The sequence below is a fragment of the Fusobacterium sp. genome (genome assembly GCF_019012925.1).
In the GTDB taxonomy this organism is placed as follows: Bacteria; Fusobacteriota; Fusobacteriia; order Fusobacteriales; family Fusobacteriaceae; genus Fusobacterium_A.
Map to the genome: position 1 here is coordinate 57142 of NZ_JAGIRL010000024.1, position 57671 is coordinate 114812.

The window sequence follows — 57671 nt, forward strand, 5'->3', positions numbered from 1 at the left end:
AGACAAATATTTAAGTGAGTTGAGCTATCCAGAGGTCATAGCTGAAGGGATGAAATATGCTGTTTTAAATGGTGGAAAAAGATTGAGACCAATCTTACATTTTATGACATTAGAGATATTAGGTTGTAAAAAAGAGATGGGATTAGCAACAGCATCAGCTATTGAGATGATACACTCATACTCTTTAGTTCATGATGATCTACCAGCTTTAGATAATGATGATTATAGAAGAGGAAAATTAACAACTCATAAGAAATTTGGAGAGGCTCAAGGAATTTTAATAGGAGATGCTCTATTAACTCATGCTTTCTATGTACTTACTGAGAAGAACTCAGAGCTTTCACCTGAAAAAATAGTTGAGATAGTGAAATTAACATCTAGTTATGCTGGAATAAATGGTATGATAGGTGGACAGATGGTAGATATAGAGAGTGAAGGTAAAAAGATTTCATTGGAAACTTTGAAGTATATGCACGCTAATAAAACAGGAAAATTATTGAGACTTCCTGTTGAGACAGCTTGTGTTATAGCTGGAGCTACCAAAGAGGATAGAGATATACTTTTAAAATATTCTGAGTTAGTAGGATTGGCTTTTCAAATAAAAGATGATATTCTAGATATAGAGGGAGATTTTGAAAGTATAGGAAAACCAGTAGGAAGTGACCTTGAACATGATAAATCAACATATCCTTCTATCTTAGGAATGGAAAAAAGTAAAGAGTTACTTAAAGAGACAATAGAGAGTGCAAAAACTATTATAGTAGATAGATTTGGAGCAGAAAAGGGAAGAGTTCTCTTGGAATTAGCTGAATATATTGGGGATAGAAATAAATAGAAGAGTATATTATTATAACTATGGAGGATATTTATGGATATTCAACAATATACAGTTAAAAATTTTTTTAGTGAAGTATTGGAAAAACTTACCAATAAAACTTATTTAGTGGATCTTACTGTAGGGTGGATATTTTTTATAATTAAAGTTATTGCTTGTGTAGTTATCTACTACATTGCACTTAGATTTATAAGAAAATTATTACCCCTATTAGATAGGGCAACCTCTAAAGAGAATGTAAATAAATCTCTTGGAAGTTTTTTAAGATCGATTTTTAATGTGGGAATGCACGCACTCCTTATAACTATCTGTTTACTTGTTCTAGGTGTAAAAGAGAGTAGTCTGTTTGCATTTTTTGGTACACTGGGAATTGGAGTTGGTTTAGCTTTAAAAGATAATCTATCAAATCTTGCAGGTGGAATTATCATACTTATTTTTAAGTCTTATTGTGTTGGTGATGAGGTAAAAATTGCAGGAGAAGTAGGTTATATACATGAGATTGATGTATTTTTTACATCTATTCGTACTCATAATGGAGATATTGTGATGGTTCCTAATGGAATGGTAGTCTCAAATAAACTTATTAACTATAATAAGACACCTACTAGAAGACTTAAATTAATAATTGGAGTGGACTATAATTGTAATCTAGATGTTGCTAGAAAGGCTCTTGAGGATATTTTAAATAAAAATCAATATGTTTTAAAAGAACCAAAACCTTATACCCATGTGGATAGCTACGGAGATAGTTCAATTAATATTGCACTTAAGGGCTGGATTCCTAATGAGCATTATTGGAAAGTGTATAAAGAAACTTTGAATGAAATTAAACCTGCACTTGATGCAGTAAATATAAGTATTCCGTTTCCTCAAATGGATGTTCATCTCAATGGAGTTTTACTCGAACAGAGAGAGGATAAACAGAGTCAATAATTTGTTCTCTATTGAGAGTTGTATATGTATTGTAAAAAAGGAGTCATCAACTATTTTGTTGGGACTCCTTTTAATATAAGATTTATATTTTACTAAATGTTTTAAGTTCTTGAAGCTCTTCTAGTATAGCTTCAAGAGATGTTTTTCCATCATTTATAGCCATTGCTACTAGAGTTCCTTCCACAAGTGATGTATCTGCAATTTTAATCTTATCTTTATTGTATGAATCATCTAAAAACTCAATAGCCATTTCACTATTTAGAATAGAGCTACCAAGATCTCCAATGATAAGTACTCCATCAGGTGAGTAAACACTTTCAATAGCTTTTTTGATAATCATAGGATCAGATCCCAAATGATCACCTTCAGTTCCACTTCCATTTACAACTGGAAAATCATATCTTTTCATCTCGTTACAGAGATTAATAACTTCATCAGCTAACTTTTTACTATGTGAAACAATAACAAAACCTACCATTTAAACCTCCTAAAGTGACTCTGCAATAGTTTTTATAATAAGATATGAAGATGTAGCTCCAGCATCAATATGTCCAATACTTCTCTCTCCTAAATAAGTAGCTCTTCCTTTAGTGGCTAACATATCTTTTGTAGATTCCATACCAGCTTTGGCAGATTTTTCTGCAACTTCAAAAGCAACTTTTAGATCTTTACCAGATTCAATCTCACTCTTAAAAGCTTCATAAGCAGGTATTAAAGTATCTAGCATAGTTTTTTCACCCTTTGTAGATTTACCACGACTCTCTATCCCTAAGATCATATCGTTCCAAGCGTTGACAACATCTTCAGGAAGTACCTCGTCTTTTCCTTTCAAAGCAGCAGCTCCCTTCATAAGAGCAGTAGCATATAGGGCACCAGATGCTCCACCTACATTGGACATCAATAGCATTGCACACTTGTTAAGGACTTCAAAAGGTTTTAGTCCTTCCATTTTTGGAATCTCCTCTTTAACTTTTTCAGCTCCTCTAGATAGATTTACTCCATGGTCACCATCACCTATAACTCTATCTAATTCAGTTAAGTTATCTCTATTTTCAATAATAATTTCACAAACTTTATTTAAAATATCTAGTCTCATATAATCAGCTCCTAAACTCTTTTGAATGCTGGTGTATCAGCTTTTGCCATAAGAAGTTCTTTTATCTCATCATCTAATTTTAGAATTGTGATAGAGAATCCACCCATATCTAGAGAAGTCATATAGTTACCAACAATTGTATCAGCTACTCTTATATTTTTTTCTTTTAAAACATCAGCAACTCTATTATTGATAATGAATAACTCCATTAGAGTAGTTTCTCCAAGTCCATTTACCAAAACAGCAACCTCTTCACCATTTAATTTAGATTCAGTTAATATTTTTTCCAATAGATAATCAACATGAGTATTAGCATCTTGGAATTTTTCTCTGTGTGTTCCGGGTTCACCATGTATTCCTAATCCAATTTCAACTTCATCTTCAGCAAGTTCAAAACTTAATTTACCAGTAGTTGGAACAAAGCAAGGTTTCAAAGACATACCCATAGTTTTTATATTGTTTATAACTTTATTTCCCAATACTTCTAGCTCATCAAGAGAGTATCCTTTTTCAGCTGCAGCACCTACTATTTTATGAACTAAAACAGTTCCAGCTATTCCTCTTCTACCAACTGTATAAGTACTATTTTCAACTGCAATATCATCATTAACTATGATTCTCTTAACAGGAATATCCTCCATACCTGCCATTTCAGCAGCCATTTCAAAGTTCATAACGTCACCACTGTAGTTTTTAATTATTAATAGTACTCCAGCACCACAATTTACAGCTTTGATAGCTTCATAGACTTTATCAGCACTAGGAGATGTAAATACTTCACCAGCTACAGCACCATCTAGCATACCATATCCAACAAAACCAGCATGAGAAGGCTCGTGACCACTTCCACCACCACTGATCAAAGCAACCTTATTATTTTTTTTCTCTTTTCTGACAATGATAGGCATATCATTAACTGTTTCAAGAGAGTTAGGATAAGCTTTTACCATTCCAGCTACCATTTCGTTTACTATGTTTTCAGGTTTGTTAATCATTTTTTTCATAAAATAACCTCCAAAAAATTTTTATAAAAAAAGACTCAAAAAAATCTCCTTAAGAGATTTAATCTAAGCCTTTCTCCAAAATCACCCCAGCATATTCCTTTATCTCATTGTAAGATATTTAAGTATATTTGTCAAATAAAAATAATAAATGAGTTATATGTATACATATAAAAATAAAGAAATAAATTCCAAAATAAAAAGGGAGTAAAAAAAGTAGAAATAATTTAAAATCTATGGTACAATATAAAGTCGAATAAATTTTAAAAAAAGGAGAAGCGAGAATGAAAATAGGATTTGATCACAATAAATACCTTGAAGAACAATCAAAGTATATTTTAGAGAGAGTTAATAATTATGATAAGCTTTACCTTGAATTTGGTGGAAAACTTATGTTTGATTTACATGCTAAAAGAGTTTTACCTGGATTTGATGAAAATGCTAAAATAAAAGTATTACATAAGTTAAAAGATAAACTTGAAGTAGTAATCTGTGTATATGCTGGAGACATAGAGAGAAATAAGATAAGAGGAGATTTTGGAATCACTTATGATATGGAAGTTTTTAGACTTATAGATGATCTAAGAGAGCATGAACTTCAAGTAAATAGTGTTGTTATAACAAGATATAATGATCAGCCTGCAACTACTTTATTTATTAACAAATTAGAGCGTAGAGGAATAAAAGTATATAAACATAGAGCAACTAAGGGGTATCCAACAGATGTTGATACAATTGTTAGTGATGAAGGATATGGACAAAATCCATATATTGAAACAACTAAGCCAATAGTAGTTGTTACAGCTCCAGGACCTGGAAGTGGAAAATTAGCAACTTGTTTAAGTCAATTATACCATGACTACAGAAGAGGAAATGCAGCAGGATATTCAAAATTTGAGACATTCCCTGTATGGAATGTACCGTTGAAACACCCGTTAAATATAGCTTATGAAGCAGCAACTGTAGATTTACAAGATGTAAATATGATAGATCCTTTCCATTTAGAAGCTTATGGAGAGACAGCTGTAAACTATAACCGTGATGTAGAAGCTTTTCCACTATTAAAAAGAATTATAGAAAAGATAACAGGAAAGGAATCAATCTATAAATCTCCAACAGATATGGGAGTTAATAGAGTTGGATTTGGAATAATTGATGATGAGGTTGTTAAAGAGGCATCTAAACAAGAGATAATCAGAAGATATTTCAAAACTGGTTGTGAATATAAAAAAGGTTATGTAGATTATGATACATTCAAAAGAACACGTACAATAATGGATGCTCTAAATTTAAAAGAAGAGGATAGAAAAGTTGTAGAAGTAGCTAGAAAGAAATTAGAAGATATTAGATCTAAGCAAACAGAGCCTGCTTCAGCAATAGCTTTTGAATTACCAGATGGTCAGATGATAACAGGAAAGGCATCTCCACTAATGGATGCGCCATCAGCAGCTATCTTAAATGCTGTAAAATATTTTGCTGGAATAAATGATGAGATATTATTAATATCACCAGTAGTATTAGAACCAATTTTAAATTTAAAAGATAAAACTCTTCAAAGCAAGAATATAACTTTAAACTGTGAAGAGATTCTAATGGCATTGAGTATCTGTGCAGCAACAAATCCAATGGCACAAGTAGCTGTGGACAAATTGAGTATGCTAAAAGGAACACAGGCACACTGCACAAATATCGTGGGAAAAAATAATGAGCAAACTTTAAGAAAGCTAGGTATTGATCTGACTTGTGATCAAGTATTCCCTACAGAAAATCTATACTATAATGACTAAAAATGTTGGAAATATGAGGAAATTTATCCTCTATTTCCTTTTTTTATGGTTAAAAGTAGAAAAAAATGCTATAATTTGAATAGAAATCAATTGGAGGTAGAATTTTGAAAATACTAGTAATCAGATTTAAACAGATTGGGGATTCTGTCTTAGCAGCACCTATTTGTAATACTTTAAAGAATACATTTCCAGATGCTCAAATTGATTATGTTATCTATGAGCATATAGGACCACTTTTTAAAAATCATAAATATATAGATAATGTAATAACAATTACAAAGGATGAACAGAAAAATATATTTAAATATATAAAAAAAGTATGGCAAGTAACAAGAAATAATTATGATATAATTATTGATATTATGTCTACACCTAAAAGTGAGCTATTTACACTTCTATCACCTAAGTGTAAGTATAAGATAGGAAGATATAAAAAAAATAGAGGTTATACATATACTCATAAGATATTAGAACCAGTAGGAGCAAAGAACAAGATTGATAAGTTTTTAAAAATGTTAAAGCCTCTGGAAAAAGAGTATGATATAAAATATACTGAAGATTTTTCTATTGAAGTTACAGATCAAGAGAAGGAGTATATGCAAAAGAAAATGATAGATGCAGGGATTGATTTTCAAAAACCTGTGTTAGCATTTGCTATAAATGCAAGAGTTCCTTCAAAAGTCTTCAATATAGAGAAGATGTTAGAGGTTACAAAGGAGATAATCAAAGAGTTTGAACCTCAGATAATATTCTACTACTCTCCAGCTGAGAAGGAGTTTGCACTAGAAGCTCATAAAAAATTGGGAAATGATAAGCATATTTTTACAAATATAGAAACAAAAAGTATTAGAGAGTTAGCAATGTTACTAAAAAATTGTGATATGTTCTTTGGAAATGAAGGTGGACCAAGACATATAGCACATGCAGTAGGAATACCTACATTAGTAGTTTGTAGACCAAATCTAGATGTAAAAGAATGGTTGATAGCTGGAGATAAAAACGAGCATATAGGACCGTTAGATATAGACCCTAATGCTTATTCATTAGAGGCAAGTGAACAGGAAAAGATAATGACTGTTGATTTAATTGTAGATAAATTTAGAAAGTTCTACAATAAGAATGTAAAAAATAGTAGAATCTGAGAAAAAATTAAGATTTATATAAAATAAAAAGAGTGTTACAAATTTTTGTTGTAGCACTCTTTTCAATTGGTAAATCTATTTTTCAACAGAGTAGATGTTTTTAATGGAGAAACCTAAAAATTTTTCAGCTATATTTCTAAAAGAATCTATATTTCCAGAGATAAAGAAATCTAGAGAACCTTTTTTTCCAGAGGAGTTAAGTAGCTCTTTTTTCTTTAAAAGCTCTTTTAAATCCATAGCTGTTTCCTTTGCTGGATCAATGATTGTTCCAGAGAAAAATTTTCTAATATCATTTTCAATGATAGGATAGTGTGTACAGCCCAAAATTAAAGTATCTGCAGATTTAGATAGTTTAGAGAGATGTTTTTTTAAAACCTCTTCACGATTAGGGTATAGCTCCCAACCATTTTCAATCATTGGACATAATTCAGGACAGCCCTCTTGGAATATAGAGAGACTACTTGAAAATTTATCTAACTCTTTGATATAACAATGAGATGATACAGTGAAAGGAGTGGCTAGAACATTAATTTTTTTGTTCTTTGTAACCTTTACAGCCCCCTTAGCACCTGGAGTTATAACTCCAATAATAGGGATAGAATACTCCTCGGTAAGTTTATCCAAAGCAGCAGCAGTGGCTGTATTACAAGCTATTACTACAGCTTTACATCTATTCTTAACAAAGAAATCCAATATTTTAGAACAGAGGTTTTGTATCTCTTCAATCGATTTTTCTCCATAGGGAGCATTACCACTATCACCATAATATATAATGTTCTCTTGGGGAAGGAGTAGAAGTATCTCTTTTAAAATCGTAGTTCCACCAACTCCAGAATCGAAAACACCAATACTTAAATTTTGAAACATTTTGATGCCCCCCTTAAATGTAGTTTATTTAAAAATATTCATAAAAAATGTAATTATTGTTGCATTTGTAAAATCTATAAATAGAGCTCCTACTAATGGAAGTACGAAGAAAGCTTTAGCAGAAAATCCATTTATAGCAGTAAAAGTTTCCATATTAGCCATAGCATTAGGAGTAGCTCCAAGACCAAAACCACAGTGTCCAGTTGCAATAACAGCAGCATCGTAATCTTTTCCCATCATTCTAAAAGTGATGAAATATGCATAAAAAGCCATAATTATTGTCTGTATAGTTAAAATAACTAGTAGTGGAATTCCTAAAGATACTAATTCCCATAACTTCATTGACATCAATGCCATTGCTAAAAACAGAGATAGAGAGACATTCCCTATTATAGCCATCTCACTCATAGGGAGTTTTTTCTTTTTAAAATCAGCTATATTTCTGATAATTGCAGCAATGATCATAGGACCAATATATGGTGGAAGAATAAGTCCATATTTTGCAACTAAAACAGGAATAAAGGAACCTATACCCATAGAGACAGAGATAATAACAATAGAATCAAATAGAACACTTTCAGAGATACATCTAATACTATCATCAATGAAAGAGTTATGTTTTTCTACAACATCTTTAGGTTTAAGATTGTATTTTTGTAGAAGTCTTTTAGCAACAGGACCTCCAATTAAACAACCAGCTACTAGACCAAAGGTAGCAGAAGCAATAGCAACTGAAAAAGCACCCTCTGCACCAGCTTTTTCAAGTATAGGACCAAAAGCTCCAGAAGTTCCATGTCCACCTGTTAAGGGAACTGAACCAGCAGCAAGTCCAATATATGGATGTAATCCAAAAAATTTAGCTAAAAATACTCCAACTAGATCTTGAATAACAACAAGTATTGTTGCTGAGATTAAAAAAAGGACAACCCCTATACCACCCTTTTTCAAGAGTTCAAAGCTAGCTGAAAATCCAATAGTTGTAAAAAATACTATCATTAAAAAATCTTTTAATGTTCCATCAAAAGAGAAACTAAAAAGATTAAAATTATGCCCAATTAACATAAAGATTGAAAAGATAGTTCCTCCAATAACAGGAGCTGGAATAAAGAATTTTTCAAGAAGAGCAACTCTCTTTTTAATCTCCTTACCTATAAGTAGCAATATTACAGCTATTGCCAATGTTTCAGTCATATTAAATGTATATTCAAACATAAAAAACCTCCTAAGAATAAAAAATCTCTTAAGAAGAATATAACTCATTATGAGTTAAAAAGTCAATAATTTACTATATATATTATTTTTATGAAATAAATAAAAATAATATATAATTAGAAAGGAAAATTACAATTTTGAATAAAATATAGAAAAAATTAATCATTTGAACTGTTTGAAAAGAGAAAAAAATATAAAGAGTGTTTTAAAATAGTTTTTTTCCTCATAGTATAACTAATTCAATCAATGGTTCATATATAAAAAATATAATTTTCTAAAAAAATATTAAACTGTTAAATGATATTAGAATATAAGTTTTAATCCTCTCTCTACACAAGTGATATGAATAGGAGATATAGGTCCAGTTTCTCCATCAATATCAGACTTTATAGTGGGATCAGAGTATTCAACTGTAAAGTTATTACTTTTAAAGTGAATAATATCCTTAGGTTTTTCAAGATGCTCTGATCTAAAAAATTCAAAGAATGAAAGAAGAGCTAGACGAAGATTCTCTCCTTTTAAGATTATGACATCTAAAAGTCCATCATTTATCTCACTTTTATATGATATATTTATATTTCCAGCAGTTTTTCCATTAAAAGTAAAGAAAATTAAGGCATTACCCTCATAGAAAAAGTCATCAGCTACCACTTTAATATTAAGCTTTCTTAGTGAAGGTAACTCCTTAATACCATTTAAGTAGTAAGCTAATTTTCCTAAAATATTTTTTAAATGAGTGGGAGTTTTTTGAGAAACATCTGTAAATACTCCAAAACTAAAGACATTTATAAAATACTTGTCATTTGCTTTTCCTAAATCAATCTCGTGTATATTTCCAGCTAGTATTTTATCACAAGCCTCCCCAATATTAGAAGGCATTTCTATAAATTTAGCAAAATCATTGGCAGTTCCAACAGGTAGAATAGCTAACGGAATATCCAGTTGCTTTGCTTTCATAAGATTGATAATTTGGTTAATTGTACCATCTCCACCAGCTCCTAGAATATGGTGATAACTATTATCTAGATCTAAAAATGCATCTGCTAAATTTTGTTCCTCAGAGATTCTGAAGGGAATAATAGTATACCCTTTTGCTTGATATTTTTCAATAATTGTATCTAAGTTTTTTGTAACAATTCCCTCACCTGAGAATGGATTGTATATAAATTTTACTTTTTTCATAAAGCACCTCAATTAATGTTTAGATTTTTTTTAATCTCTTCGATTACCCAATCATCAACTTTTCCTTTCATTCTTCTAATTGCTTCATTAGTATTTCTTTTAAAAAATCTTACTTTACGATAATCTTCTAAGTCAAGAGCATAAATACTATTATTTATCACAAAAAAATTATCATAAGAGAGATCTCCACAATATATATTATTTTTAAAAAGAGTAGAAACTATTATAATAAAATTATATAGAATATCTTTATCTTTATGCTGTTGCAAATATTTATCTAAAGGAATGCCATTTAATTTCTTAGTGGTGACAGAGTAATGTGAGTAATTTAAGATCTGAACTGTAGAAATATTTAATTTTTGTAATTCTAAACTAATGAAATAAAAATTATTTCCTGGATATTTTCTAAGTCTAAAAAAATACTTGAGTCTGTTAATAAATTTAGGCTTAAAATTTTTAATAAATGTTTCATTATTTTCATCAAAATAAACAATAGATCTTTTCTGTTCACTAATAATCTTCATATAAACTCCCCACTATAAAATATATCTAAATTATAGCATAAAAATGCAAAATTAATATCAAATTTAGTAAATCTAAGTGAAAAATAATTAAAAATTTGGTATAATTTAAAGATAAAGGAAATATTAGTATTAGGGAGTTATTGATGAAAAAAAAATTGATTGTTCACAATGGAAATATTTCAATCGGTGGTCAGGAAAAAATGTTGATAGAATTCTTGAAATTATTGGATCCTCAAAAGTATGAGGTATTATTATTGATAGAGGAAAATAATGGAAAGAGAAATGATTATATTAATGAGATTCCTAAGTGGGTGGAGTATAAATTTTTAACAACTGAAAAATTCATGAGTTGGATTGAAAAAAATAAAAAGAGTAAGAATCCATTAAGAAAGGTATTATACTCATTTTTATTAAAAATAAAGAAAAAAATATCAGCAAAGGAATTTGAAAAATATTTGAATTTTTCAGATATAATTATAGATTATGATATGGGATTAATGAGAAATTTACATAAAATAAATTTAAGGAATAAAAAATTAATTGGGTGGAGTCATGCTGGAGATGGAAGTTTACCTAAAAATAAGAATAAAAGAAAAAATGTAGAGAGATATGACTACATAGTAACTATAAATGAAGTGATGAAAAATGGATATGAAAAAAATACTATTCATCCTCAAATATTAAAGATATATAATTTTATGGATTTTGATTTGATTTTGGAAAAAAGTAAAGAACCTGTTGAAGAAAATTTAGGTGAATATATAATTTCTGTTGGTTCACTAACTGAAAATAAAAATCAAGCATTGTTGATAAAAAGTTTCTCAAGATTGAAAAAAGAAAAGAATATACTTGAAAAATTGGTAATTATTGGTGAAGGAAAAGAGAGAGAAAAATTACAAATGTTGATAAAAAATTTGAATATAGAGAATGAAGTTTTTTTATTGGGACAAAAATTAAACCCATATAAATATATAGCTAATTCAAAATTATTCGTTTTAACTTCAAAAAATGAAGGAATGCCATTAACTTTATTAGAGTCTTTAAGCTTGGATAAAATGATAATTGCAATTAAAAATAATGGAACTTTTGAAATTTTGCAAAATAAATTTGGAAAGATTTTAGAAGAAAATGAAGAAAAATTAGCAGATTTAATCTATTTTTATTTAAAAAATGATGAAGAAAGAATTAGAATTGAAAGTTTAAATAAAGAAAGAATAGGAGATTTTGGTAGGGAAAAGATAAAGAAAGAAGTAGAGGAGTTTATTGATAGAATATGAAAATTTATGTAGTAGGAGAGAGAAATATAGAGCTTGAAAAATTAAATAAGCAAAGAAATGAAATAATCTATATTACTTTATTAGAAGGAATATTAAGATCTTTTTGTGGTAAAGGAAGGATAATATATTCGAAAGAAAAAAATGGAATTTTAGAATTTTGTCAAAAATTATTAAAAATACCTTATCTTTTTGGAGAAATTTCAAATATTTTAGAGTTTGAAAACCATTACTCTAGAATAAAAAAATATGAGATTCCAGTATTGATGTATCATCAATTTGTAGAAAATAAGAAAGATGGTGGAAAAATAAAGCTTTTTGTTACTAAAAAACAATTTGAATTACATTTAAAAATATTAAAGTTTTTTAGATATGAAACAATAACTTTTGAAGATTTAGATAGAATAGGATTACAAAATAGATTTTATAAAAAATATATAATTTTAACAGTAGATGATGGATATAAAGATAACTATGAAATACTGTATCCATTGTTAAAAAAATATAAAATGAAAGCTGTTATATTTTTAGTTTCTGGATTAAATTATAACAAATGGACTATTGAAAGTAGTAATGAAAAGAGATTTGATTTGATGAATGACAAGGAAGTTCTTGAATTACAAGAGAGTGGAACAGTAGAGTTTGGTGGACATACATTAACACACTTAAGTTTTTTAGATGCTGAAGAAGAAAAAGCTAAATATGAAATTGAAGAGGATAAAAAAATAACTGAAAATAGATTAAATAAAATATTAAAAGTATTTGCATATCCTTATGGACATAGAAAAGAAGAGACAAAAGATATGGTAAAAGAAAGTGGATATCTATTTGCTGTTTCTACTGATACAGGAAGCGGAATTATTACTGAGGATTTATTTGATATAAGAAGAACGGCTATTGATAAAACATCACTATTTGATTTTATAAGAAAAATTTCACCAGGATATTTACAATACAAAGCTAAAAAGTATAAAAATAAAAAGAGGAATAATATATGATAAGAAAAATAAATAGAATATTTCAAAACTATATGAGAGAAAAAAGATTAAAAATTGGAAAATGGTTGTGGGATAAAAAAAAGAATAAAGAACAGATAAAAGAAGGAAGCTTCATTGAAAATAATAGTATAAAGTCTATACTTTTTTTAAGGTATGATGGAAAAATTGGTGATATGGTTATAAATACTCTGATGTTTAGAGAGATAAAAAAGAGATATCCTGATATCAAAATAGGAGTAGTGGCAAGGGAGGGAAATGCTCAGATAATAAAGAATAATCCAAATGTAGATAAAATTTATATCTATAAGAAAAATAGAAAAGAGATTTTAGAACTTTCAAAAGAGATAGCAGTTGAGAAATATGATTTGTTGATAGATTTTTCAGAGATGTTAAGAGTAAATCAGATGATGTTGATTAATAGATGTTGTGCTAGATTTAATATGGGATTGAATAGAGAAAATTGGGAATTATTCGATATAAGTTATAATTTTCCAATAGGTAGTTTTCATATAACAAAATTATATGAAAAAGTATTAAATACATTAGGAATAAAAAATGCAAATTTGGAGTATGATCTGTATTTTAATAAAAATGATAAAATAAAAGTAGATAAGTTGCTAGAGGACTTGAAAAATAAAGAAATATTTGTATTGAATCCATTTGCTGCAAGTAAGCATAGAGAGATTAATAGAGAAAATATAAAAAAAATAATAGAATCAATTTTGGAAAAAGAGAATAGGATTATATTTATAATTGGAGAAAAAAGTAAAAAAAATGAAGTTTTAGAGATAGTTAAACTTTATCCAAAAAAAGTTTGTTATCCTGAGTTAGATAATATTATAGAGACAGCTTATTTAATAAGCAAATCTGATTGTGTAATAACTCCAGATACTTCAATAGTACACATTGCAGCAGCCTTTAAAAAGAAATTGATTGCCATATATAGAGTAGATAACTCTGATGAAAATAATGTGAATAAAGAGTTGTGGGCACCTAATTACAAGGATGCTACACAAGTTTTCTCTTTAGATTTAGAGGTAAAAAAAGGTGAAGAACCTGATATAAATAAATTTGATATAGAAGAAATAAAAAAAGTATTATAGGGGTTTGGTATGGGAAAGATAAGAATTTTAAAAACTTCATATTTAAAAAGAAAAATTAAAGAATATCTAATAAAACTAAGTTTAGTAGATTATAAATTTCTAAGAGAAAAGAAGGAAAGTAAAAATTTATTGATTATAACATTGGATGCATTAGGGGATAATATAGTTAAAAGTAAAACTATAGAAATATTAACTAATGAATTTGGGAAAGAAAATACTTATATATTATGTAAAAGCAAGTGGAAATCCATTTATGAGTTACAAGATTATAAAAATATTTTTGTAGATGAAACTAAATGGAGTGTTTTTTATAAAATAAAACAATATAGAAAACTAAATAGAATAGGTTTTAATACAGTAGCTATTATGAATCATTCATATATTCCAGAAGAAGCTGATTATATTTTATCAGGGGAAAAATATGATATGTCAGAAAATGTTGATTATATTTTAGATAAACATATAATCATTTTAAAAAAAATACTGGGAAAAGAATTTAATTTAGATGATGTAAAACCAGATATGGGAAAATATTTTCTTGAAAGAAAATATAAAAATATAATCAGCATAGCCATAGGAACTGCAGATTATATAAAAACTCCAACATACTTAAACCTAAAAAAGTATATTCAAGAATTATTAAAGTATAAAAAAGAAATTTATGTATTAGGAAGTGGAGAGAAACAAAAGAAAATAGCAGAAAAATTAAAAGAAGAGATAAAATCTGATTTAATAATAGATTGTATAGATACATTGACTTTAAAAGAAGTGATCCAAGTAATTAAAGATTCAGAACTATTTATAGGTGGAGATTCTGGATTATATAATATTGCTTTTTCTTTAGGGGTAAATACAATATGTTTACATTGGAGTAAAGAAAAAACACCATGGGAACATAAAGAAGAAAATATAAAAATATTGAAAGGAAAAGGTGGTAGAGAGTTTATTGATAAAAAATATGGTACAGATATTTTAAATAGTATAACTTTTGAACAAATTCAAGATTCAATAGAGAAATTAAATATATTAATGGAGAAATAAGATGATATTAAAAAAAGCTTATATTAGAGATTTAGTAAATAGTTCAGTAATAAATTTTATTTTTAAATTTTGTAATTTTAAAAATGATGGAAAAATAATAGTTAAATCTATGGATGGAATAGGAGATATTTTAGTAAGAAGTAAATTAGCAGATAAGATAATTGAAAAATATGGACATGAGAATGTGTATTTTTTGATGAAAGATCATTATAAAAATTTAGGTATAATGTTGGGATATAATGTAATAGGAATTCCAAGAAAATCAGAAAAAAATTTTTTTAAAAGATTGAAGTTAATGTATAAAATTAATAAAGACTATAAACCGAAAAAATATATAAATATTGAATTTGGTAATGATAGTATTATTGCTAATATTTTTGCTAAAGAAAAAATTGGAGTAGAAGACACTAATAAAATGGCAAAAGTATATAATAAATATTATACAAAAACATTTAATTTTTCAAAAAATAATAAGATTTTACAAAATATTAAAGAAATATCAGAAAATATCTTTGAAGAAAGAATCGAAATAGAGGAGATAATCCCAAATTTAAGTAGTAAATTTACTAAGAAAGAAAATGGAATTGTAGTTGCAGTTGGATCAACAGCTAGAGATAGAGTATGTAGCCCTAAAAGAATGAAAAATTATTTGTTAGAAGCAATAAAATATTTTCCTGAAGAAGAGATTATCTTGATTGGTAATGGAGAGTTACAAAAAAAATATGCGGAAGAATTAGTAAATGACTTACCACAGTTAAAAATAAAAAATATGGTAGATAAAACAACATTGGAGGAAGCGTTTAATATTGTTGCTAATTCTAAATTGTTCATAGGGTTTGAGTCTGGATTATATAATTTTTGTTTTGTTACAAGAAAAAAAGGGATTGCTTTATTTAAAAATTTAGATGTTCCGTTCGCTCATAATGTTTCATGGTTGAAAATAGTAGGACCAAGTGAAGAAAAAATAGATGATTTTTATGATGAAAATTATCCAAATGAAAAAATAAATAATATATCTGTAGAAGATTTTAAAAAAGCGGTAGAGGAATTAGTATGAAAAAAAATATAATAATTAGAAGTGGTAGTTTAAGAATGGGTGGATTAGAAAGAGTTTTAATAGAAGTTCTACAAACTATTGATAAAGAAAAATTTAATATAACTTTGATAATAGATGATGATTGTGGAGAAGATAATATTTTTGAAAAGGATATTCCCCAAAATATAAAGTATTATTTTTTAAAATCACAAAAATTAATAAATAAAACGGAATATTATAAAGAAAAAAGAAAAAATATAGTGTATAAATTAATGTATAACATATATATGAACTTTGAAACTTTTATTATGTGCAAAAATATGAAAAAAATATTAAAAGAAATAGGAAAAGTTGATGTATTGGTAGACTTTGATGCTGGAGCATCAAAGTATATAGATAAATTAGATGTAGGTAAAAAAATAGTCTGGATCCATAATTCAATTCCGAAGTTAAAAAAGAAAAAATCAAAGATAGAGAGATTTGGAAAAAGATTGGAAAAATACGATCAAGTTGTAGCAATCTGTGATGAGATGAAAGAGGAATTACAAAAAATATATCCAAAACTAAAAGGAAGAATAACTAGAATATACAACCCTTTTAATTTTGATAGGATTTTAAAATTGAAAGATAATATTGATGAATTAGATGAAAAAAATAGAGAATTATTAAAAAATGATTACATAATAGCTATTTCTAGATTAGATACAGTTCAAAAAGATTATTTAACTTTGATAAAAGCATTTAAGATTTATAGTGAATATAATAATAGTAAAAAGTTATATATCATAGGGGATGGACCAAGTAAGGTTGAAATAGAAAATTTGATAAAAGAACATCATATGGAAGATAAAATTCTTTTATTAGGAAGATTTAAAAATCCTTATATTTGGCTTAATAATTCAGATTTTTTTATTCATAGTTCAAAATATGAAGGTTTTGGATTGGTATTAGTAGAAGCTGCTTTTTTAAATAAATTAGTTATTTCTTCAAGTTGTCCAGTTGGACCTACAGAAATATTAGAAGATGGTAAAAGTGGAATATTATTTGAAACAGGTAATTATGAAGAATTAGCTAATATTTTGATAAAGTTAGAGAAAAAAGAGTTAATAAAAGAATTATATGTAAATAATATGGAAAAAAGCATATATAGATTTGACAAAAATTATATTATAAAAGATATTGAAACTTTAGTAAATAACATATAAAGGAAATATATTATGAAAATAAAAGAGGTAGAATATAAAGAGTGGAAACTCTACTATTCAGAAAAAGATAGAGTTTCAATGGAAAGAATCGGAAAAAATATAGTGGATAAAAATTTTGAAGTTATTCAAACTTTAAAGGATACTAAAAGAAATTATGTAGCTATAATAAAGATAAATAATATGAAATATATTTTAAAAGAATTACGTTCAGAAATAATTATTCCTCAAAGAAAAATTCAAACGTTAGTAAAAAAAGGTGAAGCACTAACTACATTAATAAATGGATTAGAAGCTATAGATGAAGGTTTAGTAGAATTGGTTAAACCATTGATAGCATTGGTAAAAAGAGGGAAAATGATTGAAAATAGCTTTATTCTTATGGAATACATTGAAGGTAAAATTTTAAAAAATACTAAAGATATTATTGAAGTAATTGAAGTAACTAAAAAATTTCATAATTTAGGAAGATATCATGGGGATCTTAATACTTCTAATTTTTTAAGAACAGAAACTGGTTTGAGAATAGTAGATACTCAAATGAAAAAAGAAAAAAAATTATGGTTCAAAAGATCAAATGATATTTTAATATTAAAAGAAGATTTATTAGTATTAGAATTAAAAGCAGAAATAGATAAGTATTATCCAGAAATAAAGGAGAAACGAGGATATTTATTAGCCAAATTTTTTAGAAAAATAAAAAAGTTAAAATTAGTAGAATGTATTAGAGAGAAAAAAAAGCAATTAAGAAAAAAAGGGTGGAAAGTATGATTAATATAAATAGAGAAAAATATTTAAAATTAGAAGAGATAGTATTATATTTATTTGGAATAAGTTTTTTTACAAATTTTGACATAGCTAAAGGATTATTGTATCTTATGCTACTATTTCTTATGATAGATGTTTTTTATTTTAAAGAAAAATTAGATTGTGGCAATGAAAAATTAAAAAAATTTATATTATTTTTAGTATTGGGTGGAACAATTTGGAATTTTTGTGCAGATTTTAATTATAAAGCTGCAAGAGCTTATTTTAAGATAAATAGATATTTTATTTTAGTATTTTATCTATATTCTTTAGTAAAGTATAAAAAAGAAATTTTAAGAAATTTTTTAATTTCTTTATTAGTAAGTTATGGAATATTATTTATTCAAGGAATTAATTTTTATATAACTCATAGATCATTGAGTTATTATAGATTAGATGTTTTTGAAGGAGTTATGGATGTAGCTCTTTTAGTCCCAGCTGTAGGAGCTTTTTCTATAGGTCAAATTATCGAAAATAAAAATTATAAATATAAAGCTATAAGCACATTAGTATTGTGTGGTACAATATTTTTATTGATGCTAACTCAAACAAGAGCAGCATTGTTAGCGATTATAATTGCTATTATTGGAATGATTGTGATTTCTAAAAACTTAAAGATAATTTTAATAACTATGCTAGGAGGAGTATTAATTTTATTTTGTTTTTTACAAATGCCACAAGCTAGAAGATTTAAAGAAAATACATTTAATGTAAAAGTAACTACTGACAATATGTCAAATGGATTGAGAGTTGAAATGTGGAAAAATGCAATATGGAGATTTAAACAGCGTCCAATTATGGGAAGTGGAACAAAACAAGGATATGATTTATTTGCAGAGTATGTAAAAAATATGCCTGAGGAGACAGAAACACAAAAAATATATAAAGAAACATTTGAAAATGGTTTTGATGATGCACATAGTATGTATTTAAATTTAATGACTGATAGTGGAATATTTAGTTTTGTTCAATTTAGTTTTATTTTATTAATCTTACCATATATATTATTAAAAAATAAAAACTATCAGTATAGATTATCTTTGCTAGGTAGCTTAATAGTATTTGCTACATATGGTTTAGTTTGGCCACTATGGAGACATAGTTGGAATCCTATGTTATTATGGGTGATAGTAGCACTGAGTTGTTTAAATTATAAATTTAGGGGAGAGTAAGTATTGAAAAAAAATATTGTATATGTTGATACAATTTATCCATTGTTAATATATTTAGTGTTAGGAATTAGTAATGGTGATGATTTTTATATCTTTGGAGAAGATATTCCAAAAGAAATATGTAATAAATTTAAAAATAATTATAGAATAATTTATAAAATTAAATATAAAATAAAATTAGAACAATATTATAAATATTATAAGACAAAAAAAATACTAAAAAAAATATTGAATAGCTATACAAAATTTGATGATTTATATTTACAAGATCATTTGCGTTATTCTAATTTTTTTATAAATGAAATAGGTGGGAGTAATTTTATTCTTGAAGATGGGATTATGAATTATTTTGTAGATAAAAAAAAGATCTTGCAAGAAATTACAGAGAGAAAATTGATTAAAAAAATTAGAGAAAAATTATTGTTTGGAAAAGAGTTTATTTTTTTATCTCTTGGATTAAGTAAGAAGATAACAAAAATTTATTTGACGGGAATTTTACCTGTTCCAGAAATAATAAAAGATAAAGTAGAAATAATAAATATAGAAACAAAATGGAATTTACTTTCAATAGAAAAAAAGAAAGAAATTTTAGATATCTTTGATATAAAGTTAGAAAAGCTAGAAAATTTAAAAAATGAAAAAGAAAAAATACTGTTAATAACTCAGCCTTTGTCAGAAGATAATATTATATCAGAAGAGGAAAAAATAGATATATATAGTAATCTTTTAAAAGAAAGAGATATAAAGAAAATATATATTAAATCACATCCAAGAGAGAAAACAGATTATACTAAGGTATTTCAGAATATTGAGGTAGTAATAATAGAAAAAGAATTTCCAATAGAGATATTTATGTTGTTAAATATGGAATTTAAAAAAGTAATAACTCTTTTTTCAACAGCAGCATTAAATTTTAAAAATAAATATGATGTAGAATTTATAGGAACTAAAGACTATAAAGCATTGTATGATAAATTTGGAGATATAAAAATATAGTAAGAAAGGAAAATAAAATATGAAAGGGATAATATTATCAGGGGGAAGAGGAACAAGACTATATCCACTAACTAAAACAATATCAAAACAGTTATTACCTGTGTATAATAAACCAATGCTATATTATTCACTTTCTGTTTTAATGTTAGCAGGGATACAAGATATTTTATTTATTTCTGATAAAGAGAATCAAAAACTATATAGAGAGTTATTAGGAGATGGTCACAGTCTAGGGTTAAATTTAACTTATAAAATGCAAGAAGAGCCACGAGGAATAGGAGAAGCTTTTATATTAGGAGAAGAGTTTTTAGAAAAAGATAGTTGTATGCTCATATTAGGAGATAATATTTTTTATGGGAATGGATTTACTGGGAAGCTAAAAAATAGTTTGTCATTAGAGAGTGGTGCAATGATTTTTCCTATTTACAGTAAAAAGCCAGAAAATTTTGGTGTAATAGAGTTTGAAGGAGATAGAATCATATCTTTAGAAGAGAAACCAGAGATACCAAAATCCAATTATATTGTACCTGGATTATATGTATTTGATAATAGTGTTGTAGAAAAAGCAAAATCTATAGAGAAGTCAGCTAGAGGAGAATTAGAAATAGTATCCATTTTAAATCAATATCTAAAAGAGAATAAACTTTTTTCTAATGATTTGGGAAGAGGAATGGTATGGTTGGATGCAGGAACTTTTGATGGACTTTTAGAAGCTAGTAATTTTATACAAACTATTGAGAAGCAACAAGGGATATTGATAGGGAGCATAGAAGAGATTGCATATAGGAATGGTTGGATAGATAAAGAGAAGTTATTGAAGCTATCAGAGCCATTATTAAAAACTGATTATGGAAAATATTTAGTTGAATTAGCAAATGAAAAATAAATAAGATTCTCTTAAACTATATGTTTGGGAGAATTTTTTCTTATTCTATGCTATAATTATAAGAAATGAAAGAGATGTTAATATGGATAAGTTTATAGTAGAAAATATAAATATTGAGGGAATAAAGATAGTAAGACCTAGAGTATTTGAAGATAATAGGGGATTCTTTTTAGAGGTATACAATAAAAAGGAGTTAAAAAAAAGGGGGATAATAGCCGAATTTGTTCAAGATAATCATTCAAAATCTAAAAAAGGTGTCTTGAGAGGATTACATTTTCAAACTAAGCATTCACAAGGAAAATTAATAAGAGTAGTAAAAGGGAAGATTTATGATGTTATTGTGGATATTAGAAAGAATAGTAAAACTTATGGAAAGTATTTTGCTATAGAGTTGAGTGAGGAGAATAGAGTAATGTTGTACATTCCTAAAGGTTTTGCTCATGGATTCTTAACATTAGAAGATAATACAGAGATTGAGTATAAATGTGATGAGTTTTATTATCCAGAATACGATAGTGGGATAATGTATAATGATAGAGATTTAAGTATAGATTGGAAATTAGAAGAGTATGGAATAGAAGAGCTAACACTATCAGAAAAAGATAAAAAACATCAATCATTCAAAGAGTATACAGATGATTATCAAGGGGATTATATTTTGTTAACAGGAGCAAATGGGCAACTTGGACAGGATTTTCAAAAGCTATTTGATAGTTTGGGAATTAGATATGTAGCTACTGATTACAGTGAGTTGGATATAACTGATAGAGAAAAGGTAAAGGCATTTATAGAGGAGAATAATTTTACTATTGTTATAAATTGTGCTGCTTACAACAATGTAGACAGAGCAGAAGAGGAAGTAGGAATGTGTTATGAACTAAATGCCTATGCTCCTAAGAATTTAGCTGTAATTTGTAAAGAGAGAGGTATAATCTTTGTTACCTATTCTACAGATTTTGTATTTGATGGAGAAAAGGAGATACCATACACAGAGGAAGACACTCCCAATCCGTTGTCAGTTTATTCTAAAGCAAAATTAGAGGGAGAAAGGTATACTTTGGAATATGAAAAGAGTTTTTTAATTAGAACTTCTTGGGTTTTTGGAATGGGAAATAATAATTTCTGTAAGCAAGTTATAAACTGGTCAAAGGATAGAGATATTTTAAAAATTGTAGATGATCAGATTTCAAGTCCGACATATTCAAAAGATTTAGCAGAGTTTTCTTGGGAGTTAATACAAACTGATAAGTATGGGTTATATCATTTTTCTAACAGTGGTGAAGCTTCTAAGTATGATCAGGCAAAATATATTCTAAAAAAAATAGGTTGGCAAGGAAGGATAGAAAGGGTAAAAACAAGTGATTTTCCTTTACCAGCCAAAAGAGCAAAATATTCAAAGTTAGATAGTAGCAAGATAGAAAAAATAGTAAATAAAAAAATCCCTCATTGGAAAGAAGGGATTGATAGATTTTTACAAAAATATTAAAAAAGGAAAAAGAGATAAATGAACGCAATTATAGTAGCAGCAGGATTTGGAAGTAGATTGAGACCATTAACTTATTCTACACCTAAGCCTTTAATAGAGGTATTTAATAAACCAATAATAGAAAGAAACATAGAATTTTTATTAGAAAAGGGAATAAAAGATATCTGTGTCATAGTAGGATATTCTAAAGAAAAATTTGAATATTTAAAAGAGAAATATAAGGGAGTAAGATTAGTATACAATAATAAATATGCTATTTATAATAATATATATTCGTTGTATTTAGTGAGAGAATATTTAGAAAATACCTATATAATTGAAGGGGATATCTATTTAAATAGAAATATTTTTGAAAAAGAATTGAAAACAAGTTGTTACTTTTCTAAAAAAATAAGTAAAGAAAATAATGAATGGCAGCTTATAACAGAAGATGAGAAAGTAAAGAGAGTTGAAATAGGTGGAAAAAATAACTATATAATGTCAGGTATTTCTTTTTGGACTAAAGAAGATAGTTTAAAGATAAGAAGAATATTGGAAGAATATGCAAATAATGAGGAGATAAAGAAAAGCTATTATTGGGATCATATTATAAAAGAAAATATAGAAGAATTTAAAAATATAAAAATAAAACAGTTATCAGAAGAAGATATATATGAGATTGATACATTAGATGAGTTAAGCGAACTAGATAATAGCTATAAAGAGATATTAAATAACGAAGTTAAAACAGCTGTAATTTTAGCAGCAGGAAAGTCGCACGGGTTTAATTACTCTAATGGATTAGTAAAAGTGGAGAATCAAATTTTAATCGAAAGAAATATAGAACTTTTATTAAAAAATAATATAGATAAAATATATATTGTTGTAGGATATTGCAAGGAACAGTTTTTTTATTTAGAAAAGAAATATAATAAACATATTATCATTATAGAAAATAATGAATATAGAGACAAGGGAAGTTTTTACTCACTATTAAAATTAAAAAATATTATAAAAGAGAATATATTACTTTTAGATAGTGATATTTTATATGAAGAGAGAGCTTTAAAAAATGTTTTAGAAAATAAAAATGAAAATGTAATATTAGTGAGTGAAGAAAAAGGTCAGAAAAATGAGACTTTTGTTGAAGAATTAGAGGGATATCTATATAAAATTTCAAAAGATAGAAGAGAGTTAAAAAATATAGATGGAGAGATGTTAGGAGTAAGTAAATTATCATATTTTTTATTAAAATATTTATTTAATTTAAATGCAGATAATAGTGAATTTGCATATGAGTATGCTATTTCTGAAACAATCTCTTTATTTAAAATTGCTATTCAAAGAGTTGATGGTTTAATATGGGGAGAGATTAATAATAAGAATCAGTTAGAGTATATTGAAGATAAAATTTATCCAAGATTATTAAAAGTTGAAAATGAACAAAAGATAGAAGAGATAAAATATATCTTTTTAGAAGAGATGAAAGAGATAGATACAAACATAGAAAGAATAGAAGCCTTAGGTGGAATGACCAATAGAAACTATTTAATAACAACTAATGATAGAAAATATGTTTTAAGAAAATCAGGAGAAGGAACCTCAGAAATAATAAATAGATCCAATGAGATTGAGAATTGTAGTAAAGTTAAATCTCTAGATATTGATGCTAATTTATTAGTTTTTAATAAAGAAACAGGAGTAAAAATAACTGAATATATAGAAAAAGCTCAAACTTTAAATCCGGATACTATAGTATTGTATTTGGATAAAGTAGCAAAAATATTAAGAAAACTTCATAGTGCAAATATTGAATTTAATAATAAATTTGATGTTTTTAAAGAGATAGAGAAATATGAAAAATTATCAATTGAACTAAATGGAAAATTCTATGAAGGATATACAGATATAAAGAAAAAAGTTTTAGAATTAAAGAAAAAGATGGAAAAATTAAATATACAGTTAGTTTCTTGTCACAACGATACAGTTCCAGAAAATTTTATAAGATCTAATGATAGAGTATATTTAATAGATTGGGAATATTCAGGAATAAATGATCCTATGTGGGATTTAGCAGCAGCTTCTATTGAAAGTAGAATGAAAAAAGTAGATGAAGAAAAACTACTATATTTTTATTTTAATAGAGAAGCAACAAAAGAAGAAAAATTAAGATTACATATAAATAAAATATATCAAGATTTCTTATGGAGTATTTGGACAATATTGAAAGAAGCTAAAGGAGTATCTTTTGGAAGTTATGGTATAGATAGGTTTAATAATGCTAAAAAAAGATTAGGAGAACTAGATTTATATGAATAAATTTAAAGTAGGGGTATTTGTAGGAAGTTTATCAGGAATTAGTTGGGGGTTAAATACTGTAATAATAAGTATTATTTTAATGTCCAGTATATTTTTACCTTATAATAATATATTTATATCTGCATTAGTTAGGGCTTTTTTACATGATTTTTTTTCAGCTATTTGGCTAATTTTAAATTTAATTAGAGAAAAAAAATTAGATAGGTTATTAAAGCCATTTAAAAGTAAAATAGGAGTATTTTTAATAATTGGAGCAATTTTAGGTGGTCCTGTAGGAATGGCAGGTTATCTTTTAGGAACAAAATATATAGGAGCTGCTTATGCTTCAAGCTTTTCAGCATTATATCCTGCATTAGGAACAGTTTTAAGTGCTATAATATTAAAAGAAAAAATAAATTTTAGAATGAAAATAGGAGTAATTATAAGTGGATTAGGGATAATTTTATTAAGTTACTCACCTATAAACTTAGAAATATATCCTAAATATATGTTAGGAATATTCTTTTCATTATTCTGTGTTTTTGGTTGGGCATTAGAGTGTGTAATAGCCTCATATTCTATGAGATATGGTGAAGTAGATTCAAGTGTAGCTATTTGCATAAGACAGATAATTTCAGCTTTATTTTATGCAGGACTAATAATTCCGATTATTTCAGGATATAAGCTAGTATTTGAAGTATTTAATTCAAATGTGTTGTATCTTTTTATAGGAACAGCATTGATAGGATCTTTATCATACTTATTTTGGTATAGATCTATTGATCTTATAGGCGCACCAAGAGGAATGTCGTTAAATATCTCTTATATTGTGTGGACAATGATATTTTCAAAGATGTTACTGGGAACAAACTTAAGTATGCAGTTTATTTTATCGAGTATTATAATATTTATAGGGATAATATATATAAACGGAGGAAAAATAGGTGAATGATAAGAATTTAAAAGAAGCACAAAAAATTATGAAAGATATTTTGAAAGAAATTGTAAAAATTTGTGATAGAAATAATATTGATTATTGGTTGGATAGTGGAACTTTATTAGGAGCAGTGAGGCATAAAGGTTTTATTCCATGGGATGATGATATTGATATTTGTATTTTGAAACAAGATTATTTAAAGTTAGTAACAGCCCTTGAGAAAGAATTACCACAAACTTTATATTTACAAAAACCAAATAAAAAATGGCCATATATAAAAGTGAAAGATAAAAATAGTATTGCTTTAAGTAAGGGTGAAAAGGTAAATGAGGGGGAATATCAGGGGTTATATATAGATGTATTTACTATGGAAATTTTTTCAAAAAAAATAATATATTTTTATAACTTTTTTTTAAAAATTGAAAGAACAAAATTTAAGCAAAATGATAGTAAAATTAATAAATTAAAAAAAGTTTTAATTATAAAAACAGGATTTCAAAAATATATGTCTAAATTATTTCAAAAATTAAAATTAAGATTAAAAAATAATACTATGAATAGTAATAGTATAGTCATATATGAATATTTATGGAATAAATATCATAAAGCAGATTCGATATTTCCTTTAAAAACAATAGAATTTGAAAAGGAAGAGTACAAATGTCCTAAAAAACCTGAAGATATTTTAATAAAATTATATGGAAAAAATTATTTAGAGTTACCACCATTAGATAAAAGAGGACGACATTTTGAAATGATTAAAATACTTAAAAATAGTAAATAAAAAAATCCCTCATTGGAAAGAGGGAGTTGATAGATTCTTAGAAGACTATTTTAAATAGTCTTCACTAGAAGAATCGTTGTTAGAAGGAAGTTGGGTTGTAACAATATCGAAGATAAGAGATTCTTCACGATATTCCTTCAGTTTATGTAGATCTGTTTTAAGCCCTAGATACAAGCTATACATCATAATTAAAAGAATTATAGTAAAAGGTAGACCAGATAGTATAACACCTGTTTGTAGAGCATTTAAAGCTTCATTACCACCACTTACAAGAAGTGATACAGCAATAGCTCCCTCTGTTAGAGCCCAGAATATTCTTTGAGGAATAGGTGACTCCAATTTTCCACCAGATGTAAGATTATCAACAACTAATGAACCTGAGTCAGATGATGTTACAAAGAATGATATAACAAGGAATGTTCCAATAACAGAGACGATAGTTTTAACTACGTTTGGAATATACATACTTTGTATCATAGCAAATAGTGCTGTAGATGTATCACTTTTTACCATTTCTAGTAGTTCACCACCTGTAATCATATTTTGATAGAAGGCAGTAGCTCCAAAAGTTGAGAACCAGATAAAACTCAATAGAACAGGAATGATTAAGATTGCAAAGATAAACTCTCTAATTGTTCTTCCTTTTGAAACTCTGGCAATAAACATACCAACAAATGGAGACCAAGATATCCACCAAGTCCAATAGAATATTGTCCACGATCCTTGCCAACTATTTCCATTCTCACTAAAAAAACTAAGCTCAAAGAAATGATTTAGATAGTAACCAATACTATTTCCAAAGCTTCTAAAGATAAATAGAGTAGGTCCAAGAAATAGCATAACAATTAAAAATATACCAGCTATTTTTATATTTAATTCTGAAAGTATTTTTACACCTTTTCCAACTCCAGATACAACAGATAGTGTAGCTACTAAAGTTATCAAAGTTATAATAATAACTTGAACAGTAGTGTTTTGTGGAATGTTGAAAAGATAGTTAAGTCCAGAGTTAATTTGTTGTGCTCCATAACCTAATGATGTAGCTAGTCCAAAAAGACAAGATACAACAGCAGTAATATCAATAATATCTCCTATTTTACCAAAAACTCTATCTTTTAATATAGGGTAGAAGACAGATCTTAGAGATAGTGGTAATCCCCTGTTGTATGTAAAGAAAGCAAGTGCTAAAGATATTAGACTATATATTCCCCAAGGGTGTAATCCCCAATGTAGGAATGAAGTAGCAAGAGCTTGTGTCTGAGACGTAGAGTTTGTATGTGGTAATATTGTATTGGCATGGAATAGTGGTTCAGCCACTCCAAAGAAGACAAGACCTATTCCCATACCAGCACTGATTAACATTGAATACCAAGCAAAATTTGAAAACTCTGGTTTTGCTTTAGGTCCACCTAGTCTAATCTCACCAAATTTACTTACCATTAAGAAAATTGGAAAAAGCAGAAAAATATTGGCAGAGAGAACAAAAAACCAGTTTAAATTTCCAGTTATTTTTTCTTGTAACCCCATTAAAAACATATTTGTAGCTTTTGGATTTAGAAGAGTTATTCCAATGAATATGAGCATTAATAATGCTGATACAACTGAAACACTCGGATGTAAATCAAAACCGAATTTATTAAAATTTCGTTCATGTAATTTTTTTGTCTTATGTTTGAGTTTATTAATCTCAAAAATAGGTTTTTTAATTTTTTTCATATATACCTCCTAAAAATATTAAATAAAAAACACCCTAGCTCCACTATCTAAAATTAGATAATAGAGTTAGAGTGCTTAAGTTTCACCATTAAATGATTCACTTTATACCATTCTTTGAATAGTATAATTCATTGCCATTTAGACCCTGAATAAACCCCAGTTCTATAGATATTTTTCAACTAAAATTTCCTCATCAAAGAAAAGTTTGAATCCTTGCTACTAAAGCATCAAGAATCTCACAATTCAAGTACTATTAAAGTTTACTTCACAATATTATTTCTTATATTATACCATAAAAAATAGATAAATGCAAATTTTTATAGTTAACCTCCTATGATTAAACGACTATTTTTCTTAAAAATTAACTTTATGACTTTTGTAAAAATCATAGATGTAGTACAGATAAAAGCTGTAAATAAAATTAAACCTAAATAACTAAAATTAAGAGTGATACTATATTTTTCTAAGAAGTATCTAGTTATTAAAATAGCATAGTTGTGTACAAAAAATATAGGGAAACTATAGTCTGCAAGAAGAGAAAGAGTTTTCTCTAAAAAACCTATATGCCAATCTTGTAACTTATAGAAAAATCCTATAAAAAATAGGCAGACAATAATTTTTTGTACTCCCATAAAATCAATACCATTATATGAGAACATATTTATTTTATGCATGTTCATAAATCTATTTGTATACACTTGAAATAGTCCAATAATAATCCATACAAGAAAAAGAAGAGTATTATATTTTTTTAAATACGGAAGTAAAATCTCCTTTTTTTGTGAAGTGTATATTCCTAGACAATAGGCAGGAGTAAAGTATAGTAAAGCCTGAAAAACATTGATGTGTAAATTATGTGCAGGTCTGTGTATGAGCATTCCAATGAATAATCCTAATATAATAATAAAAATTTGCCCCTTTTTTAATTCAATATATCTTATAAAGAGTGGTGAAGATATAAAGAGAACAAAGGCAAAAGGAATATACCAAGTGGAATCTAAAAGAGCTCCAGAAAGATACATAAGTATAAGTCTTATGATATCTTGAAACTGTATATGCCCATTGGTTAACGTTTCGGGAAATCTAATAAAAATAATTGGAGTAATTATAATTAAATATGGAAGAAAAACATTTTTAAACTTATTTTTCATAAATTTTTTAAAGTTAAATCCTCTTGAATAAAAAATATGATGAAATAAAAAACCAGAAATAAAGACAAAAAGTGATGTTCCACCAGTTGTCATAGTAAAAAATAGTTTCCTAAAGAATGGATTTTCTACAGGATTACTTAGATTAAAAAAATTAGTGATATAGAACGAATGTCCTAAAACAATTAAAAATATAGCAAAACCTCTAAAATAATTTAAAAAATTTAGATACATAAATTCTCCTTTTAAAATAGTATATTATTAAGTATAATAACATTTTTTTGTTGAAAATTCATAATAAATTTAATTTATATATGACTTTACATAAAAAATTTAACATGATATAATTTAATGTAAAAGCCTATTGATAGAAAGAGGGAAATTGATGAGAATTTTAGTAGTGGGAGATATAGTTGGTAGCCCAGGAAGAGAGACATTAAAAACTTTTTTAGAGAAAAAAGGAAAAGAGTATGATTTTGTAATTGTTAATGGAGAGAATGCAGCTGCAGGATTTGGTCTTACAGCCAAAATAGCTGATCAACTACAAGAATGGGGTTGTCATGTAATTACAAGTGGAAATCATATCTGGGACAAGAGGGAACTATATGAGTATTTAGACAGAAGTGATAGAGTGCTAAGACCAGCGAACTATCCTGATGAGAATACACCAGGTAAAGGATATACAATAGTTAAGGACAGAAAAGGGAATAAGATAGGTGTGGTATCTATTCAGGGAAGAGTTTTTATGACTCCAATAGATTGTCCATTTAAAAAGGTAAGAGAGATAATAAACGAGATTAGAAAAGAGACAAAGTTTATAATAGTTGATTTTCATGCTGAGGCAACTTCAGAAAAAATAGCTATGGGTTGGCATTTAGATGGGTATGCTTCAGTTGTATATGGAACACATACACACATACAGACTGCTGATGAGAAGATATTACCAGAAGGGACAGGTTATATAACTGATATAGGAATGACAGGTTCAGAAAATGGGGTAATAGGAATGAAAGTACAATCTGTTTTACCAAAATTTTTAAATGCATTACCTCAAAGATTTGAGATAGCTGAGGGAAATGAGAGACTTTGTGGAATAGATATAGAGCTGGATGAAGAGACAGGAGAATGTAAAAAAATAGAGAGAATAAGTAAAACTCTTATGGAAATATCATATTTATAAGGAGAGATGAATGAAAGTAGTAGAGATAAAAGTTATATACGAAAGTGATGATATAGATAGAGCCACTAAAGAGATTTCAGATGTATTTTACGGATTTGGAGTTACAGGGCTAAAGATAGAAGAGCCTATGAAAAGTAAGAATCCATTAGATTTTTATAAGAATGAGAAAGAGTTTTTAATGGTAGATCATGCTATTTCTGCTTACTTTCCATTAAATCCATATGCAGAAAAGAGAAAAAATGCGATATTAGCAACATTTGAAGAGAAGTTTGCTGAAAGAGATGATATAGTTTATACTGTGGATTTTTATGAATATGATGAAGAGGATTACCAAAATAGTTGGAAAAAATATTTATTTCCAGAGAAGGTAAGTGAAAAATTTGTAGTGAAGCCAACTTGGAGAGAGTATACTCCAGAAGCTGACGAGTTAATAATAGAGTTAGATCCAGGGAGAGCATTTGGAACAGGTTCTCATCCAACTACATCTCTTTGTTTAAAGTTAATGGAAGAAAATATTAAAACAGGAGATAGTGTTATAGATGTTGGAACAGGATCAGGAATACTTATGATTGCTGCTGATAGATTGGGAGCAAGTGAGGTATATGGTACTGATATAGATGAGTTGGCAGTGGAGTCAGCTAAAGAAAACCTTGAATTGAATAGAATAGGAGAGGATAAAGCTAAGGTCTACAAAGGGGATTTAATCTCAGTAGTAGAAGATAAGAAATTTGATGTTGTAGTGGCAAATATTTTAGCTGATGTTCTATTAATACTATTACATGATATATCAAAAGTTGTAAAAGAGAGTGGAAAAATTATATTCTCTGGTATTATAGAGGATAAATGTGACCTTGTTAAAAGAGAGGTAGAAGCTTTAGGATTTACAGTGGAAGAGATAAAAGCAGATAAAGAGTGGAGAGCTATGTTAATCAGAGCATAATAAGGGGGAGTTATGAAAGCATTTATAGTAACAGTAGATGGTCCTGCTGGAAGTGGAAAGAGTACAATAGCTAAGATAATAGCTAAAAAGTATGGATTTACATATTTAGATACTGGAGCTATGTATAGAATGATAGCCCTTTATGCATTGGAAAACAGTATTGATTTAGAAGATAGATCTCAAGTTGAAGCTATGCTAGCAAATACAAAATTGGATATTGTAGGAAATCAATTTTTTCTAAATGGGAAAGATGTTTCAGAGGAGATAAGAACACCTAGAGTGAGTGGTGTTGTTTCTCCAGTAGCTGCAATAAGAGAGGTTAGAGTAAAGCTTGTAGAGCTACAAAGAGAGATAAGCAAGGGAAAAAGGATAATCTTAGATGGAAGAGATATTGGTACAGTAGTATTCCCAAATGGAGATGTAAAAATCTTCTTAGTAGCTTCACCAGAAGAGAGAGCTAAGAGAAGATTAAGGGAGTATGAGGAGAAAGGGGTAGAGGCTGATTATGAATCAGTACTATCTTCAATCAAAGAGAGAGATCATATAGATTCTACAAGAAAAGAGAGTCCACTATTAAAAGCAGAAGATGCTCACGAAATAGATAGTAGTACAATGAATATAGATGAAGTAGTTGAAGCTATTTCTAAGTATATAGATGAAAAAATAGGAGAGTAAGATGTTCTATCAGATTTTAAGAATATTGTTACAACCATTTATCTATCTATTAATCCTATTGAATGGGAAAAAGGGGCAGTTTTTAAAAAAAAGATTAAAACAGGACTTTTCAAATTTAAAATCTGGTGAGTATATTTGGGTACACTGTTCCTCTGTAGGTGAGATAAACTTATCAGAAACCTTGATAAAAAAGCTATTGGAAACAAGAAATGAGAGGGTGTTGTTGACTCTATTTACAGATACTGGAATAGGAGTAGCAAGGGATAAGTTTGGAAAAAATGAGAGAGTTGATATATACTATTTTCCATTAGATGATAAGAGGGTCTTAAAGAGTATTCTAAAAAAAATAAAACTAAATCTATTAATTTTGGTAGAGACAGAGATTTGGCCGAATTTGATCAATCAATGTGGGAAACTATCTAAAGTTATAGTTGTAAATGGAAGAATATCAGATAGAAGCTTTAAAAGATATAAAAAGTTATCTGGGTATTTAAAAACTATATTTTTAAATATAGACAGGTTTTTTATGCAAACAGAACAGGATAGTTTGAGAATAGTTGAGATAGGAGCAGAGGCTGAAAGAGTAGAAACTTTAGGAAATTTAAAGTTTGATATCTCTTTTCAAAAATATGATGAGATAGAAAAGGAACAGTTGAGAGAACTTTTGAATATAGATAAGAGAAGGGTATTCACAGCTGGAAGTAGTAGAACAGGTGAGTATGAAGTACTATTAGATACATTTAAGTCTATGAAAGATACACTCCTAATTCTAGTCCCAAGACATATAGAGAGAACTCCTCAAATAGAAAAGATTCTGGGAGAGTATGGATTTTCATATAGTAAATATAGTGAGATTGAAAAGGGAAATACTCTAAAAAGTGATGTAATAATTGTAGATAAGATAGGAGTATTGAGAAAAATATACTCAATAAGTGATATAGCATTTGTGGGAGGAACATTGGTAAATATTGGAGGGCATAGTTTGTTAGAGCCACTATTTTATGGAAAGACACCAATATTTGGACCATATCTTCAAAATGTAAAAGAGATATCTAAGGAGATTTTAGAATTAAATTTAGGTTATAAAGTAAGTAACAGTAATGAATTTTTAGAAGCTATAGAAAAAATTGAACTACATCAGAAAGATTCTCAAGAAAAGATAGAGGAGTTATTTCATAAGAACAGTAAAATAGCAGATAAAATTATAGAAAAAATAGAAAAATTGTAATGGAGGCCAGATGGAAGAGTTAAGAGAGAACTTGTGGAGTCATTTTTTTAAGAGTCCAAGAAAGAACTATAATCAATATATGTTCAAATTGTTGGATTATCCAGAACACATTATTTATGATAAGAAAATAATGGACTCGTATAAGGGAAAATGGAATGAATTTTTTAAAAATGATAATCCAATATATTTAGAGATAGGTTCTGGAAGTGGAAACTTTGCACAGGGAATGGCAAAAAAATTTCCTGAGAGAAATCATATAGGACTTGAATTAAGATTCAAAAGACTTGTACTTTCAGCGAATAAAGTAAAGAGAGATGGATCATCAAATGCTCTTTTCTTAAGAAGAAGAGGGGAAGAGATACTTGAATTTGTAGCAGAAAATGAGATAGATGGAATCTATGTAAACTTTCCAGATCCTTGGGAAGAGAATGAGAAAAATAGAGTGGTACAGGAGAGTTTCTTTAAAACTTTAGATGTGATATTGAAAAAAGGTGGTATGTTTTACTTTAAAACTGACCACGATAAATACTATCAAGATGTAATTGATTTAGCTAATAGTTTAGATGGTTATAAGGTAGTGTATCACACTTCTGATCTACATAATAGTGAAAAAGTAGCAGATAATATAAAGACAGAGTTTGAACAACTGTTTTTATGTAAACACAACAAAAATATAAATTATATTGAAATAGAAAAAATAAAATAAGCTTAGGAGGTAACAATGGCTGGATACGTAGTAGTAGGAACTCAGTGGGGAGATGAAGGAAAGGGAAAGATTATAGATGTATTGGCAGATAGAGCTGATTATGTTGTAAGATTTCAAGGTGGAAATAATGCTGGACATACTGTAGTTGTAAATGGAGAGAAATTTATACTACATCTATTACCGTCTGGGATGTTACATGGAAATGGAAAGTGTATAATAGGGCCAGGGGTTGTTGTTGATCCTAAAGTTTTATTAAAAGAGTTAGATACTTTAGCAGAGAAAGGTGCTAAGATAGATCACCTATTCATAAGTGATAGAGCACACATAATTATGCCATATCATGTAAGAATAGATGAGTTAAATGAGGAAGCTAGTGGTTCAAATAAAATAGGAACTACAAAAAGAGGAATAGGACCTTGCTACTCAGATAAGATAAACAGAGTTGGAATTAGAGCAGTAGATTTCTTAAATATGGATATTTTTGCTGAAAAATTAAAAAGATTTTTAGAGGCTAAAAATGAGATTATAACTAAGATATATGGAGCAGAGCCACTATCTTATGAGCAAATTTTGGCTGATTACACAGGTTATGCAGATAGATTAAGACATAGAATAATTGATTCAATACCTGAAATAAATAGAGCTTTAGATGAGGATAAATTAGTATTGTTTGAGGGAGCTCAAGCTATGATGCTAGATATAAACTATGGAACTTATCCATATGTTACATCTTCATCACCTACAACAGGAGGAGTAACAACAGGAGCTGGAGTTTCTCCTAGAAAAATAACTAAGGGAATTGGAGTTATGAAAGCTTATACAACAAGAGTTGGAGAGGGACCTTTTGTAACTGAATTAAATGATGATTTAGGAGAGAAATTAAGACAGATCGGTGGAGAGTATGGAGCTACAACAGGAAGACCAAGAAGATGTGGTTGGTTAGACTTAGTAGTAGGAAAATATGCTGTGGATATCAATGGACTTACAGATATAGTAATTACTAAGATAGATGTATTGAGTGGATTGGATACATTAAAAATATGTGTAGCTTATGAGATAGATGGAAAGAGATATGACTATGTTCCTGCTTCAACTGAGATACTATATAGAGCAAAACCTATATATGAAGAGTTACCAGGATGGAAAGAGGATATATCTCAAATGAAAACTTATGAAGAGTTACCAGAAAACTGTAAAAAATATATAAAGAGAATGGAAGAGATCTTAAGATGTCCAATATCTGTTGTTTCAGTAGGACCAGATAGAAGTCAAAATATCCATATAAGAGAGATTTAATAATATTTTTGGAGAGGGGAATACACATATCCTCTCTTTTTTTATCTAAAAAAAAATGATATAATAAGAAAAATGAATGCACAGAGGGAATAATTATGAGAATAGCAATAGTAGGAGCAGGTGATTCTGTTGAAAAGATCTACAATATACTATCTAAAAAATATAAAAAAATAGAGTTTATTTTAAAAAAAGAGGATAAGATAGAGAATACATTGAAAATAATAAAAGAGATAGAGAGTGAAGTTGAAGGAATCTATCTCACAGGTATTGGTGTATACTATTCTTTATTAAATAATAAAGAGTTAGAAATAAATAAACCTGTTGTATATACTAAACGTGGAAGTATCGGTTTGATAAAAAGTTTTTGGGAATTACAAAAAGATAGTTTAATAGAGGATAATATAAGACTGGGATGGGATATTGTAGAGGGGCATATATTCAATGAAGTTGTAAAAGAGTTTGATATAGAGTTAAAGGGAAGTTATTATCAAAAGTATGAACCTAATAAAACAGAGAATGAGTACCTTGAAAACTATTTAGAAAAGTATAACTCTAAGGAGATAAACTGTATTTTTACAGCTTTTGGTTATATATATAATAAGTTAAAAGAGAAAAAGATACCTGTTTACAGATTACAAGCAACTAATATTGAGATTGAAAATGATTTTGTAGCACTTTTAAATAAGATAATTTTAAATGAGAAGAACAGTGGTTTAGGTGTGCAAATAATAAAAATAAATTCCAATAAAACTGGTTTTGATAAAAATAATTTAGAATTAAAGATGGAGATAGAAAAAAGCTTATTGGAGTACAGTAAAAAGGTTGAGGGGAATATCCAGATCTCTGATGAAAAAGAGTATATGATAATCTCAAATATAGATATTCTTCAAGGAAATGAGAGTTTAAAAGAGATTTTAGCTTTAAAGAGCAGATTTGAAGGTCAGAATGAGGAGTTAGCAGTTGGAATTGGAGAGGGAAAAACAATATTCCAAGCTGAAAGAAATGCAAGGGTGGCTTTAAAATTAAGTTTGACTAAAGAGGGAAAAATCTTCTATTCCAATGGAAAAGTAGTTAAAGGACCTTTATTAAATTCAAAAGAGTTGGAGTATAAAAGGGATTCAGATGAGAGAATAAAAACTATGGCTGAGGAGATAGAGATAAGTCCAATATATTTAGAAAAGATAAAAAGTATGATAAAAAAGAAAAAGAAAAATAGTTTTACAAGTATTGAAATTGCAGAAGTTCTCAACATCACTACAAGAAGTGTAAATAGAATTATAAAAAAGATACTTGAGAAAGATTATGCTGAGATAGTACAAGTAGAAAGTTCCATAACTGCTGGAAGACCCAGAAGGGTTATAAAATTTAAATTTTAGAAATAACAGGAAAAATATTGTTAAATATCACAAAATATGACAATAATTTTTCCTTTTTTTATTGTTTATTAAATTAGTAATGTTTTAAAAATAAAAAAATAGTTTTTTTTTAGAATAATAAGTTGACAATTTATAGAGAAAGTGATATATTTATAATGAAATTAAAGTCCTATTAAGGACATGACTTTAATATATAAAAGGAGAAAAGTATGGAAAGAGCTTTATGGAAAGTAACAATTATTTCAGCAATAATTGTAATTATTACAGAAACGATAGGAAAAGTATCAATCCCAGTCTGGAGAGTAAGTGTGATTTTATTTCCTATGTTATATGCAGTTGTTATTGGAACTCTGATAACACCAGATCTATTAGGAAAGAGAATTACAGTATTAAAAAAAATAGTTAATTCATCAGAAATAAAATGGGCAAGTGAATTGGTAGGAATGGTACTTCTAATTTTAGGAGTAAAATATGGAACATTAGCAGGACCAAACTTACAAAAGATATTAGCTGCTGGTCCAGCATTTTTAGCACAGGAGACAGGACATATTTTATCACCAATAGTGGCATTGCCAATAGCACTATTATTAGGAATGAAAAGAGAGGCAGTTGGAGCTACTTCAAGTATAAGTAGAGAGCCTTCACTAGGAGTTATAGGTGAGAAGTATGGAATAGATTCTCCAGAAGGAAATGGTGTATTGGGAACTTACTTAATAGGGACAGTTGTAGGAACTATTGTATTTGGAATTTTAGGTTCGGTTTCAATCTACTCTGGAATACACCCATATGCATTAGGAATGGCTTGTGGAGTGGGAAGTGGTAGTATGATGACAGCAGCAGCTGCAGCTTTGACAGAGGTAGCACCAGCTCATATGAAAGATACAATATTAGCATATGCAGCAACAAGTAATATGTTATCAGGAATAACAGGAGTAAACTTCTTAATATTTGTAACTTTACCTTTAACAAATAAGCTTTATGCAATTTTAGAGCCAGTTTTAGGAAAAAGAAAGGGAGAGAAATAGTATGACAATAAATATGGAGAGAATGAAGAGAAATACTTTATTACTGATAATATCAGGAATATTAGTAATGATAACACAGAGAGTTGGTCTAGGAACTCCAATGATAGATACAGTACCTGGAATAATTTTAATAATATTGGTGGCTCTAGTTGCACTAGTAATAAGAGAGATGTTTCCAAAATCTGTATTTCCAGCTTTTGGTTGGGTTACAATTTTAGGATTTATTTTAAGTATGCCACAGAATCCAATGTCAGCAAAATTTATGGAGTATGTAGGAAAGGTTGACTTCATATCAATAACAACACCACTACTTACATTTGCAGGAATTTCTGTAGGAAATAAGATTGATGAGTTAAAGAGAATGTCTTGGAAGATAGTGTTAATTTCAGTAGTAGTATTTATAACAATATTCTTTGCTTGTGCATTGATAGCTCAAACAGTATTAAGAATAACAGGAGATATTTAAGGAGGTTAAGATGACAAAACAGGAATTGAAAGATAGAGTAATAAGAGCTATTGAAGAGAATAAAGATATAATAATCGAAGCAGGAAGAAAGATATATCACAATCCAGAGTTTGGATATAAGGAGTTTGAAACTACAAAAACAGTTAGAGAATTTTTTAAAAATGAATTAAATGTAGAAACTGAAGATAAGATAGCTTATACAGGGTGTAGAGCAAGAATAAATGAGGAGAAAGATGGAATAAAGATAGCTATTCTAGGAGAGTTAGATGGAATATCTTGTAAAGAGCACTGTGATTCCAACTCAATAGGAGCTTCTCATACTTGTGGGCACAATGTACAGATAGCTGGAATGCTAGGAGCAGCAGTTGGGCTTATAAAATCTGGAGTATATAAAGAGCTAGATGGAAAAATAGACTTTATGGCTACACCTGCTGAGGAGTTTATTGAATTAGCTTATAGAAGTGAATTGAAAAAAGAGGGGCATATAAAGTATTTTGGTGGAAAACAGGAGCTTATTAGAAGAGGAGCTTTTGATGATGTAGATATGTCTATGATGTTCCATGTTTTAGATACTGGAGATAGAAAAGTATTAACTGCACCTGAAAGCAATGGATTTATTGGAAAAGAGATAAAATTTATAGGGAAGGAAGCTCATGCTGGATCAGCTCCATATGAGGGAGTAAATGCTTTAAATGCCGCTATGTTAGCAATAAATAATGTTCATGCTCAGAGGGAAACATTTAAAGAGGCAGATAGAGTAAGATTTCACCCTATCATCACAAAAGGTGGAGATATTGTAAATGTTGTTCCTGCTGATGTAAGAATGGAATCATATGTTAGAGCAAGAACAATATCAAGTATGATTGATGCTAATAAAAAGGTAAATAGAGCTTTAATAGCAGGAGCTATGGCAGTAGGTGCAGAGATAGAGATAACAGAGTTACCAGGATATTTACCAATTTTAAAACATGATAATATGGAAAAAGTTTTGAGAGAGAACTTGGAATATATTGGATTGACTAGTGAAGATATAATTGAAGGGGGAGATTTCACAGGATCATTTGATTTTGGAGATGTATCTCATATTATGCCAACACTTCATCCTATGTTTGGCGGTGTAAAAGGAGCTCTTCATACAAGAGAGTATCAAATAGTAGATGAGGAGTATGCATATTTAGCACCAGCTAAGGCTATGGCATTGACTGTTGTAGATCTATTATTTAATAATGCAGAGAAAGGAAAAGAGATATTAGATAACTTTACTCCTGTGATGACAAAAGAGCAGTATTTAGAGTTTATGGAGTCAAATGATAAAATAATAAAAGCTTAATAAAAGTTGATTAAATCAGTAACATATGTTACTGATTTTTTTTATATTATATAGTATAATAAGCTTAAAATAAAAGGACAATCGGAGGATAATTATGAAATATATAGATGAAAATATGAGTGTATTAGAGATTTGTAAAAAATATCCAGAGAGTATAGATTTTTTTGAATTAAAGGGATTTAAAAACCTAAAAGATGAGAATATATTAAAAATAATGGGAAATTTAACTTTAAAAAGTGTACTTTTAACAAAGAAAATAGATGTAAAGATATTTGTAGAATTTTTAAATGAGTATATAGATAATAGTAGAAAAAATGTGGATATTACAATGGTGGAAAAAGAGATCACATCACAGGAGATAAGTGTTATGGGATTGTTACCTTGTCCTATAAGAATACCGCTATTAGAGGGATTTAATAAATTTTTAGAAGAGAATAGTGAATTAAAAGTAAAATATGAATTGAAAGCAGCTTCAGCAGGTTTAGATTGGTTAAAAGAGGATGTAATAAGAGCTAATCATCCAGAGAAATTAGCAGATATATTTATATCAGCAGGATTTGATCTATTTTTTGAGGATAAACTTATGGGAAAATTTAAAAAAGAGCATATATTTAAAGATATAACAGGGATAGAGAGATACAATAGAGATTTTCAAAATGACGAGATCTCTTTAAAAGATCCAGATGGAGATTACTCTATGTTAGGAGTTGTTCCAGCTATATTTTTAGTAAATAGAGATATGCTAGGAGATAGAGAGGTACCGAGATCTTGGAAAGATATATTAAAACCAGAGTTTAAAAAATCAGTAAGTTTACCAATATCTGATTTTGATCTTTTTAACTCAATCTTAGTAAATATTAATAAAAATTATGGAGAAGAGGGAATTGAAAAGTTAGGAAAAGCTTTGTTACAGAATTTACATCCAGCTCAAATGGTAAAGTCTGATAAATTAAAAGAGAATACACCAACAGTTACAATAATGCCTTACTTTTTTACAAAAATGATAAAAGAAGATGGTCCAATGATACCTATTTGGCCAGAAGATGGAGCTGTTATCTCACCAATATTTATGTTGACTAAGAAAGAAAAAGAGGAAAAAATAAAAAAAATAGTAAACTATCTAGCTGGAGAAGAGGTTGGAAAGATATTTTCTCATCAAGGATTATTTCCAACTGTAAATCCAAATGTTGATAATAGACTTGAAGATAAAAAGTTTATGTGGTGTGGTTGGGATTACATACACAATAACAATATTGGTGAAATTTTAGAAAAATGTAAGAGTATATTTTTTAAAGCGAGTGAGGAGGAGTAAGATGAACTTAATAACAGTTTCAGGTCCACCTTCATCAGGTAAAACCTCTCTTATTATCAAGACAATAGAGAGTTTGAAAAAGCGTGGAATAAAGATAGGAGTAGTCAAATTTGATTGTCTATATACAGATGATGATAAGCTGTATGAAAAAATAGGTGTTCCTGTAAAGAAGGGACTTTCAGGATCGTTATGTCCAGATCACTTTTTTGTAAGTAATATTGAAGAGGTTGTAAAATGGGGAGTAGAACAGAAGTTAGATCTTTTAATAACAGAGAGTGCAGGTCTATGTAATAGATGTTCACCATATATCAAAGATGTAAAAGCTATCTGTGTCATTGATAACCTAAGTGGAATTAATACACCTAAAAAAATTGGACCAATGTTGAAAAGTGCAGATATTGTTGTAATAACAAAGGGGGATATTGTTTCACAAGCAGAAAGAGAGGTATTTGCTATGAGGGTTATGAATGTAAATCCAAGAGCAATAATTATGCATGTAAATGCTTTAAATGGTCAGGGTGCTTATGAGTTTGGAAGTTTGATATATGATGAAAATGATAAAATTGAAAGCTTGAAAGGAAAGAGTTTAAGATTTTCTATGCCTTCTGCACTCTGTTCATACTGTTTAGGTGAGACTAGAATAGGAGAGGAACATCAGATGGGGAATGTAAGAAAGATAGATTTAAAAGATTCTGATTGTAGTGGTGATAGTTGTGGTAAATAGAGAGTTTTTATTGAGAAAACCTTTAAATGAAGTGATAGAAAAATACGCTTTTATTGAGGATTTTTTAAAAAATAATAGTATTGAATTTAAAAAAAATATGAGTATTGAAGAGATAATATTCTCATATGATGAGGATATTTTAGAAGAAAAGGGATTAAATAGAGAGAGCTTTGTAGAGAATTTGGTAGAATTTTCAGAGCAGATGATAGATATATTGGGGTTGGATAGTAGTGTCGTAGAAGAGATAACGATATTACCTGGAATCAATAAATTTGGAGAAGAGGAGAAGTTTGATAAGATAGTAATAAAAAAAGGTGAGATAGTTTCTATAGTTGGTCCAACAGGAAGTGGAAAGAGTAGATTTTTAGCAGATATAGAGTGGGGAGCTCAAAATGATACACCTACTAAAAGAACTATATTAGTAAATGGTGAGCCTTTAGATAAAAAGAGTAGGTTTTCATCAAGTAATAGTTTGGTAGCACAACTTTCTCAAAATATGAACTTTATAATGGATTTAAGTGTGTATGAGTTTTTAGAGATGCATGCTAAAAGTAGAATGGTTGAAAATATAGAGTTGATAGTTGAAAAAATATTTAAAAAAGCTAATGAGTTAGCTGGTGAGAAGTTTGAAATGAATACTCCTGTAACTAGCTTGAGTGGTGGACAATCAAGAGCATTGATGATTGCTGATACAGCTATTTTAAGCACTTCTCCAATAGTTTTGATAGATGAGATTGAAAATGCAGGGATAGATAGAGAGAAGGCATTGGAATTGTTGGTTGGAGAGGAAAAAATAGTGTTGATGGCTACACATGACCCATTATTAGCTTTGATGGGAGATAAAAGAATCATAATAAAAAATGGTGGGATATATAAAATAATGGAAGTATCAGAGGACGAAAAGGCTATTTTAGGGGATTTGAGTAAGTTAGATAGCATTGTTCAAAAGTTGAGATATCAGCTTAGAGCTGGAAATGAATTAAAATTTAAAATAAACGAGTTATTGTAAACTATATTTATTTGATTTTGTTTAAAAAATATGATATAATACCCTTTGTAAAAAATCAAAAAAGGGGAGATAAATGCTTAATAGGATTGAAAAATTATTAAAAAAATGTAACAAAAAGAAAACAAGGATAACTTTGGGATTAGTAATATCTTTTTTAATGTCAGCAAATCTATTTGCTGAAGGGAATGAAATCAAAAAATTAGAGGATTTCTCTGAGATAAAAGAAATATTTAAGGGTAATAAAAGAATAGAGAAAAAATTAGCAGATGGAACTAAAATTATAATAAGATTTGCAGATAGCAGAGTGATTGTTGCTCAAAATATAGGTGGTGTTGATAGAACATTTGGAATATCTTTAAAAAATTTAGAAAAATTAAAAGATAGTCAAGTAGTATATTCAAATTTGGTAGAAGCTTTAAAAACTTTAAAAGATTCTGAGGAAAATGTAAAAATAGAGAATATTTTTGGCGGAGAAAATAAAAAATTTGTTTTTGGTACACAATTAGTGCAACCAGATATGACAGGAATAAATAGTGGAGTTATTATTTCTTACGATCAAGCTCAAGTGATAAATGGTTTGGGAGTAAATAATGGGGTTCTTTATGGAAATTATGGTCAGACAATATCTCGTGATGATAAGATGACAAAAGAAAATAGTTCAAGTATAGGAATAAATAATGGTGTAATAGAAAGTAAAAAAGTTGGACAATATACTGAATTAGGTTTAGCAATAAATAATGGAATGATAGAAAGTAATGGAACGGGACAATATGCTAGTGAAAATAGTATAGGACTAAATAATAAAGATATAAATGCATATGTAGGACAGCGTTCAGACAGTAATTCTTTGATTATAAATAATGGGACTATAAAATCTGAAGCTAGAGGACAAGCAATTGCTGGAATAGGTATTAATCTAGGCAATATCACAACAAATACAAATACTGAATACATGGCTAGTTTAGGACAAGAAGTACAAAATTTTGGAGTAAACTATGGAACAGTTAATAGTGAAGATGGAATAGCTCAATATGTAGATAATAGTATGGGGGCTGTTGCAATAAATAATGGAGTTTTAAAAGGTAATGAAGGTCAAAGTATTCAGAATTTAGGAACAGTTATAAATAATGGAATAATAATAGCTGAAAGAGGACATGCAGCTAATAATGATGAACATTTTGGTGACTTTCAAAGAAATGGAATAGTTTTAAAAAGAGAAAACGGTAAATTAGTTTTAAATAATGGAAAGTTCATAGCTAATAATAATGAAAAATCATATAATGAAGGTATAAGAATTGTTAAGGATAAAATTACAGTAACTGATAAAGTTATAATTAAAAATAATAATGGAAATAAAATTTATGGAAGAAAATTATTTGTTAATAATCTAGGAACAGATACTAAAACTATGGATAATCATTTGATTATAGATACTAATTTAATAGAAAAAGGTTATTATGGCAGAGATTATAGAAATACTCATATTACAACAGCAGTAGCTAAAGATAGTACAATAACAACTCCAGTAATAGAAGTAGATCTGAAAAGTGGAGATAATACTTCATTTACAATGGATAAATCAACAATTGTTGGATATTTTGAAAAAGATGGAACACTTGTTGATATGATAAAAAATAAAAATGTAACTCTTAATAATAGTGTTATATCAGCAGTTGGAGAAGGAAATATAAATCCAGTAGCTATTAAAGTAAATAATGGAACAAAGATAGAACTTAATAATAGTGTTGTAAATGGTAAATTAGTATTTGAAAATTCTAATACTGAAAATAAAGAGAATACATTAAATTTAAATTCTAAATATAATGGTAAAGATAAAAAGGTTTATGAAGATGGGACACAATTTATGACAAGTGTTTCAGATGTAGAATTTAAAGGAAAAACAAATGATACTATTGTTGTAAAAACAGAAAATAATAGTCAATTAACTACAACTGATAAGAATACAAAAGGATTTATCTCTATTGGAGATATAAGTTTTGGTGAGGGAAATGATAATCTAAAGATAAACTTTGAAGATTATAAAACAGGTCATTTAAATGTAGCTGGAACTATTGATTTTGGTAGTGATGAGGATAAATTAGAGTTTTCTGAAAAATTAGATACAACAAATGATTCTTTAAGAAGTTTAGTCTTATTAAATAATCTTTTAGCACATACAAAAAATCTTGAAACTTTACAATTATCAAATGAGAATAATAGTGTTGTAGTAGGAGAGAATGGTATATCTCTTGAGTTTGCTGGAACATTAAAAGGTGGAACAGGAAATGATACATTTATTGTAAAGGGAAATAATTCAGCTATAAATAATATTGATGGTGGAGAAGGAGATAATACATTAAAACTTGGAAGAGTAGAAGCTACTGATAAGATAAATGAAAGTCAAACATACGACTCTAATTCATATGTTTCTATCAATGGAAATGTTTCAAATTTTTCTACTGTTGACATAAATACTAATATCAAACTTGGAGAGAAGGCTAGTTTTAGTGGTATAAAGGATAATATTCTAAATTTAAATAATAACTCTTTAATACTGGATATAAATAAAAACAATAAAGATAGTAGCGGAAATATTATTGGAAATGCTTTATATAATGATAAAAATAAAGATATTATATTTAAAGATATGAATAAAATAGTTTTTGATGTATCTGATTTTAATAAAAATGAAACTATTTTAACTAATAATTCAAGTATTAAAGATCATAAAGGTAAAATACAAGCAAACTCTTCAGTTCATGATATAGTTATCGGAGAAAATGGAAGTATAAAAGTAGAAGTAAGTGAAAACTTACCGAAACCACCAGTAGTAGAACCGGAAAAACCATCTGTTCCAGATAATACAACTCCAGAAGGTGGAACACAAAAACCATCTACTCCAGATAACAATATAAAACCAGATGAAAAACCACAAGCAGATTCAAATAAAGTGTATGAGCTTGTACCAAACTATAATTACCTAAATAAAGTTTATCAAAGTGTAAAATCAGCAGGTATAGATTCAATGCAAAAAACTACTCAATTAACTGAGGATTCAAAAGAAGGAATTGTAAGTAAAACAGAAAGAGAGTCAATTATGGCTCAATTAGAGTTTTATGGAAAAATATTTAATAGCACACCATATGCATACTCTCATAAAGTTTCTAAAAAATCAGCTATGGCTATAACAGATGATATTTTAGCTTCAGATAGAAAAGTAAATGAGAAAGAATGGATATTTGGTGGAAAAATATTAGGAGAAAATTCTGATAATAAGAATGAATTTAATGGAAAAAATCTTCATGGCGTAGATAGTGCTGATTCAGAGGTAAAAATAGATAGTCATATCTATGGAGCATATGCATATGGAGAGTATAGAATAAAAGAGAATACAGTTGTAGGATTTGCAGTTGGAGGAACTAAGAGTTCAACTGATATTTCAGGAAATTCAAAATTAAAGGGAAATAGTGCAGTGCTTTCAACTTACGCTAAAAGAGATATAGGAAATGTAGAGTTAAAAGCAGGATTAGGATATCAATATGGAGAATATGATAGTAAGAGAACTGTAAGCAATGCATATCAGAGTATGAGTGCAAATAAAGATTACAATGATAATACTTTTGTATTATTCAGTGGAGTAAAATATTCACATTCATTAGATAAAGATCTTCATATAGAACCATATTTTAATATTTCTTTATCACATGTAAAACAAGATAGTATAAAAGAAAAAGAGGATCAACCATTAACTCTTGATGTTAAAGGTAAAACTTTTACAGCAGTAGATACAGAAACAGGAGTAGATTTAGTTAAGGATATAAAATTATCAAAAGGAAATCTAAAAGTAAAAGCTGGAACTTCTATAATGTATGCTGTCGATGGTTATGAAAAAGAGTACATAACAGGAAAAATAAATGGAGCTTCAAGTGATTTCCAAATGGTAGCTACAGAAAGTGATAGAACAAAAATTAAATTTAAAGTGTCAGCTGAGTATGAGATGGAAAATGGAATTTCATATAGTGTTAGCGGAAATTATAGAGTTTCATCAAATGAAAAAGATTACACTGTTGGAATGGGTATAGGATATAAATTTTAATAGATTTTAAAATGCAAATTTATTATTTTTAAATTAATAAGTTAAAAGTAATGTTATAGATTGATGATTTTTTAGTCGTTGGTCTATAACATTTTTTAATATATAATAATGGATATTTTAAAAGAAGATGGAACTTTTAGAAAGTATTATAAGAATAGTAATCTTAAAGAAAAAGTGAAAATAGTTAATAATGAATATGATAGTGAAATTATTAATTATTTATATAGAAGAAATAGAATTATTGGCAGAATAGAATCATAAATATAAATAAGAAAGGCACATAACATTAAAAAGATTGAGATATACTTTATTATATAGTATAATATTGATAGCTGAAGATGTAAGAATGAAGGCACTTGAGAAAAAGCAAGAAATAATTTTTGAAGAGATAAATAAATAAAGAATAGAAAGCTCTCTAGAGATAACTAAATATAAAAAAGTAAAATTTAAAAAATTCGTATTTTAAGGAGGAACAGTGATGAATGAAAAGGATTTAGAAAAATTATCTCCTGAAGAACTAAAGAAAAAATATGGAATTATTGATGAAGGAGATATAGTTAGTTCAGAGGACTTAGAGGGATAATTGATGATAAAAAGTACTTATGATGTAGTTGAATATGAAAAAGATAAAAAAATAAAAAAAGAAAATTGGGAAATGGCAGTAGGTTTAAATGAAGTTGATGGATTGAAGCCTTCAAGCTATTTAAAAGAACTTATAAATGATTCAGTAGAAGGTAAATCAACTTATTTAGAAATTGAAACTAAATTACATAATTATTATAAATATCAAGACATTACTAAACAAGAAATTAGAGATAATAAAGAATGTGATATAGTATCTACAAGAATAGCAGAAATACTAGAAGATGGAAGTTTTACTTTTAGTCCAATTTATTTAAAAAGTATTCATAGAAGGCTTTTTGAAAATATATTTGAAGGAGAATTAGAAGGTTGGGCTGGAAAGTTTAGAGAGATAAATATAACTAAAAAAGAGCCAATATTAGATGGAGATACAGTAACTTATGCTAATCATTTTGATATTTTAGATTATTTAAAATATGATTTTGAAGAAGAAAAATCTAAAGATTATACTAAATTATCTCAAGAACAACAAGTTCAAAGAGTAGCAAAATTTACATCAGCTATTTGGCAAACACACCCATTTAGAGAAGGAAATACGAGAACAACAGCAGTATTTATAGAGAAATATCTTAGAACAAAAGGGTATAATGTCAATAATGAATTATTTAAAGAAAACTCTGTATATTTTAGAAATGCCTTAGTTTTATCAAATTATACCAATATTTCTAAAGGAATTAATAGTAATTATGAATACCTTTATTCATTCTTTAAGAAATTACTTATTTATAGAGAAATAAAACTAGAAAAAATGAATATTCCTCAAAAGAAAAAATAATAAAAAGAAGAAGAATTATAAGTGCAAGAGAAAGCTATATTAATTATAAATTAAATAATTGATATAGCTTTTTATATATAAATAAGGTATAAAGTTTATAAAAAATTTTTAAATTATTCTTTTATTTTCAAAGGATTGTAAAAGAAAATAGAGTTGATATGATACCAATAAAGTACTCACATATATTATCAACAAATATTAATTTTAAGAAAGTTGGTAATATATATCTAAAAAAGTTAAGATTAGTCCTAATCTAAAAGAATTTCTTGTTTTGAAATTTAAAGAATTAAATATCTCTTTATCACAATTTTGTAGAATTTACAATATTGAAAGAACTGCTATCATTAGATGGTCTATCAAATATGAACTCGGTGGTAAAGAAGCTCTCTTTGAAATTACTAGTAGAACTCTTACACTTTAATCTTCTGAAGAGATTGAGCAGGGATGAAGATGTTTTAAGATTTTTTGAAGAAATAACGTAAAATTTTTTACCGATAATGCAGCAGAACGAGAAGTGAAGAATGTAAACTATTTTTATTTTTTGTAAAACTCACAGCTAGGTAGTTACAATTCTAATGTAACAGAAAGGGAAGTGTCAATCACTTCCCTTTTGTATTAATACATATTTTCAGCATTTTCACCTTTTATAAGTTTAACAATTCTACTAGTACCAAGTCTATCAGCACCTAATTCAATAAATTTAGCTGCATCATCAAGAGATGAGATTCCACCAGCTGCTTTTATTTTAACATCTTTTCCAACGTGTTTTTTCATAAGGATTACATCATCAAAAGTAGCTCCACCAGTAGAGAAACCAGTAGAAGTTTTAATATATTCAGCTCCTGATTCAGTAACTATTTCACACATTTTTATTTTTTCTTCTTCAGTTAAAAGGCAAGTTTCAATGATAACTTTAAGAATTTTTCCATTACAAGCTTTGTGAATAGCTTTTATTTCATTTAAAATAGCATCATATTTTTTATCTTTAAGATCACCAATATTGATAACCATATCTATCTCATCAGCACCATTTTTAATAGCATCTTCAGTTTCAAATACTTTAACAGAAGTTGTAGAGTAACCAGTAGGGAATCCTATAACAGTACAAATAGGTAATTTATCTCCTACATATTCTTTACAAGCTTTAACGTAAGAAGCTGGAATACATGCAGATGCAACATTATATTTAATTCCATCATCAAGGATCTGTTTAATATCAGCCCAAGTAGCAGTTTGAGTTAAAAGAGTATGATCAACAGTACTTAACATTTTATTTCTATCCATAATAAAACCTCACTTTTAATTAAATTTATCTAAAACAGAGTGTCCAATTGTATTTTCAGGCATTTGAACATCAAAGTTATCTGCAATAGTAGCACCTATTACAGCAAAAGTATCAAATTCTCCCAAACTTCCATTTCCTTTAAAAGATGGAGAGTAAACAATAAATGGAACTTGCTCTCTTGTATGGTCAGTTCCTGTATATGTAGGATCATTTCCATGGTCAGCAGTAAGAATTAAAAGATCATCCTCTTTTAATTTAGAAAGTAGTACTCCTAAATTTCTATCAAATTTTTCTAACTCTTCAGCATAACCTTGAGGATTTCTTCTATGTCCCCATAAAGCATCAAAATCAACTAAATTAACGAAACAAAGCCCTGTAAAATCTTTATCAGCTAATTCAATAGTTTGCTCCATTCCATGGACAGAGCTTTTAGATTTGTGAGACTCAGTCACTCCTTCACCATCAAAGATATCATTGATTTTTCCAACAGAGATAACATCTAAATTAGCATTTTTTAGAGCATTAAGAGCAGTTTGTCCATAAGGCTTTAAAGCATAGTCATGTCTGTTACTTGTTCTCTTAAACTCACCCTTTTTTTCACCAATATATGGTCTAGCTATGATTCTACCAACTTTCCATTCATCTTTCATAGTAAGTTCTCTAGCTATTTCACAATATTTGTATAAATTTTCAAGTCCCATATGCTCCTCATGTCCACAGATTTGTAAAACAGAGTCAGCACTAGTATAGACAATCATGTCACCAGTAGCGATTTCATGCTCTCCATACTCATCAAGAATTTCAGTACCACTAGCAGATTTATTACCTACAACTTTACGTCCACATCTTTTTTCAAGCTCAGAAATCAATTCTTTTGGGAAACCAGTATCAGTAAAAGTTTGGAATGGTTTTTCAATATGAAGTCCCATCATTTCCCAGTGTCCTGTCATGGTATCCTTTCCAACACTAGCTTCGTTAAGAGCTGCAAAATATCCCAATGGGTTTTCTACAGTTGTAACATGTTGGATAGGGTGTAAGTTAGCAATTCCTAATTTTTGTAAGTTTGGAATATTAAGGCTAGGAACAGATTTAGCAATATGTCCAAGAGTGTCTACATCAATATCTCCGTATTTAACAGAATCACCCATAGCACCAATTCCAAGTGAATCTAAAACTATAGTAAAAATTCTTTTGTATTTTTTCATAGTTGTTCTCCTTTATTAGTCAACAAATGTTTCTAAAGCAATTTCCATCATTTTAGTAAATGCAGTTTGTCTCTCCTCTGGAGTTGTAACTTTGTGTGATGTAAATGAGTCAGATATAGTTAAAAGACAAGCAGCCTTTTTACCTAATACTTTTGCATTGTGGAATAGAGCGAAACTTTCCATCTCAACACAAGTACATCCGTGCTTAGCAAAGTGTTCTTTATAGCTGTCTACATTTGGTTCAGTATAGAAAACATCACTTGAGTGAATTTTTTCAACATGTAAAGGAATACCTAATTTTTCAGCAGTTTTAATGATTTTTTCATTTAACTCTTTATCAGGATAAGTAGTGTCACTTTCATATCCATTTTGTGTATGTGCGAATGTAGATTGGCTCCAAGCAGAGTCAGCTAAAACAACATCATAAACATCTAATTTATCAACATAAGCTCCAGCAGAACCAACACGTACAATATTTTCTACTCCATAAACATTGAAAAGCTCGTAAGAGTAAATTCCTATTGAAGGCATTCCCATTCCAGAAGCCATAACAGTTATGTCTTTTCCCTTGTATTTTCCTGTATAAGCAAGTGTATTTCTTACAGAGTTAACTAATTTTATATCCTCTAAGAAAGTTTCAGCTATAAATTTAGCTCTTAAAGGGTCTCCTGGCATCAATACATTTTTTGCTATTTCTCCGATTTTTGCGTTATTATGTGGTGTCATATAATTCCTCCTATTTTAAATCATCACTAGTAAAAGAAAATGGTAAAAGTTCAGCAATAGTAGTTACCATAGCTTGTGAATTTGTATTAGCAATAACTACAGGTGTGTCTCTATTTAAAAGTTCAACCATAACTTGTCTACAAGCTCCACAAGGACTACCTAAAGTGTTACCTCCAGTGACTAGAGCCATAGATACAATGTCTTCTTGTCTATATCCTAAAGAATATACATGGAATAGAGCACTTCTTTCAGCACAGTTAGTTAATCCATAAGAAGCATTTTCAACATTTGCTCCAACATGGTATTTACCATCTTTAGTTTTAACACAAGCTCCAACATGATAGTTTGAGTATGGAGCATAGGCTTTTTCCATAACTTCAAAAGCTTTATCTAATATATCTTTGTATTCAGTAAATATTTTTTCCATATTATACTCCCTTATGTAAATTGAGGTTGAAAAATCAACCTCAATTTCAACATTAATTTTTTAATTTTATATAATTGTAATAAATCCAACAATCATAGCACTTAAAAGACTTACAGTAAATCCACCTATCATAGCTTTAAAAGCAAGTCTAGCTAGTACGTTTCTCTTCTCTGGACAAAGAATAGAGATACCAGAGATACAGATACCCATACTAGAAATATTAGCAAAACCAGCCATAGCAACTGTTAACATAAGTCCAGTTCTGTAATCTAAGCTAGCAATACGTTGTCCTAAGCTTTGGAAAGCTACGAACTCGTTAAGTACTAATTTAAATCCAAGTAACTCACCAGCATAGAAAATATTGTCTCCTTCTAATCCCATAAAGAATCCAAATGGAGAGAATAGATAAGAGAAGATCTTTTCTAAACTAAATCCAAAATGTCCTAGTACACCGTTTAAAAGTGAAACTATTGAGATGAAAGCAACTAATGAAGCTGCAATAGCAATAACAGCTTGGATACCATTAACTGCTCCTTCAGTAACAGCAGAGATTATATTCTCATGGTGTCCTTTTCTATCCATACTTACATCTTCAATAACTTTAGCATGCTCAGTCTCAGGTAAAAGAATTTTTGAAATAGCAATACTTCCAAAAGGAACTAAAGCTGATGCAGTTAAAAGGTATTCCATTGGAATTCCAAGAGCAGTATAACCACCTATTATAGTAGCTGACATACTTCCCATTCCAGAAACAAGTACAACCATTATCTCACTTTGAGTCATATTACCTAAGTATTTACTAACAAGTATTGGACTTTCAGTTTGACCTAAGAACATATTAGCAACAGCAACAAAGCTTTCTACTTGAGTAGTTCCTAGAATTTTTCCAACTACTTTTCCTATAATTTTAACGATAAATCCTAAAATTCCAAGGTAAAAAAGTGCAGCAACAAATGCAGAAAGGAAAATGATATTTCCAAGAGCACCTATGATAAAGATAAATCCAGTAGCTTGACTTGGGTCAGCAAGACTACCAAAAACAAATGATAACCCACTAAATCCATAACTTAGGATCTGAGTAACAACATCAGATACCTTTAGTACAGCAGTTCTACCTAATGGGAATTTAACTAAAACTAAAGCGATAATAAACTGAACTATAATAGCTTTAACAACTATTGATAATTTAACCTCTTTTTTGTGAGATGATAGTAGATACATTAATCCTAGAACTAATAGTATACCAACTAAAATAATAATTCCTTTCATGAATCCTCCAATATAAAATATAATAGTAACTATAAAACTCCTGCTTCTTTATCTTGTTTGATTAGATTACGAATCGCTTGTATAGTAATTTCAATAGCAGATTCTGTATCGTGTATTACTGGATTTTCTAATCCTAATTTTTCTCTCTCTTGGTTAGCTACTACTAAGAAAGATGAACCAACACGAACTCTTAAGTAATCTCCAACTACGAAAAGAGCAGCCGACTCCATTTCAGAAGCTTTACATCCAAGACGTACCCAAGCATTCCATTTATTGATTAATTCATAATCAACAGGTTTAGTTTCAGGTTCGTGTTGTCCATAAAAAGCGTCCTTACACTGAACAATTCCAACATGATATTTTTTGTTTAAGTCTTTAGCAGCTTGAACTAAAGCATTTGTTATATCTAAATTTGCAACAGCTGGGAATTCGATAGGTGCATACTCTTTACTTGTTCCTTCCATACGGATAGCCCCAGTAGCAATAACTAAATCTCCACCCATTATGTCAGTTTGCATTCCACCACAAGTTCCAACTCTTAAGAAAGTGTCAGCACCAGATTTAACTAATTCTTCTAAAGCGATAGAAGCAGATGGACCACCTATACCAGTAGAAGTAACACTAACTTTAACTCCGTCTAAATAACCAGTATATGTAACATATTCTCTGCTATCAGCAACTAGTACTGCATTATCAAAATGTTTAGCTATTTTAGCACAACGTTTTGGATCTCCAGGTAAAATAACATATTTACCAACATCACCTTTTCTTAATCCAATGTGGTATTGTAAACCTTCTTCTGCATATTTCATAAATAAAACCTCCTAAACAAATTTTTATGATGTCTATCAAGTTGTATAATTTATAACTAAAATATATCATATCTATATGAAAGTGTCAATTATTAAATTAAATTTTAAATAGAAAGATGTCTAAGAAAAGAAACCTTTGATTGGAAATAAATTAAAATGAATAATAGCAATAAAAAATATATAAATGTTTATTTTTTTAAAAAAATATGGTAAAATTAGTTGGGATATTAGGATATTGAAACATAAATTTAAAAATAAAATGTATGAAAATATTTATTAGGAGGAATTTTTATGAATAAAAAATTGGCTATGTTAGGAGCTTTATTTATTTTAGGACAGAGTGCATTAGCAGGAAATATTGGAATAGGGTATGGAGTGACAACTCCACTTTATCATAATGATAAAAATGATTATGTATTACCAATAGTTGATTTAGAATATGACAAGTTTTTCATAAAGGGTGGAAGTACATATGGACTATCATTAGGTTACAAATTAATAGAAGAGGATAATTATGTATTATCACTATATGGAATGCCTTTTGGTGGATATGAAGTAAAAAATAGTGATATGAAATCTGGATATAAAGGAATTGACGATAGAGACACTCATGTAATGGGAGGAGCTGAACTAGTATACTATCCAGGAATATATAGCTTAGAGACATCAGTATCTGCTGAGTATGGAGAAGAGGGAGGACATTTTACATTTAGAATAAATAGACCTTACCAAATTTCATCTAAATTGACAGTAATCCCTTCAATAAACTATGTATATTATGATTCTAACTTCGTAGATTACTATTTTGGTGTTGACTCAAGAGAGGTAGGAAGACCTGGTGGTGAGAAGATAAATAGTACATTTAGTGGAGAGGGAGCACATAGATTTGGAGCTGGAATTTTAGGAAACTATAAAGTAAATGATGCTATCTCTATAATGGGATTCACAGGTGTTGCTAAAGTTTCTGGAGAGATTGCTAATTCACCAATAGTGGATAATGATGTTATCTATATCTTAGGAACAGGTGTAATGTACACATTCTAATTAAATAAAACTCAAAAGCTGTTATAAGGAGAACTTTATAACAGCTTTTTTAAAAAAGTTTTTGTATCGATAAAAATTATGTTATAATAAGGTATAAATTCTATCAAAAGGAGGTTAGAATTATAGTGGAAAATGATCTATTAAAAACACAATTATTTGCTGAATTTGAGGTTGAAAAACTAAAACAAAAAGAAGAAGAAGTAAGAATGTCACTCTTAATCAATCCAAATGATTTTGAACTCTTGAGAGAATTAGCTATTATCTTATATCATAAAAATGATTATGCAAGTGCGATAAAAGTTTATAAAAAAGTTTTAGAGTATAAAGAGAATAAAGTGGAGGGATATGCTTTTTTAGGACAACTTTACTATGAGAATGAAGAGTATAAAAAAGCTATAGAGATGTTTGAAAAAGCATTGGACATCAATCCAGATTTCGCATTTGGACATTTTTTGCTAGGAAATGCATATTCTAGAGCTGGAGATATTATGAATGCTATTACTAGTTATGACTTTGCAATATTTTTGGATTTAGATATCTACAAAGCTCATTTGGATTTTGCTGAAAAATATGAAAAGATGGGAGCTTATGAGAGAGCCGTAAGAGAGTATAGATTAGCTTACGACATAGATCCTAGAGAGAAGAGTGTAAGAGAGAAGATAAAAGATTTAGAAGGAAAAATAAGGAGAACAGATGATTTATAGTATTTCGTTAACATTTATACTGATACTATTTCTATTCATTGGCTTGACTTTTGGATTTAATAGAGCAGTAGGAATGATTCCAGTATTATTCATAGTATTTTTATTAGTAGCTTTTTTAGGATGGTTTGCTGTTAATTTTTTCTGGGTAATACTACTTGTTGTATTAATAAATTACTTAAAAAATAAAAATCAACCTAAGAGCACGAAGAGAAGAACTTACTATTATAGATATGACAGTAATGGTGCAAGTGATTTTGAGGAGTTTTTTCGTCAGGCTAGTGGAAACTATAGCAGACAACAGTATAGTGGAAATTATGAAACTCCCTTTGGTTATGCTGAAGACAAAAGCAAGTATTACACTATATTAGGTGTTACTAAAGATGCTGGAAAAGATGAGATAAAAAAGGCTTATAGAGATCTGGTAAAACAACATCACCCAGATAAATTTACAAATGCTAGTGAGTCTGAAAAAGAGTATCACGAAAATAAATTAAAAGAAATAAATGAAGCTTATGAAAAACTTTCAAAAGATTTTTCTTAAGCTTGAAATAGTTAAATAAGTATGATATAATTTAACACGTATGAGATGTTTTTAGTAATTGTACAGTATAACTTAAAGGAGTGTAGTTTATGAAACTTAAAACATTAATTCTAGCTGCAGGAAAAGGGACTAGAATGAAGTCAGATCTTCCTAAAGTAATTCACAAAGTGAATGGAATCCCAATGATATCTAAAATAATAGATGTTTTATCAGGACTAGAGCCAGAAGAAAACATATTAATTTTAGGACATAAAAAAGAGGAAGTATTAAAAGTAGTAGGGGAGAATTGTGACTATGTTCTACAAACTGAACAGTTGGGGACTGGACATGCAGTTATCCAAGCTAAAGAAAAATTATCTAATTATGATGGAGATGTAATGATTTTATGTGGTGATACTCCACTTTTAAGAGAGAGCACATTGAGATCTTTATATGAATATCATCAAAAAAATGGAGCAACAACAACTATACTTACATCTATTTATGAGAATCCTTTTGGTTATGGAAGAATTGTAAAAGAGAATGACCTTGTAAAAGCTATCGTTGAGGAGAAAGAAGCGAGTGAAGAGATCAAAAAGATAAAAGAGGTAAATGCGGGAGTATACTGTTTTAATTCTAAAGAGTTATTCAAAGCATTGGACAAGATAAATAACAACAATGAAAAGGGAGAGTACTATCTTACTGATGTAATTGGTATTCAAGTTTCAGAGAATAAAAAGGTTCAAAGTTTCATATTAGAGGATAATATGGAGATTTTAGGAGTTAACTCTAAAGTTGAATTAGCACAGGCTAATAAAGTTTTAAGAGATAGAAAAAATAAGGAGTTAATGGAAGAGGGAGTTATACTTATTGATCCTGAAAATACATATGTAGAGGAAAGTGTAAAAATAGGAAAGGATACAGTACTATATCCAGGAGTATTTTTACAAGGAGATACAATTATTGGAGAAAATTGCGAATTAATTGGCAATGTTAGAATAATAGATAGCAGATTGGGAAATAACATAAGAATTGAAAGTTCTGTTATAGAAGAGAGTATTATAGATGATGGGGTTACTATGGGACCATATGCACATTTAAGACCTAAATCTCATCTAAAAGAAAAAGTTCACATTGGAAACTTTGTAGAAGTAAAAAAATCTACTCTAGAAAAAGGAGTAAAAGCAGGACATCTCACATATTTAGGAGATGCACAGGTTGGTGAGAACACAAACATAGGAGCAGGAACAATTACTTGTAACTATGATGGTGTAAACAAATTTAAAACAACAATAGGGAAAGAAGTATTTATAGGAAGTGATACAATGCTTGTAGCTCCGGTAAACATAGGAGAAAAAGCTCTTGTAGGTGCTGGTTCTGTAATTACAAAAGATGTTCCTAACAACTCATTAGCTGTATCAAGAAGTAAACAAATTATTAAAACCGACTGGAGGAAA

At 28.4% G+C, this 57671-nt stretch carries 53 protein-coding genes (2 of these 53 only partly in view); 38 read left to right on the forward strand and 15 right to left on the reverse strand.

All coding sequences use genetic code 11. The features are described 5' to 3' along the window. Nucleotides 1–835, forward strand: the 3' portion of a protein-coding gene (locus QZ286_RS04365; RefSeq protein WP_291255753.1) for a polyprenyl synthetase family protein. Its footprint begins 53 nt before the window's first position; the window shows 835 of its 888 coding nt (coding positions 54–888); its start codon lies beyond the left edge, outside the window; its stop codon occupies nucleotides 833–835. A gap of 33 nt (nucleotides 836–868) precedes the next feature. After that, the gene (locus tag QZ286_RS04370; protein WP_291255754.1) at nucleotides 869–1768 is read left to right on the forward strand and encodes a mechanosensitive ion channel family protein; all 900 of its coding nucleotides are present in this window, start codon (nucleotides 869–871) and stop codon (nucleotides 1766–1768) included. An 82-nt stretch (nucleotides 1769–1850) separates the two neighbouring features. Here QZ286_RS04370 and dhaM read toward each other — a convergent pair whose 3' ends face one another. From dhaM to dhaK, 3 genes are read right to left on the reverse strand one after another with little or no spacing between them, the layout of a single operon-like run. Further along, nucleotides 1851–2246, reverse strand: coding sequence for a dihydroxyacetone kinase phosphoryl donor subunit DhaM (gene dhaM, locus QZ286_RS04375; RefSeq protein ID WP_291255755.1), 396 nt, complete (start codon nucleotides 2244–2246; stop codon nucleotides 1851–1853). A gap of 9 nt (nucleotides 2247–2255) precedes the next feature. Further along, entirely contained in the window at nucleotides 2256–2864 is a 609-nt protein-coding gene (dhaL, locus tag QZ286_RS04380) for a dihydroxyacetone kinase subunit DhaL (RefSeq protein WP_291255756.1), read from the reverse strand. Between the two features lie 11 nt (nucleotides 2865–2875). Next, nucleotides 2876–3868 carry a dihydroxyacetone kinase subunit DhaK gene (gene dhaK, locus QZ286_RS04385; RefSeq protein WP_291255757.1) on the reverse strand — a complete coding sequence of 331 codons (993 nt, stop codon included), beginning with the start codon at nucleotides 3866–3868 and terminating at the stop codon, nucleotides 2876–2878. Nucleotides 3869–4149: 281 nt separating this feature from the next. On the opposite strand from dhaK, the gene QZ286_RS04390 reads away from it, so the two are divergent. Next, a complete protein-coding gene (locus QZ286_RS04390; protein ID WP_291255758.1) occupies nucleotides 4150–5652 on the forward strand; it encodes a DUF1846 domain-containing protein in 1503 nt (500 codons plus the stop codon). 104 nt (nucleotides 5653–5756) lie between these two features. After that, nucleotides 5757–6794 (forward strand): glycosyltransferase family 9 protein, encoded by a 1038-nt coding sequence (locus tag QZ286_RS04395; protein WP_291255759.1) that lies wholly within the window; start codon nucleotides 5757–5759, stop codon nucleotides 6792–6794. Nucleotides 6795–6869: 75 nt separating this feature from the next. On the opposite strand, the gene murI is transcribed toward QZ286_RS04395, so the two are convergent. The 4 genes from murI to QZ286_RS04415 form a co-directional block, all read right to left on the reverse strand. Next, a complete protein-coding gene (murI, locus tag QZ286_RS04400; RefSeq protein ID WP_291255760.1) occupies nucleotides 6870–7661 on the reverse strand; it encodes a glutamate racemase in 792 nt (263 codons plus the stop codon). A 24-nt stretch (nucleotides 7662–7685) separates the two neighbouring features. Continuing rightward, complete coding sequence (gltS, locus tag QZ286_RS04405) at nucleotides 7686–8873, reverse strand: sodium/glutamate symporter (RefSeq protein ID WP_291255761.1); 1188 nt, start codon at nucleotides 8871–8873, stop codon at nucleotides 7686–7688. A 303-nt stretch (nucleotides 8874–9176) separates the two neighbouring features. After that, entirely contained in the window at nucleotides 9177–10055 is an 879-nt protein-coding gene (locus QZ286_RS04410) for a YegS/Rv2252/BmrU family lipid kinase (RefSeq protein ID WP_291255762.1), read from the reverse strand. Nucleotides 10056–10063: 8 nt separating this feature from the next. Then, nucleotides 10064–10579, reverse strand: coding sequence for an Mn2+dependent serine/threonine protein kinase (locus tag QZ286_RS04415; RefSeq protein ID WP_291255763.1), 516 nt, complete (start codon nucleotides 10577–10579; stop codon nucleotides 10064–10066). 143 nt (nucleotides 10580–10722) lie between these two features. On the opposite strand from QZ286_RS04415, the gene QZ286_RS04420 reads away from it, so the two are divergent. From QZ286_RS04420 to QZ286_RS04485, 14 genes are all read left to right on the forward strand, one after another. Continuing rightward, entirely contained in the window at nucleotides 10723–11856 is a 1134-nt protein-coding gene (locus QZ286_RS04420) for a glycosyltransferase (protein ID WP_291255764.1), read from the forward strand. Continuing rightward, nucleotides 11853–12851, forward strand: a complete 999-nt coding sequence (locus QZ286_RS04425) for a polysaccharide deacetylase family protein (protein WP_291255765.1) — start codon at nucleotides 11853–11855, stop codon at nucleotides 12849–12851. The genes QZ286_RS04420 and QZ286_RS04425 overlap by 4 nt, the downstream gene beginning before the upstream one ends. Next, nucleotides 12848–13954 (forward strand): glycosyltransferase family 9 protein, encoded by a 1107-nt coding sequence (locus QZ286_RS04430; protein ID WP_291255766.1) that lies wholly within the window; start codon nucleotides 12848–12850, stop codon nucleotides 13952–13954. Before QZ286_RS04425 ends, QZ286_RS04430 begins: the two co-directional genes overlap by 4 nt. A 9-nt stretch (nucleotides 13955–13963) precedes the next feature. Continuing rightward, nucleotides 13964–14995: a glycosyltransferase family 9 protein gene (locus QZ286_RS04435; RefSeq protein ID WP_291255767.1), complete on the forward strand. Its 1032-nt coding sequence runs from the start codon at nucleotides 13964–13966 to the stop codon at nucleotides 14993–14995. Nucleotide 14996: 1 nt separating this feature from the next. Further along, a complete protein-coding gene (locus QZ286_RS04440; protein WP_291255768.1) occupies nucleotides 14997–16052 on the forward strand; it encodes a hypothetical protein in 1056 nt (351 codons plus the stop codon). Continuing rightward, a complete protein-coding gene (locus QZ286_RS04445) occupies nucleotides 16049–17236 on the forward strand; it encodes a glycosyltransferase (RefSeq protein WP_291255769.1) in 1188 nt (395 codons plus the stop codon). Before QZ286_RS04440 ends, QZ286_RS04445 begins: the two co-directional genes overlap by 4 nt. Nucleotides 17237–17248: 12 nt before the next feature. Then, entirely contained in the window at nucleotides 17249–18004 is a 756-nt protein-coding gene (locus tag QZ286_RS04450; RefSeq protein ID WP_291255770.1) for a lipopolysaccharide core heptose(II) kinase RfaY, read from the forward strand. Then, nucleotides 18001–19212, forward strand: a complete 1212-nt coding sequence (locus tag QZ286_RS04455; RefSeq protein ID WP_291255771.1) for an O-antigen ligase — start codon at nucleotides 18001–18003, stop codon at nucleotides 19210–19212. The genes QZ286_RS04450 and QZ286_RS04455 overlap by 4 nt, the downstream gene beginning before the upstream one ends. 3 nt (nucleotides 19213–19215) lie before the next feature. Then, nucleotides 19216–20208 carry a glycosyltransferase family 52 gene (locus tag QZ286_RS04460; RefSeq protein ID WP_291255772.1) on the forward strand — a complete coding sequence of 331 codons (993 nt, stop codon included), beginning with the start codon at nucleotides 19216–19218 and terminating at the stop codon, nucleotides 20206–20208. A 19-nt stretch (nucleotides 20209–20227) separates the two neighbouring features. Continuing rightward, nucleotides 20228–21094: a glucose-1-phosphate thymidylyltransferase RfbA gene (gene rfbA / locus QZ286_RS04465; protein WP_291255773.1), complete on the forward strand. Its 867-nt coding sequence runs from the start codon at nucleotides 20228–20230 to the stop codon at nucleotides 21092–21094. A gap of 82 nt (nucleotides 21095–21176) precedes the next feature. Continuing rightward, nucleotides 21177–22580 (forward strand): dTDP-4-dehydrorhamnose reductase, encoded by a 1404-nt coding sequence (gene rfbD / locus QZ286_RS04470; RefSeq protein WP_291255774.1) that lies wholly within the window; start codon nucleotides 21177–21179, stop codon nucleotides 22578–22580. Between the two features lie 18 nt (nucleotides 22581–22598). After that, complete coding sequence (locus tag QZ286_RS04475; protein WP_291255775.1) at nucleotides 22599–24878, forward strand: sugar phosphate nucleotidyltransferase; 2280 nt, start codon at nucleotides 22599–22601, stop codon at nucleotides 24876–24878. Beyond that, nucleotides 24871–25809, forward strand: a complete 939-nt coding sequence (locus tag QZ286_RS04480) for a DMT family transporter (RefSeq protein ID WP_291255776.1) — start codon at nucleotides 24871–24873, stop codon at nucleotides 25807–25809. Before QZ286_RS04475 ends, QZ286_RS04480 begins: the two co-directional genes overlap by 8 nt. Next, on the forward strand, nucleotides 25802–26578 hold the full coding sequence (locus QZ286_RS04485) for a LicD family protein (protein ID WP_291255777.1): 777 nt from the start codon (nucleotides 25802–25804) through the stop codon (nucleotides 26576–26578). The genes QZ286_RS04480 and QZ286_RS04485 overlap by 8 nt, the downstream gene beginning before the upstream one ends. 45 nt (nucleotides 26579–26623) lie before the next feature. On the opposite strand, the gene QZ286_RS04490 is transcribed toward QZ286_RS04485, so the two are convergent. Together QZ286_RS04490 and QZ286_RS04495 are read right to left on the reverse strand one after the other, a co-directional pair. Further along, entirely contained in the window at nucleotides 26624–28294 is a 1671-nt protein-coding gene (locus QZ286_RS04490) for a BCCT family transporter (RefSeq protein WP_291255778.1), read from the reverse strand. 323 nt (nucleotides 28295–28617) lie between these two features. Further along, nucleotides 28618–29676: an acyltransferase family protein gene (locus QZ286_RS04495; protein WP_291255779.1), complete on the reverse strand. Its 1059-nt coding sequence runs from the start codon at nucleotides 29674–29676 to the stop codon at nucleotides 28618–28620. Nucleotides 29677–29827: 151 nt separating this feature from the next. On the opposite strand from QZ286_RS04495, the gene QZ286_RS04500 reads away from it, so the two are divergent. The 16 genes from QZ286_RS04500 (at nucleotide 29828) to QZ286_RS04575 (ending at nucleotide 48643) form a co-directional block, all read left to right on the forward strand. Continuing rightward, nucleotides 29828–30622, forward strand: a complete 795-nt coding sequence (locus tag QZ286_RS04500) for a TIGR00282 family metallophosphoesterase (protein ID WP_291255780.1) — start codon at nucleotides 29828–29830, stop codon at nucleotides 30620–30622. A gap of 10 nt (nucleotides 30623–30632) precedes the next feature. Beyond that, nucleotides 30633–31562, forward strand: a complete 930-nt coding sequence (gene prmA, locus QZ286_RS04505; RefSeq protein ID WP_291255781.1) for a 50S ribosomal protein L11 methyltransferase — start codon at nucleotides 30633–30635, stop codon at nucleotides 31560–31562. 12 nt (nucleotides 31563–31574) lie between these two features. After that, on the forward strand, nucleotides 31575–32237 hold the full coding sequence (gene cmk / locus QZ286_RS04510) for a (d)CMP kinase (RefSeq protein ID WP_291255782.1): 663 nt from the start codon (nucleotides 31575–31577) through the stop codon (nucleotides 32235–32237). A 1-nt stretch (nucleotide 32238) separates the two neighbouring features. Next, nucleotides 32239–33465, forward strand: a complete 1227-nt coding sequence (locus QZ286_RS04515; protein WP_291255783.1) for a glycosyltransferase N-terminal domain-containing protein — start codon at nucleotides 32239–32241, stop codon at nucleotides 33463–33465. 10 nt (nucleotides 33466–33475) lie between these two features. Next, complete coding sequence (gene trmB / locus QZ286_RS04520; RefSeq protein ID WP_291255784.1) at nucleotides 33476–34171, forward strand: tRNA (guanosine(46)-N7)-methyltransferase TrmB; 696 nt, start codon at nucleotides 33476–33478, stop codon at nucleotides 34169–34171. A gap of 15 nt (nucleotides 34172–34186) precedes the next feature. Next, nucleotides 34187–35467, forward strand: coding sequence for an adenylosuccinate synthase (locus QZ286_RS04525; RefSeq protein WP_291255785.1), 1281 nt, complete (start codon nucleotides 34187–34189; stop codon nucleotides 35465–35467). Nucleotides 35468–35562: 95 nt separating this feature from the next. After that, nucleotides 35563–36843 carry a hypothetical protein gene (locus QZ286_RS04530; RefSeq protein WP_291255786.1) on the forward strand — a complete coding sequence of 427 codons (1281 nt, stop codon included), beginning with the start codon at nucleotides 35563–35565 and terminating at the stop codon, nucleotides 36841–36843. Nucleotides 36844–37052: 209 nt separating this feature from the next. Then, the gene (locus tag QZ286_RS04535; protein WP_291255787.1) at nucleotides 37053–37868 is read left to right on the forward strand and encodes a DUF3100 domain-containing protein; all 816 of its coding nucleotides are present in this window, start codon (nucleotides 37053–37055) and stop codon (nucleotides 37866–37868) included. 1 nt (nucleotide 37869) lies between these two features. Then, on the forward strand, nucleotides 37870–38334 hold the full coding sequence (locus QZ286_RS04540) for a hypothetical protein (RefSeq protein WP_291255788.1): 465 nt from the start codon (nucleotides 37870–37872) through the stop codon (nucleotides 38332–38334). A gap of 10 nt (nucleotides 38335–38344) precedes the next feature. Beyond that, entirely contained in the window at nucleotides 38345–39664 is a 1320-nt protein-coding gene (locus QZ286_RS04545) for an amidohydrolase (protein WP_291255789.1), read from the forward strand. A 94-nt stretch (nucleotides 39665–39758) separates the two neighbouring features. Then, a complete protein-coding gene (locus tag QZ286_RS04550; protein ID WP_291255790.1) occupies nucleotides 39759–40976 on the forward strand; it encodes an ABC transporter substrate-binding protein in 1218 nt (405 codons plus the stop codon). 1 nt (nucleotide 40977) lies between these two features. Next, a complete protein-coding gene (locus QZ286_RS04555; protein ID WP_291255791.1) occupies nucleotides 40978–41700 on the forward strand; it encodes a GTP-binding protein in 723 nt (240 codons plus the stop codon). Nucleotides 41701–41902: 202 nt separating this feature from the next. Continuing rightward, entirely contained in the window at nucleotides 41903–42709 is an 807-nt protein-coding gene (locus QZ286_RS04560) for an ATP-binding cassette domain-containing protein (protein WP_291255820.1), read from the forward strand. A gap of 73 nt (nucleotides 42710–42782) precedes the next feature. After that, nucleotides 42783–46805 carry an autotransporter outer membrane beta-barrel domain-containing protein gene (locus tag QZ286_RS04565; RefSeq protein ID WP_291255792.1) on the forward strand — a complete coding sequence of 1341 codons (4023 nt, stop codon included), beginning with the start codon at nucleotides 42783–42785 and terminating at the stop codon, nucleotides 46803–46805. Nucleotides 46806–47391: 586 nt separating this feature from the next. Further along, the gene (locus QZ286_RS04570) at nucleotides 47392–48222 is read left to right on the forward strand and encodes a Fic family protein (protein WP_291255793.1); all 831 of its coding nucleotides are present in this window, start codon (nucleotides 47392–47394) and stop codon (nucleotides 48220–48222) included. A gap of 271 nt (nucleotides 48223–48493) precedes the next feature. Further along, nucleotides 48494–48643 carry a hypothetical protein gene (locus QZ286_RS04575; RefSeq protein WP_291255794.1) on the forward strand — a complete coding sequence of 50 codons (150 nt, stop codon included), beginning with the start codon at nucleotides 48494–48496 and terminating at the stop codon, nucleotides 48641–48643. A gap of 194 nt (nucleotides 48644–48837) precedes the next feature. Here the strand turns inward: QZ286_RS04575 and deoC are convergent, their stop codons facing one another. From deoC to udp, 6 genes are all read right to left on the reverse strand, one after another. Then, nucleotides 48838–49506, reverse strand: a complete 669-nt coding sequence (deoC, locus tag QZ286_RS04580; protein ID WP_291255795.1) for a deoxyribose-phosphate aldolase — start codon at nucleotides 49504–49506, stop codon at nucleotides 48838–48840. A gap of 15 nt (nucleotides 49507–49521) precedes the next feature. Further along, the gene (locus tag QZ286_RS04585; RefSeq protein ID WP_291255796.1) at nucleotides 49522–50712 is read right to left on the reverse strand and encodes a phosphopentomutase; all 1191 of its coding nucleotides are present in this window, start codon (nucleotides 50710–50712) and stop codon (nucleotides 49522–49524) included. A gap of 15 nt (nucleotides 50713–50727) precedes the next feature. After that, nucleotides 50728–51438, reverse strand: coding sequence for a purine-nucleoside phosphorylase (deoD, locus tag QZ286_RS04590; RefSeq protein WP_291255797.1), 711 nt, complete (start codon nucleotides 51436–51438; stop codon nucleotides 50728–50730). Nucleotides 51439–51448: 10 nt separating this feature from the next. After that, the gene (cdd, locus tag QZ286_RS04595; RefSeq protein ID WP_291255798.1) at nucleotides 51449–51865 is read right to left on the reverse strand and encodes a cytidine deaminase; all 417 of its coding nucleotides are present in this window, start codon (nucleotides 51863–51865) and stop codon (nucleotides 51449–51451) included. A 66-nt stretch (nucleotides 51866–51931) separates the two neighbouring features. Next, nucleotides 51932–53134 carry a nucleoside transporter C-terminal domain-containing protein gene (locus QZ286_RS04600; RefSeq protein WP_291255799.1) on the reverse strand — a complete coding sequence of 401 codons (1203 nt, stop codon included), beginning with the start codon at nucleotides 53132–53134 and terminating at the stop codon, nucleotides 51932–51934. Between the two features lie 29 nt (nucleotides 53135–53163). After that, complete coding sequence (gene udp / locus QZ286_RS04605; protein ID WP_291255800.1) at nucleotides 53164–53946, reverse strand: uridine phosphorylase; 783 nt, start codon at nucleotides 53944–53946, stop codon at nucleotides 53164–53166. Between the two features lie 291 nt (nucleotides 53947–54237). On the opposite strand from udp, the gene QZ286_RS04610 reads away from it, so the two are divergent. The 4 genes from QZ286_RS04610 to glmU form a co-directional block, all read left to right on the forward strand. After that, entirely contained in the window at nucleotides 54238–54990 is a 753-nt protein-coding gene (locus QZ286_RS04610) for a MipA/OmpV family protein (protein WP_291255801.1), read from the forward strand. Between the two features lie 125 nt (nucleotides 54991–55115). Next, complete coding sequence (locus QZ286_RS04615; RefSeq protein ID WP_291255802.1) at nucleotides 55116–55694, forward strand: tetratricopeptide repeat protein; 579 nt, start codon at nucleotides 55116–55118, stop codon at nucleotides 55692–55694. Then, nucleotides 55684–56235: a DnaJ domain-containing protein gene (locus tag QZ286_RS04620; protein ID WP_291255803.1), complete on the forward strand. Its 552-nt coding sequence runs from the start codon at nucleotides 55684–55686 to the stop codon at nucleotides 56233–56235. Before QZ286_RS04615 ends, QZ286_RS04620 begins: the two co-directional genes overlap by 11 nt. Nucleotides 56236–56324: 89 nt before the next feature. Next, a protein-coding gene (glmU, locus tag QZ286_RS04625; protein WP_291255804.1) for a bifunctional UDP-N-acetylglucosamine diphosphorylase/glucosamine-1-phosphate N-acetyltransferase GlmU crosses the window boundary here: on the forward strand, nucleotides 56325–57671 show its 5' portion. It continues 3 nt past the right edge of the window; the window shows 1347 of its 1350 coding nt (coding positions 1–1347); its start codon is at nucleotides 56325–56327; its stop codon lies beyond the right edge, outside the window.

What these genes read in the sequence shown, in the direction of transcription:
- QZ286_RS04430 (WP_291255766.1), top strand. Translation starts at nt 12,848, where the DNA reads ATGATAAGAAAAATAAATAGAATATTTCAAAACTATATGAGAGAAAAA.
- QZ286_RS04515 (WP_291255783.1), top strand. Translation starts at nt 32,239, where the DNA reads ATGTTCTATCAGATTTTAAGAATATTGTTACAACCATTTATCTATCTA.
- rfbD (WP_291255774.1), top strand. Translation starts at nt 21,177, where the DNA reads ATGGATAAGTTTATAGTAGAAAATATAAATATTGAGGGAATAAAGATA.
- dhaK (WP_291255757.1), bottom strand. Translation starts at nt 3,868, where the DNA reads ATGAAAAAAATGATTAACAAACCTGAAAACATAGTAAACGAAATGGTA.
- QZ286_RS04570 (WP_291255793.1), top strand. Translation starts at nt 47,392, where the DNA reads ATGATAAAAAGTACTTATGATGTAGTTGAATATGAAAAAGATAAAAAA.
- QZ286_RS04610 (WP_291255801.1), top strand. Translation starts at nt 54,238, where the DNA reads ATGAATAAAAAATTGGCTATGTTAGGAGCTTTATTTATTTTAGGACAG.
- QZ286_RS04540 (WP_291255788.1), top strand. Translation starts at nt 37,870, where the DNA reads ATGACAATAAATATGGAGAGAATGAAGAGAAATACTTTATTACTGATA.
- dhaM (WP_291255755.1), bottom strand. Translation starts at nt 2,246, where the DNA reads ATGGTAGGTTTTGTTATTGTTTCACATAGTAAAAAGTTAGCTGATGAA.
- QZ286_RS04535 (WP_291255787.1), top strand. Translation starts at nt 37,053, where the DNA reads ATGGAAAGAGCTTTATGGAAAGTAACAATTATTTCAGCAATAATTGTA.
- trmB (WP_291255784.1), top strand. Translation starts at nt 33,476, where the DNA reads ATGGAAGAGTTAAGAGAGAACTTGTGGAGTCATTTTTTTAAGAGTCCA.
- cdd (WP_291255798.1), bottom strand. Translation starts at nt 51,865, where the DNA reads ATGGAAAAAATATTTACTGAATACAAAGATATATTAGATAAAGCTTTT.
- QZ286_RS04550 (WP_291255790.1), top strand. Translation starts at nt 39,759, where the DNA reads ATGAAATATATAGATGAAAATATGAGTGTATTAGAGATTTGTAAAAAA.
- QZ286_RS04620 (WP_291255803.1), top strand. Translation starts at nt 55,684, where the DNA reads ATGATTTATAGTATTTCGTTAACATTTATACTGATACTATTTCTATTC.
- dhaL (WP_291255756.1), bottom strand. Translation starts at nt 2,864, where the DNA reads ATGAGACTAGATATTTTAAATAAAGTTTGTGAAATTATTATTGAAAAT.
- cmk (WP_291255782.1), top strand. Translation starts at nt 31,575, where the DNA reads ATGAAAGCATTTATAGTAACAGTAGATGGTCCTGCTGGAAGTGGAAAG.
- QZ286_RS04500 (WP_291255780.1), top strand. Translation starts at nt 29,828, where the DNA reads ATGAGAATTTTAGTAGTGGGAGATATAGTTGGTAGCCCAGGAAGAGAG.
- QZ286_RS04480 (WP_291255776.1), top strand. Translation starts at nt 24,871, where the DNA reads ATGAATAAATTTAAAGTAGGGGTATTTGTAGGAAGTTTATCAGGAATT.
- QZ286_RS04435 (WP_291255767.1), top strand. Translation starts at nt 13,964, where the DNA reads ATGGGAAAGATAAGAATTTTAAAAACTTCATATTTAAAAAGAAAAATT.
- QZ286_RS04490 (WP_291255778.1), bottom strand. Translation starts at nt 28,294, where the DNA reads ATGAAAAAAATTAAAAAACCTATTTTTGAGATTAATAAACTCAAACAT.
- QZ286_RS04420 (WP_291255764.1), top strand. Translation starts at nt 10,723, where the DNA reads ATGAAAAAAAAATTGATTGTTCACAATGGAAATATTTCAATCGGTGGT.
- QZ286_RS04560 (WP_291255820.1), top strand. Translation starts at nt 41,903, where the DNA reads ATGATAGATATATTGGGGTTGGATAGTAGTGTCGTAGAAGAGATAACG.
- QZ286_RS04425 (WP_291255765.1), top strand. Translation starts at nt 11,853, where the DNA reads ATGAAAATTTATGTAGTAGGAGAGAGAAATATAGAGCTTGAAAAATTA.
- gltS (WP_291255761.1), bottom strand. Translation starts at nt 8,873, where the DNA reads ATGTTTGAATATACATTTAATATGACTGAAACATTGGCAATAGCTGTA.
- rfbA (WP_291255773.1), top strand. Translation starts at nt 20,228, where the DNA reads ATGAAAGGGATAATATTATCAGGGGGAAGAGGAACAAGACTATATCCA.
- udp (WP_291255800.1), bottom strand. Translation starts at nt 53,946, where the DNA reads ATGAAATATGCAGAAGAAGGTTTACAATACCACATTGGATTAAGAAAA.
- QZ286_RS04410 (WP_291255762.1), bottom strand. Translation starts at nt 10,055, where the DNA reads ATGAAAAAAGTAAAATTTATATACAATCCATTCTCAGGTGAGGGAATT.
- deoC (WP_291255795.1), bottom strand. Translation starts at nt 49,506, where the DNA reads ATGGATAGAAATAAAATGTTAAGTACTGTTGATCATACTCTTTTAACT.
- QZ286_RS04475 (WP_291255775.1), top strand. Translation starts at nt 22,599, where the DNA reads ATGAACGCAATTATAGTAGCAGCAGGATTTGGAAGTAGATTGAGACCA.
- murI (WP_291255760.1), bottom strand. Translation starts at nt 7,661, where the DNA reads ATGTTTCAAAATTTAAGTATTGGTGTTTTCGATTCTGGAGTTGGTGGA.
- QZ286_RS04415 (WP_291255763.1), bottom strand. Translation starts at nt 10,579, where the DNA reads ATGAAGATTATTAGTGAACAGAAAAGATCTATTGTTTATTTTGATGAA.
- QZ286_RS04495 (WP_291255779.1), bottom strand. Translation starts at nt 29,676, where the DNA reads ATGTATCTAAATTTTTTAAATTATTTTAGAGGTTTTGCTATATTTTTA.
- QZ286_RS04555 (WP_291255791.1), top strand. Translation starts at nt 40,978, where the DNA reads ATGAACTTAATAACAGTTTCAGGTCCACCTTCATCAGGTAAAACCTCT.
- QZ286_RS04370 (WP_291255754.1), top strand. Translation starts at nt 869, where the DNA reads ATGGATATTCAACAATATACAGTTAAAAATTTTTTTAGTGAAGTATTG.
- QZ286_RS04600 (WP_291255799.1), bottom strand. Translation starts at nt 53,134, where the DNA reads ATGAAAGGAATTATTATTTTAGTTGGTATACTATTAGTTCTAGGATTA.
- QZ286_RS04450 (WP_291255770.1), top strand. Translation starts at nt 17,249, where the DNA reads ATGAAAATAAAAGAGGTAGAATATAAAGAGTGGAAACTCTACTATTCA.
- QZ286_RS04445 (WP_291255769.1), top strand. Translation starts at nt 16,049, where the DNA reads ATGAAAAAAAATATAATAATTAGAAGTGGTAGTTTAAGAATGGGTGGA.
- QZ286_RS04525 (WP_291255785.1), top strand. Translation starts at nt 34,187, where the DNA reads ATGGCTGGATACGTAGTAGTAGGAACTCAGTGGGGAGATGAAGGAAAG.
- QZ286_RS04440 (WP_291255768.1), top strand. Translation starts at nt 14,997, where the DNA reads ATGATATTAAAAAAAGCTTATATTAGAGATTTAGTAAATAGTTCAGTA.
- QZ286_RS04455 (WP_291255771.1), top strand. Translation starts at nt 18,001, where the DNA reads ATGATTAATATAAATAGAGAAAAATATTTAAAATTAGAAGAGATAGTA.
- QZ286_RS04390 (WP_291255758.1), top strand. Translation starts at nt 4,150, where the DNA reads ATGAAAATAGGATTTGATCACAATAAATACCTTGAAGAACAATCAAAG.
- prmA (WP_291255781.1), top strand. Translation starts at nt 30,633, where the DNA reads ATGAAAGTAGTAGAGATAAAAGTTATATACGAAAGTGATGATATAGAT.
- QZ286_RS04585 (WP_291255796.1), bottom strand. Translation starts at nt 50,712, where the DNA reads ATGAAAAAATACAAAAGAATTTTTACTATAGTTTTAGATTCACTTGGA.
- QZ286_RS04545 (WP_291255789.1), top strand. Translation starts at nt 38,345, where the DNA reads ATGACAAAACAGGAATTGAAAGATAGAGTAATAAGAGCTATTGAAGAG.
- QZ286_RS04565 (WP_291255792.1), top strand. Translation starts at nt 42,783, where the DNA reads ATGCTTAATAGGATTGAAAAATTATTAAAAAAATGTAACAAAAAGAAA.
- QZ286_RS04530 (WP_291255786.1), top strand. Translation starts at nt 35,563, where the DNA reads ATGAGAATAGCAATAGTAGGAGCAGGTGATTCTGTTGAAAAGATCTAC.
- deoD (WP_291255797.1), bottom strand. Translation starts at nt 51,438, where the DNA reads ATGACACCACATAATAACGCAAAAATCGGAGAAATAGCAAAAAATGTA.